Origin of the sequence: Enterococcus sp. AZ171 (genome assembly GCF_051714005.1) — a bacterium.
Lineage (GTDB): Bacteria > Bacillota > Bacilli > Lactobacillales > Enterococcaceae > Enterococcus_B > Enterococcus_B pernyi.
In genome coordinates, this window is sequence record NZ_JBIORA010000001.1 from 1,585,428 (window position 1) to 1,642,599 (window position 57,172).

Consider the following 57,172-nt stretch of genomic DNA (forward strand, 5'->3'; position numbering starts at 1 on the left):
TTGTAGCTTTCTCATGCGTTCTTTTTCTTTAGCTGATTCTCCTTTGCTCGGTTCCCATGTCCTAATCTGGATGATTCGAGCAAGAATGGTGTCGTCTGGCAAACTCTCAAGCAACGCTTGGAATTCTTCCCACATCATCCGTCCTTGCTCTTCAAATAGATTGATGCCAATTTGTCTGAACGATGCATAGATGTATTTAGCATCATGAACTAGGCTGATGGTCTTTTTTTCTTTAACTGCATTAGGCATAGGATTGCCTAAACGATCAGTTTCAAAACCATCACTATCTCCTACAGAAATATAATTTTCTAAAATGTGGTTAAATAATAAAAACTGTTGTTCAGACGGGCCTTGAAAAATTTTTTCAAAGTCACTGATCAACAGTTCTAAACACATATTCACTTTTTCTTCTGGAAACAAATCACTATCTTCCAAAATATCAAAAACATCTAGTACATTATCAAATGTTAAATCGATAGGTAATTCTATACCATCAAACTCTATCGAAGTGACTAACGGGTCATTTAACCGCATTTAATCACCTACTTCTTTTTCTTATTTTTCAATGCTTTCTTTTTCAATAAATCAGCTTTCTTCTTAGAAAGAGTATCTTTACGTTTCAAAGCTTTTTTTTCAATTGCTTCCGCAACTTCAAAAGAAATCGGATCAAACAAGTCTATTAATTGCTCAACATCACGATAAACAGAATAAATTTTTTCAAATGATCCTTTACCAAGCAACGAATCATATTCTGCTTTAGCTAAACTTTTTGTTAGATCAATAATCTTAATAGCATCTTCCTTTTCTGGTTGTTCGATATTCTTGATTTGTTTAAGTTGTTGTTTGAGTTCCTTAACCTGTTCCTCAAATTCAGCTTGGGTATCAAAAAACCGTGTCAGTTCTTCTGGAGTAGTACCGAAAAAGAACTCTACTTCTCCAATATTGATAGGAAACCCTTTTTTCTCTATTTGAAATGATAGTTTGTTAGTCATGTTATCCTCCTAAAAAAGCTGCCCAGACGGACAGTTCGGCTTATTTTTTGATTAATACTACTGATTTGGACCAAGCAGAACCTATGAATGGACCATCGTGTAAATATCGCGCTTTTTCGATTTCATCTTTTCCTTTTCCTAAAACGTTATACGCTTGAACATACAGATAAATTTTATTTCCTGGCTCTAATGTCGGAACATCTTCAGCCGCTAACGTCCATGAGGTTTTTTCCGAATATCCCATCATTGTTGCATCATGAGGATCAGATTGATTAGCATTGCTATAGTGTATAACATAGGCCTGTGCTTTTGGTACGGCATCCCAAGAAAGAGAAATCGATCCATCATTCAAAACCCCAGTTACGTTCTGGGGTGCATTAGGGTGCAACAGGGACGTCTTCTGCTTCTGGTGTGCTATCAAATGCGATACCGCATGAGAAATCACCGTATGCAGTAGCATCGCCGACCTGAGCAACTGGCTCTGTTACTGTTGCTTTACCAATACGTTGTTTTTTACCAGATGCAGATACTACTTTGAACCACACTTTCCGAGCATCTCCTGATTTTCCAATCATGCCCTCAATAGCCTCCATCGCAGCATCATCTTCATCGTATAAACCTGTAAATGAATAACCTAACTGATGAGAAGTAACGTCTGTCTCCCCTTCGCCGTTCCCATCATAGTAGCCAGTAGTTTCAGATTCTTCGTTCGAATTATCATCAACATTGGAAATCCACTTTGCTAACTCCAACCAGCCGTCTTCGCTTGGTGTATCAGCATTAGTAGTTGTAATTAATTGAATAAAATAGCTTTGTAAGGCATTTTTGCGTCTCATTTATTTTCCCCCTCAAATGTGGTTAATTTTGTTTGAAAATCTAATAAAAAAACGAACCAACCTTGTTCATCAGCATCATTGATGAAAGGTTTGCTCGTTATAGTTAAATTGTTAAATTCAAAAGATCCATCAGAGCTAGCAACGTCTGACACACGCTCTAACGAATCAGAGATAAGCCAAAGCGTTTGCTCAATTCTATGACCATCTTTTGACTTCATCGCAATTTCAAAATTTAGTTGTACATCTTTAATACCGTCATAGTATTCCACAAGATTTTGTCCGCCTGGTAATGGGTAAATTACTAAGCTTTCGTCAGCAGAAAGATAGCCTTTTTTCATTTTTAACGGCAGTTCTGGAATACTATTAATCTTATCTTTTATCCGATCGATAAAATCCATTATTGGATACCAGCTCCTTTCAGATACGCTTTTTTCCAAGAAGGCATATACAGTGATTTTGCTTTAAGATCCCATCTTGGACCTGTTCCTGGAGTAGTATATTTTTTTCCATTTAGATAGAACTGTCTCCTTGCGTATTTCGTTTCATACAGAATAGCGCTGCCGTCACTTTTGATATGCGCACTTTGGCGAAGGATATTATTCTTTTTAGGTACAAATGAGTTCATGTCAGCCATTGCTTGGTTGGCTAATGCGTATCTTCCTCGCTTCATAGCCTGTGGGCTGACTTTAGCTCTAACTCCATCAAGATTAACTTTAATACTCATCAAATCACCTCTAATTCGTATGAATAGATAGCATCTGAATACGCTTCTGTAATCTTTTCGATCTTAGTGATGACATGTTCTTTACCATCATAAATAACTAATGATTGTTCTTTGAAATTCGGTAAAGGGGTAGTTAAAGTCTTATAACAAAAAATTACTGCATTATAGAGCAACTGCTTGCCACTTGGTGAAAAAGAATACTGACTTCCTCGGTCAATCCGACAATTTTCTATAGTTACATAATCTCCATAAATAGGTTGGTTATACTCTCCTTCTCCTAAATATTCTCGATAAATAAAAGAATCCACTAGAAATTGTACTGGAGGTTTAGGCATTACCATGATGGTACACCTCGATATAACAAACCCGTTCCTTCTAAATAAATATAGATATCCTCGGCAACAAGTGATTTACTCTCATTTTTTCCTGAAGGATTATATCTACTAGAGTTTGAGATACTCGTTCTACCAACAGAAAAGCTTTGTGGTGTATTATTGATACTTTCATAAGTATCTGCTCCAACTTCATCGAAATATATAATTTGTGAACATAAAGCTAGCTTAAATTGTTTTACACGAAAACCAATTGGATCTTCCTCAATTTTATTAAATTGATAAAAATAGTTAGTGATGCTATCTAGAATAGCAGTTGCTTTTGACAAATGATTTTCGAAAGCAGCTTTAAAATCATCTGTTTTCCCAGTAAGATCTTTGAATTCTTCAAATTCAATATAAGGCATATAATATCCCTCCTTATTAAAAGAAGAGGGAACTATGCCCCTCCTCCTGCTTCTGTTACAGTAACTTCACAAGTTGCTGTCTTACCATTTACTGTTGTTCCAGTAATCGTTGCTGTTCCTGCGGCAACACCTGTGACTTTTCCTTGTACAGGAGTTACAGTAGCAATTGCTGTATCGCTAGAAGAAAACTGAACAGATTTATCAGCTGCGTTTTCAGGCAAAACAGTTGCTGTTAATGTTTCAGTCGCCCCTACTTCAAGCGTTAGAGCTGTTTTGTTCAACGTCACGCTTGAAGGGGCTACGCTTTTTTTACTACAGCAAATGCCTCATCTTTGACAGTCATGAATCCTAACTCAAAAGTTGCTTTAATAGCAGCCATGTCACGCTCTGCCAAATTGATTGGGTTCCCATTTCCATCAACCACAGTTGTTAAAGTAGCCTCAGTCAAAATTTCATATTCGATCCCTTTTAGAATTCCATAGTAAGCATAATTCCAATCACCAACTAGCTCTACCGGCGCTGTATCTCCCGTGCCAAATGATCCTTTCGGAGTATAAGCAATAGGTAATCCAAGAATATCATCTACACCGTTAGAATTTGCTGTATTAAAAATCGGCAATCCATTTCCGTCCTTTGTAGCTCTATATTTACGACGTTGCGCTCTAGTAGATGCGATCCCATTTGGCTCTAAGTCATTTTCTTCAATAGCAGCAATAGCATCGTTAAAATCATCATATTTATTTGCAGTTTCTGTAATCACATTCCCTGCATCTGTAGCGGCTTTTAGTACGCTGAATTGATAAGGATTTTCGACTCCGCCAAATACAGCTTGGTCAAATTTTTTATAAAAAGCTTCTGCAATTTCTGGTTTCATTAGCTCAAAGAAATTTGTTACGGAGTAATTCAAGTTTTCTTTGGTAGTAGGAATAATTACAGCCATTTTTTTAGAAGTCATTGTCGCTTTAGCGAAAGTAGGTTTACTAGTATTAATTCGTTCACCTTCGCCAACCCAATAAGCACCGACACCAGTCATAAATGTAAATTCTTCGACTGGTTTAGCCATTGGAACAGCTTTAGCTAGTCGCATTGCTGCAGATCCATTTTTAACTTCTGTGATGATTTCTGTAGATTGGTTAATTGGGATAGAGCCCGTTTTAGCGGTTTGCATTGTCACATCGTCTGGATCAAAAGTAGTTTCGGCATTTGCAAAATATTGTAAGTTCATTTTAAATAAGTTATTTTTTTTCATTTTGTCAGCTCCTAATAATTATTGGGTGATTCTAAATTTATTTAATTCTGCTTGAGTTTCTACTAAAGAAGGACCAGAAGTCTTCTGATCATTTTTAGGATTTCCAGGCATAACAATTTGAGGTGTTGGATTAGAATTATCTATTGCATTAAACAAAAATTTTTTGTTTTCTTGTAAGCTTTTTAACTGTTCATCTAGACCTTGCAATCCTTCATCAGTAACCTTGATAGTATCTCGATCTAAAAGACCTAAGACGATGTTCTCATCAAGCGCATTCGCTTCTTTTAAAGCTAACTTGATAGCGAAATCTTTCTGCTGCTCTGCAAGTTTTGTTTCAGACTCAGATTTGGCAGCATCAAATTTACTTTGTAAATCTGCAAGTTGTTGAGTCAAGCCTTCATTACCTTTTGCAGCTTCTTTGAGTGCGTCTAATTCAGTCTGGTTAGAGTCAAGCTGTTCTTTGAACTGATCACGCTCTTGTTCTGCAGTAGCTACTTGAGCATTTAACTGCGTAACAGTTTTCCCATGTAAAGCCATAACTGATTTAGCAATTTCTTCGTCAATTCCTAAAGCGATAAGATCTTCTTTTTTCATTTTCTTTTCCTCCTAAGTGTTTTTTAGAGTGGCAACTCCCACTGCGAGCCGTCTTTTAGAGACATCCGAGCAGGTCTAGGCAAAATAAAAAGCCTAATCGTTGATTAGACTTAAAAATCGTCATAGTGGAAATCTTTCAATAAGGTATTAATAGGTGTGTATACCTTCTCTCTTGCGTAATTTCTACTTAAATACTCATCAGAATCAACTAGAGTGCGCAACCGACTTTGTGTGACTCTAATTTTCTTCGCCCACTCTTTTGCATTTTCGTCTTGTTCAAGAGCTTCTGAGACCATTCTATTCTTTTTATATTTCACAATCTGACGTTCTAGGTAGCGTTGCTTCTTAGTTAATTCTGCAACCTTTTTATTTTCTTTTGCATCAAATTTTGGCTGATTATTTGTATTAACACCAGGAATAAATGGGATATGCAGATGTTGACATTCTACACCTCGATGACCGCCTGCAGTTCCATATTCTGCTTGCCAATAGGGGTCGTAGATACTTCTATATTTCCAATTAAGAGGCAATTCAGATACGGGCCGTAAATCAACCACATGACCTTGAATCTTTGAACATGCTTGCCTTGCTCCCATATGGCTTGTGACTAGCACTGTGTGGACACTATACTCGCTCATGCGGTCTTTTCTTAATGCGTCATAGGTATTTGACAGGGTAGACTTTAAGACTGCTCTAACATACCGATCTAAGCTCCATGTATGCCCTCCCTTATCAATAAAAGTAGACTTAATACCTTTTTGAGCCCATCCTTGAATCGTTCTTTCTAGTGCTTCATCGAATGTAAAAAGACCGCTGTTAAATGCAGCAGTCGTTTTGTTAATTATTTCTGTGTACATTTGAGTGGTAGCTGTTCCGTAACCAAAATTGGTAGATAGTAACGTTTGATTCACATAATTGTTTATGTCAGACCATACTTGATCATGATAAGCTTTCATGACATTGTCTAGGTTCGATGGCAAAGGCTTAGGATCGTAAGGTAGTTGTTTGTCTAAGTCTCTGATTATCTTTTCTCCTGAGCTATCAAACATACTTTCAATTTCAGATTCAGCAATTCCTGTTATTTGAGAAATCACTTTTGCAGTTTCTTTATTAAATAGATGCAACTGTTGCAGTTTTTCTCTTTGCCAATCTAAAATATTATCGTGCCCACTATTCAATCGTTTGATGATAATACGTATTAATTCGCCTTCTAACGATTGATATAGATGAGCCATATTAGAAGACCATAAGTCTAACTGATGTGGAGAAACCATTATTCTTCACTTCCTAATTGTCCCTCAATTATGTTTTGCTCATGCTCTGAGTAATCCATATCAAGAGTTTCAGCCCTAATCTCATATACTACCCTTTTTGCTTCTTTTTCTGTAACTCCAGTAAGTTTTTGAATAGCATTTAACTTAGATGTTAAGCCAGCTGTTACTAGTTTAGAGTAATAATCAGCCTTGGCATCTTGCGATTGGAAAACACCATCATCAAAGTCGATATTTATTCCTAATTCTTTGACAGGATTAAATAACTTGTATGCCCCAGCAAGTTCAAAAATCGTAGTGATCAATTCTTTCAACGCTTCTTCTACAATAAGAACATTATCTGACCGAGTAGAAAAAGTTTCAGAGTTTTCACTAATTATCTCAGTCGCTGTTTTAACAGACTGGCCATCAAAACTAAATGTTCCACTAGAAAAGCCTGTCTGGAGCTCAATAATTCGCAAAATGAAATTGATACTTGCTATAAATTCAGTTGATCGCAACGATGGAGCGAATTCATCAATAAAAGGTTCATCAGATTTAAGCCGTTGAAAAACAGATGTTTTACTGTCAAACCGCTTCACTGGTTTTCCATTGCTGTCATATTTAACTCTGAAAAAGTGATCAGATGCTAAAATTTTTCTTCTAGCTTCTTCTATTTCCCACATAAATTCATCGTATTTTTCATTGATATCTGCCAATTGTCGCTTAGCATTGTCGATCACACCCAAACTTAGTGGGCTATCTAAATTAATATTATTTTTACCCGCTAGCTTTATATACACAAAAAGAGGACGACTAAAACCATCTAAGATCGTCTCCTCCTGCAGATTTTTGTACTTTTCTAAAGAGTTGAGAGGGATCCTCACACCAACTTGCTTTTGTTCTTCAGATCGATACAATTCGTTTCTGATGCGGTACTTTCCGTCAACCCATTCATGAAATTCTAGCAAAGTATAATAGATTGTCTTTTGTCCCTCGGCTTGCTGAGTTACAGTAGCGATGGCTGCTTCTGAAATATCATTGGTATTGGATTGTAGAGGGAAAAATGTATCAGTTCGACAAAACGAAATTTTGATTTTACCTGAATTGGTATCCACGTAAGGCCTCAAAGCTAAACCGCCAATGGCATAACCAGCCTCTAGCTCTTCTCCGAAGTTTTTCCTGAATTTATTGTCAGCAAATACCGACTGCAAAAATTCATCAGCTTTTTCATCATCCAAACTGATGTTGCATCCATCGTTGAATACTAGCTTAGATAACTTTCTGGACACTACTTTGGATACGTTCAACGAGTGAAAAGGACGCGTCTGCCTATAACCATCACTATTGATATATTCTATGTCCCCATAAACGTTTCTATAAATTTCTTTATTGTTCCTTATTCGACTTAATTCGCTATCACTCATAGCAATCTTTGGATGATCTGTGATACTATTCAACGTTTCAACCATTCCTATTTTTGCACCTCCAATCCTAAACAAAGCTTTTAATTTGTCGAACATTTGTCCACCTCTTTTCTAGGCGATGTAAGTTTTGTAGAAATAATTGTTTCCATATCTCGCTTCATCGAGAGCGTGATTATATTTATCAATCGGTAATCCATTGTCATTTCTTACGTACATAGATATTTCTTTTTCAAAATTGTAGTGATCATATTCTTCTCCGTTTTCCAAGATAATGAATTGCCCACTAGTCATTGTATTTTGGAGACGTTCAATGCCGACTTCGATTTTCAATCCATTACTCGAAACTTTGTCAGAACTATTATTGTCAGCTTTATCAGTCTCAATACCAATTAAATCCAGTTCTGTTCTTAGTGTTTTACATGCTGGATCGACAAAGAACCAGTTCCATCGAGGGAGATATTTCCATTTTGTATAGCACCACTCAACAAACTTTTTGATTTCTTTAGCGTATGTAGACATCGCCTTGGTTTCTCCAGTGTCGGTCCCGCTATGATAGTAGTTAGCTAAACGATACAAATAAAACTTTCCTTCGTGATGAGTAACCACCCAAAAAGCACAAGTCGTAGCATCAGCTTGCCCACCATCTGCAGTAAAAAATGTTTCAATTATATTCCCCTTTATCTCGGTAGCTTTGTTGTTCTTGCCAAACATAGCATAGATAACACCTTGCGGTAATACTCGATGTCCGTACCAGTCACGTTCTAGAAGATATTCGCTACTAGAAAGCTCATCAAAAAGTTCTTTCTTTCGCTCCTCACTTAAAATTGGATTGTCGTTCGGTGTCCAATGACGAAATAAAAAACGTCCTGACTTCTCAAAACGTTCAAGCAATTCAAGATTAGGATGGTTTGGCGCTGGTGGGTTCTGTTCTCCTAAGTGGTAACGCCATTCAGCGGCGAATGTCCGTCTAAAGCATTCATTGATAAAGTCTTTGTGCAATAGATTAAATTCGAGAAATGTCACAGAGCCTAAAGACATACCCGTGATAGCACCAACAGAGTTTATCTTCCCTCCGCCTTTATAATAAATTTTCTTTTCACCGTTCGGAGCATATAACAACAGATGATCACCATGTTCATCGTGTCGTATATCGGAACAACCATCAAATATATGGACCAAGCCTAATCCATCTCCATCCATAAACATTCGATAAGCTTGTTCCTGGTTATAAGCAGTTACAAGATGGTTTTGATCAGGGGATCTCAAATAAAAATCAGCCATTTTAAAAATATCGGAAGTTGTCTTCCCACTACGAGGTGTTCCTTCATTCAATTCAAAAGCAATCCCTTGAACCACTTGATTAATATTGCTAATCTGCTTCGGGCTAAACTTCAGCTTCATTACTTCCATTACCTCCAGACTTAACATCTAAGAGAGCTTGAAGTAGATCATTGACTTTCCCACCAGCAGTGAGTTTCTCAGCACTATTTTTAGCGATGTCTGCATCTGCTTTCGCTTTGATTATTTGTGATTCCATCAATTCCAACTTCTTACGTCTTTCGTCTTTTTCGTCAGCAATATTAATGAACTGCTTTATCAAATTTGATAGCGTGCTCATAGCCCTTGATTGTGCATTCATGAAATTAGCTTGCTTGTCCCAAGCATATTGAATAGCATATTCTTCTGAACTTCCAGAATCACTCGAGGACCACTTAGAAACTTCTTTGGACAAACTGCCCTCATAATCAACATACATGATTTTCTGTGCTCGGATAATAGCCGTGTACTGGATCATGATATTATTCCATAATATATCCTCAGGTTTAGAGGTTGCAACCTCATTCATAATTTTTAATGTTTCAGAAGGTAACCAATTGGCAAAAAGGCCATGGGTAACAGCGTTTTTGTTGTCCTCTGGCGCTCCTTTGTTGTTCGGAATAGTTGCGTCCTTGGTTGCAACCTTTTCTTTAGACCAGTAACGAGATTTCCAAGATTTAACTGTACTAATTGATACGTCATATTTTTCGGCAATCTCTCGATATTTCAGGCCTTTTTTGTAATCATCAAAAGCTTGTTCATATTTCCTCACATGTGACACCACCTCGCTCCGCAACATTTGTTTTGTAAAATAAAAAGACCCTTAGAAAGGATCTTCATTGAAGTATTCATTTAAAAGTTGAATTGATTTATCAACATTGTGTTGTGCTCTTCCACGTAAAACTTCTATTTCAGCGTCTAATGACTCCATCATATCTCTATCATTTTTATAAACTTCATTTTCCATGACTTTTGAAACAGATTCTTCTAAGTCCGCTCTACACTTTTCAAGATACTCAATTATTTTCATTTTGTATTTAGAATTCGAAATCAAAAGCTTAATTGATGTAATTGTCCTAAAGGTTACTTCCATACCAACATTAATATCATCTTGTTGATCGATTATGATTCGTCGATAATCACTGGTGCTTATTTCTTTATCAATATGACGAATTGAAGCAAAAGGAAAACCGGTAGTGCTTTTCATGACAGAATCAACTCCTGACAAAAAGTCCTGAATATTCTTTTCCAATGTACCGTTTCTTTCTAATAGGACTTCCAATTTCATTCTTTTCTTTTCATTTCTATTATTCATACAGATCTCAACACTTTTAACTATCGCGTTAATTATTCCAGCAACAATAGCTAAAATGAGAGCCGTCTTAAGAGATTCATCCATTATTTGTTCCTCCAAACTATATTTTAGTTTAGCATATCACAAATAGTAACCATAAAAAAAGACGGCACGTGAACTTAAAGGAAGAGGAGTTTTTACACTTCCTTTCAATTTATTTTTTTGTTGATTGCTGTTTATCATAAAGAAGAAGTTAAAACGACGAGGGAGATTTCCTCCCTTACATTTTATTTTATCGAAGACCTATCACAATCTTTCGACACTATCATAATATCACTGATAAATGGCTAAAAACCGCCATCATTCCGCCAAAAAACCGCCAAATTATTTATAAGCAATTTTTTCCCCATGTTTATACGCTTCTGCAAATTCTATTAGAGCTTCCGACTTCATCCGCTGTATGCTTCTTTCTGAATAACCCACTTCACGGCTAATCCTGTAGTTTGAGAAGCTATCTGGCACACAGAAGCTGTAGTAGAGTATCTGACGACTAATCAGACTAAGAGCCATCAAAGCCGCTAGAATCGCATCTCTCTCCGCTTCTATATCCATCATCTGAATGATCGCGTCTTCTGCCTTGTTTCCATATTTCGGTGCCTTCGGCATATCCGTTATAATCGGCGACTTAATATCTATCAAAGAGCGACCTGCCATCCGCTCCAAACGCCGAAAGTTCTTCAGCACATCTCTCGCATTACATCTTGTCTGTTTGAAATCTACCTCTCGTAACAATTGCATCAAGTCAAACCGCTCCTTTATGTGATATAATAAATGTGTTGGATTTATTGAATCAGTCGGAGCGATCCGGCTTTTTTATTTGTCGAGTTCCTTTTATTGACTTACGTAGCTCACAACAGCTGCATAGTAAGTTGTACAACCGGACTTAGAAGCCGTTAAAGATATATGCTGAATTTCATTATTCTTTGCAAATTCATTTAATTTTTCTTCTAATTCATAGCGTGTGTCCTCTTCAAAGATTTTAAATTCCATTGTTTATAACCTCCATATCCACCAATCTCGCTACAGCTAAATTCTCTTTGCTTTTCGCTAATAACTTGTCACATTCCATCGTGTTTTCAATACGAATGATCGCTGAGTGATTATAGACGTGTTCTACATATCCACGAAATGGATAAACGAACCCTTCTGCTTCGCAGCGAACCATGTCACCGACTTTGAATTTTGGTTTCTTACGTGTTTTAGGATTCTTTGTCTGCATATCTAGCATTAAACCGCCGATACCGTGGCTGCTGGAGTAAAATCCGTCTTTTAGTTTCATCTTTCTACCACCTCTTCCACTGTTCCATTCACCAACAATGCTGCAGCATCCGCTGTTGCTTTATCAGTGAAAAGCAATCGATAAGATGGATTGCATTCAAAACTATAATTTACTCCATCTTTTCCCCATAAAGCACATTTAGTAAGATAGTTTCCATCGGCATTCTTTATTGCCCATACTGGCTCTTTCTCAACCTCGTAGCCGTTGTATAGGCTCAATAGTGTTTCATATGATTGTCTCGTTGCCCAAGCGAGTAATTCTTCTCCTTGTTCTTGCGTCAATATGCCATCTCGTACAAACCAATCACAGAAATAATATGAATCACCATCTTTGGATTTGATTAAATACGCTATTTTTTCAGATTTTGTAAAAAAGTCCGTAGATTTTTCGATCCAACCTGCCACAATTGGCTTAACAATTAGCTTCTTCGGTTCGTCTAGTTGTTTTAAATCACTCGACTTCACCACGAATACACCATCTACCATTTTTCCTGTGCGTCCTTTGATTTCGTTGTATGCTTGGTTCAGACACTCGTACAAATCCATATCATTTTGCATAGCTAAAATAATCAAGGTTACTACTACGTCTCCAATTCCGTCTCTTAAACCATATTCATCTTTTCTAGCTAGAGAAGCGGCAACTTCCCCAATCTCTTCGATCGTTTTTAACATTTGCTTGCTGGAATCAGCTTGATCCAATCCCTTATCTTTTGCCCACTGCTCTACTTTTGTGATTAGTTCCTCCATTATTTCTCCTCCACATACCTAAACTGTCGTCCTTTTGAATCAATCCATAAGCTCCTAGCTCTATCCCAGATGATGTTTTTGCTCAGACCAGTAATTTCAGATAACTGTTCAGCAGTACCTGTTACTAGAATTCGATCACCATGCCAGATTGCAATTCTTCTCGGCGTTCTCCGTTTGGTTTTTTCAGCCCACATTGATTTACCGAGCTTTTGGACTTCTGCAACTATTTCTTTGTCTTCTTGCCAAGATTCTGACTTGGTTAATTCAGCAATTCGTTTCATTGCTGCTTTCTTATCCACGATCATTCCTCCAATCTACGAATTTCCCTTCTTAAGTTCTCTATGTGCAAATCGATTGTCTTCCTTGCCGTTTCATTGACCATCACTGCCTTTGTCCGCTCCAGATCGTCAATTTCACGTTAAATGCTTCGAATTCGCATTTGAATCACTTCTTCTGTTGTCATGATGGATCACCTCGTTAAAACCGTTCTTCCTTGAACGTATTCCGATATTTCTTCGCTAAGATCAGCGGTACTCGATATTGACTGCAGAAGAGTTTCGCTTTGATTTTGAAATCTTTTGTCTGCATCCCTTTAACATCTACGACTTTGACAAGTTTGCCGTTTTTATAAAATGTGAAGTCGGGAATATACTCGATCTTGCGATACTTCTTTCCGTCTAGTTCAAATTTCGGCATCAGCTCAAATCGTTCCTGAAGTTTTACTTTCCAGCCGTTCGCTTCAGCTTGCCATAAGGCTAGATCGTAGTACTCTGCTTCTGCGATAGAATCGAACTTGATACCTCGATGGATAGTTTTTCGATTACGATATTTATTCATTCTCAAGAAGCGCCTCCTTCTTAGCCTGATAAGCAGCAAAGCGGGCTTCTAATTCTGCTTTTTTATCAGGATCTAGCGTCTTTTCTTCTTGAGGTTTGTTGACCCAATCTGGTAACTTTTCACGCCGTACATTGTTTTGACGTTTAGGAAGATAGTTTTGTTTTTTCTTGTTCTTAAAATCTTCTTGGGCTTTTTCTGCTGATTCCATTGTCTTAATTCCTTGATTACTCCATGAATTTAATATCGCTTCAACATATTTTTTCAATCCTGGCATCTCAACGTTGTTTTCGAAAGCTAATTTAAAAGCAAAGAGAATCATATCTGCTCCCCAAGTTTTAATCATCGGTCCTAATACTCCTTGCAAAAGTCCAGTAGGTGCTTTCCCCCAGTTTTTTTGGATGAACTCATACACGCCTATATCATCTTCTTTATTTGTCTTGTTTTGTTTTGTATTGTTTATATAAGCTGAAGGATTTACTGTAGAATCTACTGAAGTATTTACTTCCCTATTTACTTTCGGATTTACTTTACTATCTACTGGAATATTTCCAGTAGCGGAGTTTTCTACCGTATTATCTACTGTAGTTTTTACTGTAAAATTTCCAGTTAGATCAGAAAGAATATAAACTCCAGCTTTTGTACGACCTCTCTTTTTATATTGAAGGAGTCCGTTTTGGATCAATTGATTACGATTGTTAATCAATGTTTTTTCAGACGTTTTAGTCATTGCTTGTAGCCTTGTATTGGCAATCGATAATTCGCTCTGCCATCCACTTTTGTTTGCTATAGCCATTAGCTTATACCAAAGCAGTTGGGGACCAGCGCCAAGCTCGTTATATTCAAGCCAATTGTCAAAAGCATTAAGCTGTCCGATGTAATCCAATTGAGTCCCTCCTTTCGTTCTAGTAATTTGAGGGAGAAAACTCCCTCATTATTTGTTTAACGGCGGATTAGATGCATCAAATAATCAAGTTTGTACATCTTCGTTTTTTTCAGAAATAACCTCTGCTTCTTTTCTTTCAGGAATATCTTCCTCAACTTCTGTTTCAGCAATAATGCTGCCGTCTTCTTGAACCCTTTGGACTCTCTCATCCGATGTGGTGGCTTCTTGCATTTCGATGGACAAGATTCCCCATTTAGAAAGAAGATTTCTCAAAACAGTTTTTCGTGCCATTGCATTGTAATCAGATGCCCACACACCACTTAACTTTGTCTTATCGCGATCTTTATTGTTAGCAATCCGATGAGCTTCGATTTCTTGTTTGGTCCAATAGACAGTTTTTTTGAATCCATTCAGTAACTCGAAATAGCCAACATATCCAATGACTTCATCAGACGTTCTACCATTTGGATCAAACTCAAACTCTTCTGTCAGTCGGTTCCAGCTTTTTAGTTCTCCTTCGTAAACTTCGATCACATTTAATGCTTTGTATTTACCTGATCGTTGGGCTAATTGGATATATCCTTTATAGCCAAGCATGAATTGAGCTTTCTTTTCCCATTTCCCTGTTTGCTTGTTTTTACTATTGAATGGAACTAAATATGCATAACCTAAATTCTTATCTAGCCCAAGATTTAATGTTGCAGCAGTTAACGCACCACTCATGATAGACATTGGTTCACTATCTGCAAGATAACTGTCATTAGATACAAGAGTCATAACATTCGACATAAAAGCATTAGCATTGTCATGAAGTACTTCTTCGAATTTCTTTCTCATTGTTGGTGTATTCATTAGAGCTTTAAGCCCTAACTGTCCTGGTGCAACTTGTTTCTGTGGCTTTTCTGCCAATTGGTTTTTTAACGATTCATTTGTTGCCATTGTTTTTTTCCTCCTTCAGTGGTAATCCACAAATCGTACAATAACTCCAAGATGTTTCTCTAACTTCGCTTCCACAGTGGGGACATCTTTCCATTATTTAATCTCCGTTTCTGTCAATCTTCTAGATTCAGTAATGCTATAGATTTCTTCATCACTTGCGATATCTGGATATTTCTCTGCTAGTTTCTTCGTGTTCATACGTTTAGTACTAACAAGTTTCCAGCTGATGATGTTCCTTTGTGTAATACCAATACTTGCCGCACGTTTTCCTAGCTCGCTGATAATCTCGTTGTCTACTTGACGGATAGCTGACTCAATTTCTTTTTTCGTCCGCTTGAGTTCTCTTTTTTGCTCGATAAGTTCATCAAAACGCGATGGTAGAGCTGTTTGATTTTCTTCTACATCTGCATATTTTTCTTTTAAGAAGTCAGCAGTCGCTTCACTTCCGTCAATTACAGGCTCGATACCTTCAACTACATTTGTTTCCCAAAATTCAACCAAGCGTTCTGTAATCGTATCGATCAATTCTTGATCTCTCGCAATTCGCTTCCAAATGAATCTTTGTCCGCCAATCAACACAGCGATATAACAATAATCTTTATTTAAAACATTCATATAATGTTGAACCTGACAGAGATAGCTAAGCGGGACTTCTTCTCCTTCCCACTCTTTGCCAAGAAATTGGTTAGCTGTTTTGCATTCAAGAATGGCGTTTTCCCCTACTACGTCACGATCAATATTTGCTCTTAAAAATGGATGTAATGGATGTTCAAATACTTGGTTTCTTCTACGTACTTTTTTGCCTGTTCGTTCTTGAAATTCTTTGGCAACAACTTCTTCTAAAACATTGCCCCAATAAGCTGGTTCATTTTCTGATTCTTCAAGTACGACTTGTCCTGTTTTTTCTAGCCAGAGTTGATAAGGTGATTTCCACTTATTCAATCCTAAAATCGTTCCGACATCAGAACCTCCGATGCCTTTCTTACGGTCTTCAAGCCATTCTTGACGGCTCATTTCTAAGGTAGATTTACTCATCGTCTTCCTCCTCTTTATGTGGCGTGCCCCATTCGGGAGTCGTCAAATACTGATCGAGCGCTTGTCCAAAATCATTCATTGTTTTAGCCTTCCTTTCGTGCTAAAATACAGTTAAGTTATTTTGATATGTTGCCGATTAGCGATTGCCGTCGCTGGTCGGTCTTTTTTGTGTTGGCATTTTGAAACTTTCTCTTACAGCAGTAACCGCTACTAAGGTTCCCCAATAAATAAGTGCATATGCTGGATTAATACTTGCCAGTACGATTGCTACTAGACTCATAAGCAAAGCGCTCTTGACAGTCATTTTAAATACAGTTTTCATTTCTTTCTCTCCTCTCTATATTTAGCAATTTCGCTAGCAAGATCTTCATTCATATGATTCTCTAAAAATCGAGCGACTTCAGTTTTAGGAATTCTAATTTCACCGAGTTTCAAAAAACCGATGTATCCCATCTCAATTAAATCTTTAACATTTTGAGGATTTGTTGTTATAGCTAATGCCGCTTCAGTAACTGAGTATGTTAATTTTTCAATGTTTCTTTTATTGTTGCGCTTCAAGACAACTTTTTTTGGAAAAATATTTTCCAATGTTTCCATTTCCATCATCCTTTCATATATCCTTGTGCTACCCAGTACGACAGCCGTTCCTCACTAAGCTTGCGAATATCGATTCCAAGTATTTCGCATAATGCACTTATTAGTGTTACTTCCACCATGATTTCATCTAAAAATTCATAAGCATATGCAATGATTTGTTGACGATCATCAACAGTTAAGTAATTTACTTGTTTAAGAAGAATTTTTTCTACTTCTTGCTTCTTCTGTTTCCGCTCATCTGATTCAATCATTTGCAACTTGTCTAATGATGAAGGATCTCTCCTATAAACATCACCATCTATTGATTTAAATAAACCAAAGAACTCATGAATCACTTGAAGAGTGAAATCTGAATCTCTAAAATGATCCGTTAACGCCTGAGCATTTTCCAACGTCACGGGCTTCGTATTAAGCAATGTTGTCCAATCGCTTAATGACTGTTGAGAGACGTTGATTTGTCTTGCTATTTCCTTTTTGGTCTCACCACTCTTATTAATTACTTCGACTAACGATTCTCGAATAACACTTGATTTTTTTAACAGTTTAAACACCTCATATTCTTATTCGCCCGTATATCAATACGAGTAATTTTTTTATACTATTGATTTATGAATCAAACAAAAGCCGCTTCATCTAATTCTCGTTGAAGTTCTTTTTGAACTTCCACAACTAAGCGATCAAGTTGATCATCGTTAGCACATTTGATGATGTGAACCAATCGTGGTCTAGCATCAAGTACAATGTTTATTTTTTCTTGTCGTGTCATTTGGCAATCTCCTGTCTGTTGTTTTTTGGCAATACTTCACTAAAAATAAAAAGCTTATCGAAATCTTTTTCAGATAAACCAAAAGCTTTAAGCAATTTCGGAATTAGTTCACCACCGATTCCGCGATCTCCGTTTAAAATTCTATAAACTGTTGACGGAGCAACATTCATTCTTTTAGCAAGTGAATATGGATCATCTCCTTTTGATTGCATCAAGGAGTAGAGCTTTTCTTGCTTAAGCAAAGTTTTCATTTAATACACCTCCGTTGCCTTATGACAATACTATAATACTAAATTTGTCTTTTGGCAACACTTTTTATTGCCAAAATGCAATTTTTTTTGATTTTATTGCCTATGGGCTATATCATATATTAAGAAAGGGGTTTTATCATGGAGTTTGGAGAAAAACTAAAAAAATTGAGAACCTCTAGAGGCTTAGGCGTTAACCAGTTGGCTTTAAAATCTGGAGTGAGTGCTTCTCAAATATCAAGATTTGAAAAAGGCGAACGGAAAGATCCAACGCTTGAAACCTTAAAAAAATTATCTACTGCTCTCGGCGTTTCAATATCATATTTTGAAGAGAATTCACCAGTTAATGTAAATACGATTCCGGAATGGGCAAATGAGGACGATTTGATTGAACTGGATAAATTACTTGAATCAAATGCTAACATGGCTTATGGAGGCGAAACGTTAACACCCGAACAGCTTCAAAGAGTCAGAGATGTTTTAGCAGGCATGTTTTGGAAATTCAAAAAAGAAGACAAGGACAAAGAGAAGTGATTGGGTATGGAATTGGATGTTATCAATTTAGTGGAAAACCTAAAGCGGAAGTATCAATCCGCTAATCCATTTTATATTTGTGAAAAAATGAACATTCAAATTGAATATGTTCCTTTTATTGATGATCCTAAAGGTCAATTCCAAGAGATTTTAGGCCGTGCTGTCATTCTTTTGAATGACGAATTAAAGGATTCTGAGGAAAGATTTTACATTTGTGCTCATGAGCTTGGTCACGCCATCTTTCATCGTGGGTTATCTAGCTATTATGTATCTACACGAACATCCAGAAGCAAATCAGAAAGCGAAGCGAATTGCTTTGCTGCTAATCTCATTGTTTCTCTTTATAAAGAAGACAACGATCAATACCCTAGAAAAGTTGAGGAATTAACAAATTTGTATGGGCTACCTGAAAAAGTGTACAGATTTTTAATTTAAAATTGGCGACTATCACTACCTGCCATTAAGTGGGAGTAAATTATTTTATTTTTTGGAGGAAAATATGAAAAAAATAGTTGGGTTAGGATTAATCTTGTTTTCTAGTATCACATTAGGTGCTTGTGGTAACAACGATTCAAACTCTGATGTGCCTAAAAAAACGACTACTAATACTTCTACAATGGTTACTTTAGAGAGCAGCAACTCTATGGATTCAAGTACTGAAGAAAAATCTACAAGTGATACAACTTTTGAAGACGATTCATCAAAGATTGTAATAAAAAACACTGAAGAATTATCTAGCCAATATGATCCAAATAAAAAAATATTAGCTATTGAAATTCAATATACTAATAAATCTGACAAAGCTCAAAGTCCTTGGATGGCATTCGCTACATCAATCAAACCTATACAGGAAACAGATAAAACCGAAGAACTATTGAATGGAGCAAATGGCTTGTTCCCTCAAGACTACAAACCAGATCTTGTAAAGATGGGCGATACAGATGTTAAGCCTGATGCTACTGTTGATGCAGTTGTTGGTGTAGAAATTATTTATCCAGGTTCTCCTATTATCATGAAAGATTTTATGGATAATGGAAGTTTTGAAAAAACTATCCCTACTAATTAAAAAAGGTTGGCCTTCCGGCTTTCTTTTTGTTAAGGCTTTATTAAGGGCGACTATCACTACCTGCCTTCAAGTGGGAGTAAATACTTGATTTACCCAGTGATATATTCAACAAGGAGGAATAAATGAGTACGTTTTTAATTTTAGTTGGGTTCTTTGGTTTTCTATTTGGAGTATGTTTTTTAGTATATTCTTTTTTCTCCAAGAAGAAACGTTCAAAGAAAAAGATTAGTATTGGAATTCTAGTAGCTTTTATAGTTATGGTAATCGGAGGGGCTCTTGCTCCACCAACAACTGGACAAGCAGATGTACACAAAGACGCTAAATCTTCATCTTCTAGTGTATCTGTCTCTTCTGAAAGCCGAGAAAAAGATGAAAAAAAGGCTAAAGAATTAGCTAAAAAGAAAAAGGCCGAAGAACAAAAAGCTAAAGAAGAGGCTGAAAAAAAACGCCAAGAAGAACAAAAAGCTAAAGAAGCTGAGAAAAAACGCCAAGAAGAACAAAAAGCTAAAGAAGCTGAGAAAAAACGCCAAGAAGAAATTAATCAAAAAACTTCAACAGCTAAAACCATTCTGGAACAAGCTGAAGCTAATCCAACTAGAGATAACTACAATGCAGCATTATCAGCTATTCAATCTATACCTGGTGGAAACCAAGAATTATTAAATCGCTTAGTCAATGTTGATTCAACTATAAAATCTAATGAGGCAGCTGAAGCAGAACGACAAAAGCAACAAGCTGCTGAAGCTCAGCGTCAGGCTCAAGAACAGCAAGCTGCTGAAGCTCAACGTCAAGCTGAACAACAAAATAATTCATACACTGTTGATGGCCAGTGGTCTATCGCTGCAAATGGTATGGTTTTCGCTCGTTCAGATAGTGGAAAGTACTATTCTCGTGTTACAAATCCAAATAATTATCAATACATGACTCAAATAGATGCTGATAATGCTGGGTATAGTCGTGCCCCTCGAGGGAATCAATACGCTCATCCCTAATTAGTTGCATTGTAATAGTTTAAGATCAGCCTTCGGGCTTTTCTTTTTAAACGCAAAAGAACATAAGTTCGTATACTTCTATTGAAAATACGGATTTTACATCTATTCCCTCTCTATATGTACCAAAAGAATTTAACTATCGTACTAATGACATAGCAATATGAAAGGACTGATTTTATGCGTGGCGGTGTGAGAAAACGTGGAAAACGTTGGTATTATTATTTTGAAGATATCAATGATGATGGCTCAAGAAAAAAAGTGGAGAAAGTTGGCGGAGACACCCGACCAGAGGCCGAAGCTGCTTTACGAAAAGTTTTACCAGATATTGACGAAACAGGACAATACTTTTTAGGTACGGATACTCGAGTAAAACAATACCTTGATTTTTGGATGGAGGAATACGTTAAACTAAATCTAAAATACAATACCTATGAAAACTACCGATTTACCATCAAAAATCATATAAACGGTTATTTAGGAAAGAAAAAACTTACGGATCTCTCCCCTGCTCTTTTACAAAATTTCATCAATGCTGAATTTAAAAAGGGTTACTCGAAGAAAACAATGACTATTACTCACTCTGTCCTTAAGAATGCGCTGAATATGGCGGTTTATCCTTGGGGATTAATCAAGCAAAATCCTATGCTGTATGTAAAAATACCAAAATATGAAGCACGACCAACGACTAAAAAAGATCTAAAAATCATTTCTCTTGAGGACTTTGATCATATGCTAGAAATTACTCCTGAAGGACATCCTTTCTATATTCCTTTGAATATTGGATTTTATACGGGAATGCGCGTTGGCGAAGTTTGTGGTCTGACGTGGGATGATGTCGATTTTTCAAATGGAACAATTACTGTAGAGAAACAAATGGTAAAGAATGACGGCGCATGGGTATATGGTACGCCAAAGACAAGCAGTTCCAATCGAACGATTTTTATTGGACAAACCTTGCTAGCAATTCTGAAAAAACATAAGAAACAACAATTAGAAAATCGAATGAAGTATGGAAAGCTCTACATTGATTCAAATGCAGTATGTACGAAGGAAGACGGTGAGCTAGTTACGCCAAGTGTAGTGAAATGGAATACTAGGAGGATATCGAATGCACTCTCCCTCTCTTTTAACTTCCATTCTCTCAGACATACTCATGCTACACTTCTTCTCGAAAATGGCGCAAAAATGAAAGAAATCTCTGAACGATTGGGCCACAGCAGAATTTCAATTACGATGGATACTTACTCGCATGTAACAGATAAGATGAGAAATGAAACGGTCGATATCATGGAAAATCTTAGAAAGAATTCTTGATTTTTGCCACCGAAAAAAACCACCGGTGGCAAACCGGTGGCAAATCCATGTAAACATGGTTTATTTTTTACACTGTTTTCAAACAAACCCTTGCTATTTCTTCGGTTCGTCCTCGTCCATTTTCAGAACAGCCATGAAGGCTTCTTGAGGGACTTCGACGTTACCGATTTGTTTCATTCGTTTCTTACCTTCTTTTTGTTTTTCAAGAAGTTTACGTTTACGGGAAACGTCACCACCGTAACATTTGGCCAACACGTTTTTACGTAAGGCTTTGATGTCTGAACGGGCAACGATTTTTTGTCCGATCGCCGCTTGGATCGGTACCTCGAATTGTTGACGAGGGATCAGTTTTTTCAGTTTTTCAACGATGGCTTTTCCGCGTTCATAGGCAAAATCACGGTGAACGATGAAGCTTAATGCGTCGACTTTTTCAGCATTCAGCAAGATATCCATTTTCACTAGCTTGCTCTTTTGATAACCTGACATTTCGTAGTCAAGTGAAGCGTAGCCTTTCGTGCTTGATTTTAGTTTGTCAAAGAAATCAAAGACGATCTCTGACAAAGGCAAGTTATAAACGACATTGACACGATAATCATCTAAATAATCCATTGTAATAAAATCGCCACGTTTACGTTGCGAAAGTTCCATGACTGCACCAACGTACTCATTAGGTACCATGATCTGTGCTTTCACAAAAGGTTCTTCGACATCTTGGATCGTGACTGGTTCAGGAAAATCAGCAGGATTATCAACAACGACCATCGAACCGTCTGTTTTGTTGACATGATAGATTACAGAAGGCGCTGTCGTGATCAATTCAAGATTGAACTCACGCTCTAAACGCTCTTGGACGACATCCATGTGAAGTAATCCTAAGAAGCCACAACGGAAACCAAAGCCAAGTGCTTGTGATGTTTCTGGTTCAAACTGCAAAGCAGCATCATTCAGTTGAAGTTTTTCCAATGCTTCACGCAGATCATTATATCGTGATGTGTCGATCGGGTATAAACCACAATAGACCATTGGGTTCATTTTACGATAACCTGGTAATGCTTCTGTAGCTGGATTATCCGCAAGTGTCACTGTATCCCCAACACTTGTATCTTGAACTGTCTTGATGCTTGCGGTGATATAACCGACATCACCGACCATCAAAAAGTCACGAGCAATCGTTTTTGGTGAGAAAACGCCGACTTCGGTCACATCGAAGGTCTTGCCATTACTCATCAATTTGATTTTATCCCCTGCTTTGACAACACCATCGGTGATACGTACGTTTAAAATAACCCCGCGGTAACTGTCATAGATCGAATCAAAAATCAAGGCTTTCAAAGGAGCTTCTAGATCGCCTGAAGGTGCTGGGACATATTCCACTACTTGTTCCAGTATTTCTTCGATACCAATTCCAGACTTCGCACTTGCTAAGACCGCTTCACTGGCATCGATGCCGATCACTTCTTCGATTTCATTACGCACACGATCTGGATCTGCGGCTGGTAAATCGATCTTATTGATGACTGGTAAAATCTCTAGGTCATTATCTAATGCTAAATAAACATTGGCTAATGTTTGTGCTTCAATCCCTTGAGCGGCATCCACGACTAAGACTGCGCCTTCACAGGCAGCTAAACTTCGAGATACTTCATAGGTAAAATCGACGTGCCCTGGGGTATCGATCAAATGGAAGATGTACGTCTCCCCGTTTTTAGCCGTATAGTTCAATTCTACGGCATTAAGTTTGATCGTGATCCCACGTTCACGTTCTAGATCCATGGAGTCTAATAACTGATCTTGCATTTCGCGAGACGTCACAGTGTTCGTCTTTTCCAAAATCCGATCGGCCAAAGTTGATTTCCCATGGTCGATATGAGCAATGATCGAAAAATTTCGAATTTGCTGTTGGCGTTGTTTCATTTTCTTTATATCCATAGCGTCTCCTCTTTTCATATAATCAGCACTTTTCATTATACCAACGAAAAGGAGGAATTTAAAGACTTTTTCCTTCTAAGGACTTTAGAAGTTTTTTTTAGAAACTTTTGTTATACTGTGAACAAGTAACTAAATTGGAGTTGAAAAAATGGACCAAACAGATTTTAGAGAAAATTTTGAGTTGAAGCCTGTCACGGAGGAACATGTTGACCAGTTCAATGAGTTACTTTCCTACGTTTTTCAAGTCACTGACTCTGATATTGAAGAAAGTGGATTTGAAAACAAACGGGAATTTGTACGTTCCAAGCGACCGATTCTAGAATTATCAAATGTATTCGGCTGGTTTCATAAAGAAAAATTGATTTCTCAAATCGCGATCTATCCTTGCGAGGTTAATATCCACGGTACACGGTACCAAATGGGCGGAGTGACTGGTGTTGGAACCTATCCTGAATATGCCAACCATGGATTGATGCAAGACTTGATCATCGTCGCATTAGACAACATGCGCAAAAACAAACAGTGGGTCTCTTATCTTTATCCTTACAATATCCCTTATTACAGGCGTAAAGGTTGGGAAATCATGTCAGATAAGTTATCCTTTAAAATACGTGATACGCAACTACCTAAACAAGTACCTGTTTCTGGTATCGTGGAACGACTGCCTGTCGATCACGAAGATGTTTTCCGTGTCTATCAACAGTTTGCGGGAAAGAATCATGGTGCGCTGTTTCGTAGTGCCTTTCACTGGGAAGAATATTGGCGTTTTGAAAATGAAGAAGAACGGACTGCGGCGATTTATTACAATAGTGACAATGAACCAACCGGAGTGCTTTTTTATTGGGTCGCCGAAGAAGTCTTCCATGTCAAAGAGATGTTTTATTTGAACCAAGAGGCGCGTAACGGATTGTGGAACTTCATCTCTGCACATTTTTCAATGGTTTACTGGGTACATGGCGATATCTACAAAAATGAACCCCTTGCTTTTTTATTAGAAGATAGTCAAATCAAAGAACAGATCGAACCTTACTTTATGGCAAGGATCGTTGACGTCAAAGAATTTATCCAGCGCTTCCCTTTTTCTGGTACAGCAGAAGACTTCCATTTCATCGTGGAAGATTCCGTGGCACCTTGGAATAATGGCGTATTTGGCTTGACGTGGCGAGATGGCCACTTGTCAATCGTTAATGAACCGATTGGTAAAATGGTTCGTTTAGATATCCAAACATTGACGTGTCTAATGATGAATTATCGTCGTGCTTCTTACCTTGCTCGAATCGAGCGCATAACCACAGATGAGGAGATGGTCAAGACATTAGAGCGAATCATCCCAAACATGGAAGCTTATTTTAGTGACTATTTCTAATACAAAGGATGTTGAAACGAATGAATATTTATTTTGCAGCACCACTTTTTGCAAAAGGAGATTTGCTTTATAACGAATCTCTTGTCAAAAAAATCAGAGAGATTTCTTCTGATTTGTCGATCTATCTACCACAAGAAAACGAAGCAATCAATGATAAGACTGCATATGCAGACAGCAAAATGATTGCCTTGGCTGATACAGAAAAAGTACTAGAAAGTGACTTGATGATCGCACTTTTAGACGGATCGACGATCGATGCCGGAGTTGCTTCTGAGATCGGTGTCGCCTATGCTAAAGGCATCCCGATCATTGGTTTATATACAGACAGCCGCCAACAAGGTGCGACTCATCCAAAAAAAGTCGCTGCCTTGCAACAGGCTGGTGAAAATCAGTTCCATTATTTAAATCTTTATACGGTCGGCTTGATCAAGTTGAACGGAACGATCGTGTCTTCTGAAGAAGCATTGTTCAAAGCATTGAAATCATATCTAGCTGGGGGAAAAATTAGTGAGTAAGACAGTAAAAAAAGTTCAGATTGCATTAACGATTTTCGGTCTATTTGTTGTTGGTTATAACATTTTCGAATTTGTAACAAACAAATATTCGACCACACAAGGAATCACCTTTATCGTCGAATCACTGGCAGGTATTCTATTGATTTATTTGCCACAGATCGTTCGCCGATTATTCAAGATCCATGTTCCTGATGCCATTGTTTTATTTTATTGGTTTTTCTTGTTCATTTCTGTCTTTTTAGGAACAGGTATGCACTTGATCAGTATTATTTCATTTTGGGATAAAATCTTACACGCCGTTAGCCCGATGGTTCTGACTGCCTTAGGTTACGGTTTGATCGGCTTCTTGCTGAAAGACGCACCAATCGAGAAAACAAGTCCTTGGCTATTTCTTTTATTTGGATTTGCTTTTGCTGGGTTATGCGGTGTTTTCTGGGAATTCTGGGAGTTTTTATGCGACCAATTCTTAGGAATGAACTTGCAACGGTTTGCTGCATCTGATGGTACACTCTTCGTCGGACGCGAAGCATTGATGGATACAATGGGAGATTTACTAACAAATACAGTCGGCGCCTTTATCATGGGTGTTTATGCGTGGGTCCAAGTGAAAAAAGACCCAGCACATTTTGAGAGTTACCGACTACAAAAATTAGATCACTGATCAATCGTAACAAGTATGATAGATAAATAAAAAAAATTGGCAAGGGATTTTGTTTGATCCTTTGTCAATTTTTTTCAATTCTTTATTTTAAAAGACTCATTCCAACCACACCCACTACATACACCAATGTACCCAAATAGATTGAGCGTTTTTCTAATGATGTCTTCTTCTCTCTCAAAATAATGATGCTTCCGTAAGTTGCGACAAGTAAACTCATTTGCGAAAAGGCATAAGTAATACCCACACCTAAAGACGCAGACACAGCAAATAACGTCGTGTTAGCGATCACCCAGGAACTACCAGTGAGGATATTTCGAGCGATAGCGTTGAATTTCAATTGTCTGATTTTCTTCATTGAGAGGATCATCCCTCCAACAAACATGCCGATGGATTGAGGTAGAAACACTTGCGGTCCATGAATATCAAAATAACTAGTGATCGTTACATATAGCATCAAAAACGCAGATGAAATGCACAAAAAGACAATCACTTGTTTCGCCACTGCGCTGTTTCCATTGCTTGTCTTAGTCACCAATAGCACACCGACTAAAATGACCGCCAACGCCACGATCGACATCATAGCGACAAAGAAACTCGTCCATTCCAATAAAAAAATTCCTGAAATAAGCGTGACAAAGGCTAATTGTGTCCCAACAGATATGGGCATCGCTTTTGACACTTCAGCCTTTTCTAATGCGCGGAACTGAAAATATTGCCCCACCGCCCAGAATACTCCGGACAAAAAACAAACAATGAATGAAACCGTTTGGTATGTTACTTGCTGAAACAAACTAAATATCAACCCAAATAATAAAGCAGCAATGGTGGTGCCAATCAATTGTTCTTCTGACTTGCCCCCCATGATCTTAGATAATATTGGCATCATGCCCCACCCTAATGCTGGGATCAAAGCTAAAAATAAAAGGTGTATCGCCATAATTTCTCCTCTTTCAATTTCACAACTAAACGGAGACACAAGTAGTCAACTTGCTGTTCCTAAAACCCGCTAAACGGTGTTCCAGAAGCAACTCCTTGAGAATCAACTTGTGCCTCAACGTTTTTTTATTTTGTTAATAAATAAGTGGCTAAGCCATAGCCGCTGATCGTTTTTGTCTCTGTCACTTCTTCTAAGGCATTGATACGTGTGTATTTGAACCCTGCAAAAAGCTTCTCTGGCTCAAGGTAACGCTTTTCTGAAGTTCCATTAACTAATCGAATCACTACGCCTTCTGAATAATAAGCGTTATGGATCGCACTGACAGCCAATCCTTCTTCCAAATCTAACGAAATTTGCGTATACGTCGTTTCACTCAAAGAAAGTGGTTGGATTCTACTTTGGATCTTATTGTCGATTCGATAAACGAAATAATTCAAATCTTGCAATTGATACGAAATCGACGGTTGTTCTTTGTCTGATTTCCATGTCACTAATGTGTGTTCTGAAATATCAGTTGGCGCCATGCGCACTGAAAAGTCAAAATCGATCCGTTGATTTTCCATTTGAGCAAGCGGTGTCTCCATCATGATATGCCCTTTTTTCGTCGTATCTCCTGAAGCCCGCCCTGGACGATACAGCAAATCTGGTTTCCCTAACGAATCCGTCGTGGCTAATACCGTGACGTATAAGGAGTCATTGATATATTCGTATTCCTTACTTTGTTCGGTATAAAACACTAATGCCTCTTCAGAACTATACGCGATCACTTGTTTTTCAAAGGGCTCGATATTTACTGGCATCTCAGAGTATTTTTGTTCCCAATCGTTCATTGACTGGTTTATTTTTTCTAAGTAACCAAATTGGATCGCAGAGACGACCTTTTCAATCGATTGATTCAACTTTGTTTTGATACGGACACGGTGATTTAATACAGAATTTCTAAAAGAAAGACAACCTTGGACCTCTCCCTGTTCCGTTAACTTCAATGTCAGCTGGTAAGCGAAGACTTTCGTTGTTTGACCGGCGATACGTTCTGCCAATGTATAAGGAAGCTCTAGTTTTCCTTCCAAGATCAAGGTTTCTTCGTTGCCTTTACATGAATCAAATGTCAAAGAGACTGGGTGATCATTAGGTATCGGCGAATAATCGTAAGTATCTCCGGCATTGCTATCATCCACGATTTTCAAGAAGTCTCTAATCGTTTGGTCACCATCTGAAAAGGCAAGTTGTCCTTCTTCAAAAGTCAAAGAATAGTTCCCTTTTGAGATCATCGTTCGTGGCGTCATATCAGGTAGATCAGCTGTAGTCTGTTCAACGAAATCGAAGACTTGATAACCTAGTCCATCAAAGGAACACTCAACTGCTACTTGTAAAATATAGTACCCTGGCTCTTCAATAAATCGATTGCCGGCAGGTGTTTCTTGCATGATATTTTGGCGGCTAGGCACATAATCCATCGAGATGACAGCAGAATCATGGCCCAATACTTCGATTTGATTGACTTTTGAGATAAGTTTTACCACTTTTTTTCCTTTGAAAGGTGTAACTGAAGTATTCAAAATCAAGAATTGTTGATCTGTCAGCTGTAGTCCTTCAGAAATTCTTTTCAATACCAAGTTTTCGATACTGTCACAGATTTCTGATACTTCTTTCAAACGATGGGCGATGTCTTGCGCAACACTATCTGACACACAGCCGGCTAAACTGTCATGTGCTTGGCACTCAAATAATTTTTTCCATGCCTTCATGACTAACCGATTGCTCAAAACGATGCCTAGCTCCTTGGCAATCACGACCATTGGTTCGATTTCAAGTGTCAGTTTATTCTCTAATCTGAAAATCTCACGTTTTAGATCCATGCGGACAGAACCAATCGTCTTATGCACACGGGCAAAAACAGGCGCGCGAAACTCTCCTTGATACTCCTCCAGATCCTTTTGACGGACCAAATCCATGAACGCTTGATACGTGCTTGTTTTATAGTTATATTTACCGATTTGATTGATTTTATCGATTTTCTCTTCTAAAGACGAGATGATCCCTAATTGATCGTTTCCTGTTGGAACCAAAATTTCTGTTTCATCTGCGTAGCTCTTGATAAAATCAATGCCTTTGTCTAATCGTCCTTCCACATAACACTTCGTTGGCTCTAGTTGTTGTTGCGCACCATATCCTTGGGGAAAGTTCACTGCATACAATTCATTCTCCCCGCTTAAACTCTTCCATTTGAAATATGGCGATTGGACATGTTCGCCTAAGTCGATCCCACGCCAAAAAATGATATTGTCAAACCCAGCTTCGTTTAAAATCGTCGGCATTTGTGCGTTGAATCCAAATGTATCTGGAAGATAACCAATAGGTAGATACTCCCCATATTTTTTACTTTCAAAGACGCCCACCATTGCATTTCTTAAAATAGATTCCCCTGAGGCAAAAAACGCATCCGTTTGTGTGAACCAAGGGCCAATAAATAATTGACCCTTCGCAACTAATTCTTTGATCTCTGCTAATTTCTCTGGATATAGTTCCAAGTAATCATCGAGGATCGAAAGCTATCCATCTAAAACAAAAGTAGCATTAGGTTGTCTTTTCAACTCTTCCAAAACATCTGTAAACAACTGATCACTTAAAACGATGCAATCCATTGAAGTAAAGTACCATTCTCTATCCCAATGTGTGTGATTTACAATGTGTATATTTGTCATAGTTACGCTTCCCATTGTTCTTCCCAAGCAGCTTCATCAAATTCTTCAACTGCTGATTCTACTTCTTGTCCAGCATCTTTTGAACGTAGCACGCTAGTTAGGATCGCGATAAACAACGCACCTGTAGCGATCGAAAGTACATAGATCGGCCATTTTTCTACGGTGAACCAGCCATAGAATCCTGAGATCGGTGCAGTGTTCACTGCCCCTAAACCAACTGCCAGCGCAGAACCTAAAGCAGAACCAATCATATTGATCGGAATAACTTTCAATGGATTTTCAACGGCAAACGGGATCACTCCTTCAGAAATACCGACAAGCCCCATGATCACAGCTGATTTCCCAGCTTCTTTTAATTCATTGTTGTATTTATTTTTCGCAAAGATCGTGGCTAACCCTAATCCGATGGGTGGAATGATGATGGCCACTTGTGCCGCAGTATTTGGTGCATAAACATTACTAGTCAATAGTGCCATTGCTGTGGTCACTGCCGCTTTATTGACTGGTCCACCTAAGTCAAATCCAACCATTGCGCCAACGACCGCTGCCATAACGATGGCATTCCCACCACTTAAACCGTTCAACCATGATTCTAAACCAACGTTCAATGCTGCAAATGGCGTCCCAATCACATAATTGACTAATAGAACGGTGATCAATGTGCCTAATACTGGTACTAGAAATACTGGTACAACGGATGCCATTGATTTTGGCAATTTGATTTTGTTTTTGATCAACAAGCACGCATAACCAGCAATCAGACCAGAAACGATGGCGCCTAAAAAGCCTGCATTGATATCTTTCACTAGCATCCCACCAATTAAACCAGGAGCAATCCCTAATTTGTCTGAGATCGAATAGGCAATAAATGCGGAAATCACTGGGAACATCAAACCAAGGGCTGTGCCACCGAAGCCATCTAAACTATGCAATAAACGAATGATTGCATTACCACTCTCGCCATGAGAACCGTCCCAAATATCAACAATCCCGTAAAATGAACCACCCACACGAGAAATGGCCATGATGACCGCTCCAGCGATTACCAAAGGTATCATATAAGAAATTCCTGTTAAAACATGATTTTTGATTTCACTTGCTATTTTTTTCATTTACTTTCTCCCCCACTGATTAATTGATTAGTCGATCATTCCTAAAGCTTCTTCGATGACTTTTTCGGCATTCTTGATTGGTGCTGCGACTGGTACTTTTAAGATTGTTTTTCCTTTGAAACGCTCTTCATTTCTCACTTTTGTATCCACTGCAAAAATAACGACTTCGCCAATGTTGCAATCTTTTTCAGTCAATTCATTTTCGATACCTGTTGCTCCTTGTGTTTCCACTTTGATCAAATCTCCACGTTTTGCTGCTGCTTTTTTAAGTGCTTGGGCTGCCATATACGTATGAGCGACCCCTGTAGCACAGGCTGTAACTGCGATAATTTTTCTTTTCATCTCTTTTTCCTCTTTTCATTTGTTTATTCGCTTAATAGTTTCGCGATTTGTTGTTTATCTGTCTCATTTTTTAACTGTGCCGTAATGTCATCATCCATCAATTTCATCGCAATTTCAGATAAGATCCTTAGATGAGTATCCCCTTTTTGTGACTCTGGGATCGCCAATAATATGACCACAAAGACTGGCTCTTCATCTAATGATTGCCAATCGATTGGTTGTTTCAATCTAGCAAAAACAATTGCTGGCTCACTGACTGCTTCACTTTTCCCATGAGGAATGGCAATATTGTTCCCAATGCCTGTCGTCGAATGTTCTTCTCTTTCTAATACAGACTGGATATATGCTTCTTTTTTGTTGATTAAGCCGTTATTCGTTAGAACTTCCCCTAATTGACGAATCGTTTCTTCTTTGGTTGTACTCTCCATATCTAAAAAAATATGATTAGAAGGTAGTAAAGTTGCAATGCTCATATTAAAATTCCTCTTTCAAATAGTTTTTGATCTCATTTTTTGTTCCCTTTAACAAATAGTTTTTTTCACCAGATTCGATGATCTCTAGCATGACATCATAGATTTCTTCCAGCTCTTGTGCTGTTTCATCTTTAATACAGATGAAAAATAAATATTTGACTTTCGTTTCTCCCCACATCAATTCATTAGCTAATCGTAAAAAGACGATCGCCGATTTTTTAACATATTTAGGGGCCCCGTGTGGTGTTGCAAATTTTCCAAAAGAGGTAAAAGAAAGCTGTTCTCTTTCTAAAGAAGAAGAGATGATTTTTTCTTCTGCGTATCCTTTTTTAATCAATTGTTGTCCTACGAATTGGATCACTTCTTGATAGTCTGTGAATGAATGATCCAAAAAGATCAAGTCATCTTTGATCAACTTCCCAAAGTCATTCGTTGATTTGATTGGTTTATTTTGGGCATTTTTTAAAAATTGCTCGATTTTCTGACGTTCTAATTTGTTGAGAACCGGTGAAACATTGATCGTTGGTATCGTCTCTAGGTTCAAGTTGACAGTCGATATCACCAGATCTTCATCGATCGATGTCTGCATCAACTCTTGGATCGAAAGTATCCTAGAAATTTCGATCTTCTCATAATTTCTACGAAGTCGGGCAGCCAAGAGTTGTGAGGTGCCTTTGCCACTGCTACAAACAAGTAAGACACTGACTTTCTTTTGATGTTTTTCTTCTTTTTGCTCTTTCATTGCTTGGATATGGACAGCAAGAAAAGCGACTTCATCTTCTGGGACGTTGATGGAAAAATCTTGGCTTAAGGCATTCGCTAATTGGATGGCTTCTGTTAAAGCCACAGGAAAGTTTTTCTTCACATCTTGTAAAAAAGGATTATGGATCAATAATCCTTTTTTGATACGCAAGACTGCTTCTTTGATGTGCGTAACTAACCCTAAAATGATACTTTCGTTGTAAAGGGTTACATTTTCGTGAATCAATTGGCGAATGTGTTCATCTGTCACTTCATGCATTTGCTTCGTTTGTTCAAGCAATGTATCACCTTCTAAGTGTAAGAGAATATAACGGACTTCAGAAGAAGGTAATGTCAATAAGAATGTTTTTTCTAATTTTCGAATGAATAAATCAAATGGTTTATTTTCTCTGACTTTTCCAAATACTCCTTCACTTTCTAAATAGTTATCTTCTCTTACGCGATCAATCATAATCAACAGATGGAGCAATAATGAATGGTAGGTCGTATCATTCAACCTTATTTGTGCCTCTTTTAGGTATTCCTGCAATAATGTATCAACTAATGTGATGTTCTTCATGTCGATGAACTCATTGACAAAAGGAGGAATGCCTTGGATCGAGTGTAGATATAGTTGATTCTTTTTGGTGATTTTCCAATTACTACCCCAAAAATAGTAGATTAGATCAAATGCTAAGCGTCTTTTTTCTTGCTCTGATAAGTTTAGAAATGAACCTTTACCAGGCAGGCGATCGATGCTAACGTTGAAATGGCGGAAAATCTCATGGACTTGGTTCATATCACCTTCTAATGTCGATTTGCTTATAAATAGTGTATCTTGTAGTTCTTGGCGAGTGAAATAGGTCTTTTTTTTCAAGAGTTCAAAACAGAGGAATTGAATACGTTCTTTTTTAGAAGCTGGAACTGTTACCATTGTCGTCGTATCAAGCTCACTTAGTACTTCGTTTGGATCACCGTTGATCGAGACACCAACTCGTGGTTTTCTAATTAGTTCGATGGTTGTTCCGCTAAATAGTTCATCGATCAATTTTAATGATTGTGAAACTGTTTTATTCGATAAATTCATGTGTTTCGCTATTTTTGTGACCGTCGTATGTTCGTTCATCAAAATATATTGAATGATTGCTTTTTCTCGTTCCTTGATCATCACACTATCACCTCATCTACATTTCCTATCTTAGCTTGTCTACCGATTTATGAAAACACTTACTTTTACCGTTTTGAATACAATAAATCATAGGTTTAGCCGTTAACTTGACGACCACCATTCATTTTCTAGTTCTGGTCCTTCAATGAACCATGTAATTGTTTATTAAGTATAGACGAAAAAAAAACCTGTCAAAGTGCAGACTATCAGTAATAGTCTTTTACTTTGACAGGTAATGCTTTCCCCTTCTGTCATGTATAAGGGTGGTACAAGTGTTTCTTATGATTCATCTTCGGGTAAGTTTTCAGTTGCGAATGCCAAGTGGTGATCAAACAAAGTGATCGTTACTTTCGATTTTGGCATGATTTTACCAGCTACGATTTCTTTAGCCAATGGCGTTTCAACTTCTTTTGTGATGAATCGTTTCAATGGGCGTGCGCCATATGCTGGCTCGTACGCATTTTCTGCAATCCATGTTTTTGCTTCGTCACTGATTTCCAAAATGATTTCTTGATGTTCTAAACGATGTGCCAAATGAGAAATCATCTTGTCAACGATCCCTTTGACATTGTTTAGACTTAATGGCGTAAAGAGGATCGTGTCATCAATACGATTCAAGAATTCTGGTTTGAAATGACCACGAAGGATCGTTCGCACTTGTTCTTCGACTTCTTCTGGAATCGTTCCTTCTGGAGTGACACCTTCTAACAATAATTGAGAACCGATATTGCTTGTCATGATCATCACCGTGTTTTTAAAGTCAACGAGACGACCTTTGGAATCCGTCAAACGACCATCGTCTAATACTTGTAATAAAATATTGAAGACGTCTGGATGTGCCTTTTCAATTTCATCAAGCAAAACGATCGTATATGGGTTTCGTCGCACAGCCTCTGTTAGCTGTCCACCTTCTTCGTAGCCAATGTAGCCTGGAGGCGCACCAACTAAACGAGAAACGGCATGTTTTTCCATGTATTCACTCATATCGATCCGCACCATATGCTCTTCAGAATCAAACAAGTTTTCTGCTAAAGCTTTTGCTAGTTCGGTTTTACCGACACCAGTTGGTCCTAAGAATAAGAATGAACCCAATGGTCGGTTTGGATCTTGTAATCCCGCGCGAGAACGAATGACCGCATCACTTACTGCGTCTACCGCTTCATCTTGCCCAATGACACGTTTATGAAGAGTTTCATTCAACTTGATTAGTTTTTCGCGTTCACCTTCCACGAGTTTTGTTACTGGAATCCCTGTTAAACGACCTACAACTTGCGCAATTTCATTTTCAGTGACAGATTCTTGTACCATCTTGATATCACTGTCTTTTGTTTTTGCTTCAAGTTCTGCTAGTTCTTTCTCTAATTGTGGAATGGTACCATGACGCAAAACAGCAGCACGCTCAAGATCATAATTGTTTTCTGCGTCTTCTAATTCATGTTTTGCCTTATCGATTTCTGCACGTTTAGAAGAAACGGTATTTACTTCTTCTTTTTCAGTTTCCCACTGCATCTTCATCGCATTGGCTTCTTCTCGAAGATCGGCTAATTCTTCTTGTAAGTTCTTCAAACGTTTTTTACTTGCATCATCAGATTCTTTCTTCAAAGCTGCTTCTTCGATCTCCAACTGCATCAAACGACGAGTCACTTGATCTAATTCCGTTGGCATGGAATTCATTTCTACTCGGATCGTAGCACTTGCTTCATCGATCAAATCAATGGCTTTATCAGGTAAAAAGCGGTCTGTGATATAGCGATCGGATAATGTAGCTGCCGCAACCAAGGCATTGTCATGGATATTGACGCTATGGTGGATCTCAAAACGCTCTTTCAATCCTCGAAGAATACTGATCGTATCTTCAACAGTTGGTTCCTTCACTAATACTTTTTGGAAACGGCGCTCTAACGCTTTGTCCTTTTCCATGTATTGGCGGTATTCATCTAAAGTAGTCGCCCCGATCAAATGAAGTTCCCCACGAGCTAACATCGGTTTAAGCAAGTTACCGGCATCCATACTACCTTCCGTTTTTCCTGCACCGACGATGTTGTGGATCTCATCGATGAACAAGATGATCCGTCCATCGCTTTTCTTCACTTCTTTCAATACTGCTTTTAAGCGTTCTTCAAACTCCCCACGGAATTTTGCTCCAGCAATCAAGGCACCCATATCTAAAGAAAAAATGGTTTTATCTTTTAAGTTTTCTGGTACATCTTTGCGAACGATACGTTGCGCTAATCCTTCAACGATCGCTGTTTTACCAACACCAGGTTCCCCGATCAACACAGGGTTGTTTTTAGTTTTACGTGACAAGATCCGGATCACATCACGAATTTCTTCATCTCGGCCAATGATCGGGTCCATTTTACCACTACGAACTTGTTGGATGAGATCGACACCATATTTTTCTAACGCTTTATATTGTTCTTCTTGATTTTTTGAGGTCACACGCTCTCCTCCCCGCATGTCTTCGATATTTTTACGCAATTCTTTTTCATTCAGTCCCTGTTTTGTCAAATAAACAGTCAGTGGATAATTTTTTAATTTCATTAAAGCTAATAGTACGATCTCAGTGGATAAGAATTCATCACCAAAACTTTGTCTCAATTGATCCGCTTCATTCAATAAATGAAAAAGATTTTGACTAAGATTTTGTCCGTATTGGACATTGCTGCCTGAGACTGTTGGATACTCATCTAACACTCGATCAATCTCTTGTTCAAACGCATCTGCATCGATACCTGCATCTGTATATAGATTACGGCCAAAATGATTTGGCTGTAAAAAGATCTTCCATAAATGAACGATGTCGATTTCTTGATGTTTTCTTGTCATCGCTACTTGTTGTGCTTCTGCAATCGCTTCTTGGAGCGTAGTTGTCATTTTTTCACTATTCATATATTTCCCTCCTGTAGTAGAAGTTGTTTGGTCAAAGTCAACTATAACTTTCTCTAACGTCTATAACATCCGTCTAAAGTCTCGTTTTCTTTAACCTTTACATGATTATTATACTCATTTGGTCAGCTTTGGTCAAAGATTATACTCTCGATTATTAAAAAATTCGAGACAAAAGTTACGGTAAATTTTGTCTGTCACTCTATACCAAATAAACGTCAAAAAAGAAACCTCTATAAAATAAGGGCAACAACCACAAGCATTTATAGAACAATTTCGTGATTGTTACCCTTAATTCTAGAGGTTGATTCTATTCCGACCTAGAGGTATTTATTTCTGATGATTGCTTAGCACAAACTAGTTGATTCATCGAAATCTAGTCATGATGATTGATTTTGATGAGCGAGGGTTGAAATAAAGTGACTGATATTTTTATATGAATTATTTAAACCAATTCCGCCTTTTTTAGGCATTTTGATTATGTTGATCTTTTCAGTGTAAATGGCAAAGGCAGGATTCTCTTCAGACATCGCTGCTACACTGGGAATTCCTTGTTCGCTGAAGGCCAAGGCTAATTGGGCTGCCATCATGCCAAAATTAGCATAATGCATCGCGGGTCCACAAAGAACAGCATCTGCACTAAATTTTTTGGCAAATCCTACAAATTTTTTATTCACCTCTTCTTGGTGATCGAGATAATACTGATCACCACAATACAATGTAGCAATGATTTCTGTATCGTGCTCTTGAAAAAGTGGATTTAAGGTACGCCCAGGTCCAAGGGCTGTTTTTTTGCCTCCAGGAGATAGCTGGGCATTTTCATCACTGCCCAAGCCTGCAGTTAAATGATTGAGAATCAAGACTATTTTTTTCATTCCTACGGCCTCTTTTCCTATAAATCATCAAAATCGAATTCGTCAAAATCGATTTCTTCTTCTTCCTGTATCGCCTCTGCTTCTTCTTTTAAATACTGATTATCTAGCACTTTGATAAAAGGATAATAAATAGCCATTCCTAGCAGGATCAGTAATGCTTGCAAAACAGATGCCTGCCACCCACTAACTAAGAAGCCAGAGATGATCGGTGGTGTTGTCCACGGCAGTTGAATACCATTTGTATAGTTTACTAATCCTAAATCCATACAAAAATAGGAAATGATGATATTGATCGTGGGTACGAGTGCAAATGGAATAAGTAAGACTGGATTTAAAACAATTGGTAAACCAAAAATAATCGGTTCATTGATTCCAAAAATCCCTGGTACTAGTGACAATTGCGACAGTTTTTTCACTCGTTGGCTTTTGCATACTAGAATCATGACTAGAATCAATGAAAGCGTCGATCCCCCACCACCAAAAGTAGCAAACATATCTTGAAATTGACCTGTGATGATATTTGGTATATCTGCGCCATTTTTGAAAGCATCTAAATTTTCAACGGATAGTGCTCGTAAAATCGGATTGAATACTGCCCCAACCACACTCGAACCGTTGATACCGAAAAACCAAAAAAAGTGTAAGAATAAGTAGGCTATGATCATCGCGCCTAGAGTATTTCCTAAGCTAAGTAAAGGAGTTTGTAGGAACTTAAATAGTATTTCTTGTAAATTACCATATGAGGTTAGATTGGCTAACCAATTGACAATCATAAAAAGAGTAACAATCACAAAACTTGGGATCAACGCTTCAAAGGATTGTACGACGGTTGGTGGCACACCTTCTGGCATTTTGATCGTCCAACCTTTACGTAATAAAGCGACAAAGAATCGGGTAGCAACCAAAGACACGACCATCCCTAAGAACAAGCCACTAGAGCCCATCCAACGTAATGGTAAGCTTCCTACTTCATAGACTTCAGTGGAACCTTCTGGTGTAAACAGGGTTGTAAAAGGGGTCACGATAAAAAAAGCGACCAATGAAATAATTGCCGCTTGCATGGCATCTACTTTAAATTGTTTTGCCAGACTATAGCCAATACCCCCAACTGCTAAAATCGTCATAATATCAAAACTTGCCGTGGCAGGCATATTCAACATCGTTGACCAGTTATCTCCGAGAATATGACTCATCGTTTCATTCCAATTTGGAATTGGAAAATTAGTCAAAACTAAAAAGAGCGATCCTACGATCAATAAGGGTGTTGATAGCAAAAAACCATCACGAATCGCAATCAAATACTTGTTTTCACCGATTGTTTTCGCCATTGGTGTTAACACACGTTCTAACCAATCCAAAAATTTTTGCATGTTTCTTCCTCCCATCCAGTTGCTTTATTTTTGTTTGAGGACATAATTCTTCGATCGAAAATCTCATTTTGTCACTCTACTTTGTCGCTTTTGATTTTTTTATCAAACCCAAAACATCTTTCAACGCTTTTTCTCCGTCCATCATGCCATATGTTTCTGGAGCAATCGTGCCAACAGGAATCCCCATTGGGTCAAACGTTTCTTTCATTTTACTCGCTAAATGACGGACTTGAGGCCCTAATAAAATAGCCACAGGTTTTTCTTGTGCGACTTTTTCTTCCGCATGGATCGCAGGAAAAGCGGCAATTTCTAATGGCATTTTGTGTTTTCTGACGACGTCCATCATTTTATTGACCATAATACTTGTTGACATTCCTGCTTCACAAAACAAATAAATTTTTTTAGTTGTCATATTTATTCCTCCATTTTATTCTTGTTAACCGTTTATCCGATTCGCTGTTAAATTGGTGATTTGATACGTGCTTCATAGGCATCAAGCCATTCTTGCGTGATTGGTGTGATCACTGTCGTCTGATCTGGACCAGGGTTGGCCATGAAAATTGCTGGTTCTTGAGCCATCGTTGCAACACTAAATGTAAATTCAACGTTCGTAGCTACCCCCCATTCGCCATATTTATCTAATGCTATTAACGAGAACGCCCCCGCTTTGCCATAACGTTTGCGCAATCGCTCATCAAATCCATAAACGGCTCGATCACAAGCCACTTGTGGCGTACATCCATTCCCCATCAATCGAACGATTTCATAAGAGAGACAGCCCTTCATAAGATCTTCCCCTAAGCCTGTAGCTGCTGCACCGCCAATCGTACTATCCACATAAAATCCCGACCCAGATAATGGCGAATCTCCTACACGTCCATGTTTTTTCATAAACAAACCGGAACTGGATGTTCCTACTGCCATCTGTTGTTGCGTATCGAGCGCGACAACTCCGACCGTATCATGGCCATCATACGGATCTAAATTCAACGTGGCGATTTCTTTTACTCGTTGTTCCCATATTTTTTTTGCACGTGCCGTTAACATATTTTTTCGTTCAAAACCAGATAGCATTGCATATTCTGTTGCTCCTTGCCCTACTCGAAAACTATTGAATTTTTCATCGCTTAATTGCCGAGCAACAGAAATCGGATTGGCTACATCAGTAATCCCAGCAACTGCACCAATCTTAAATGTTTCTCCATCCATAAAAGCAGCATCCATTTCTACGATCCCTTTTTCATTTGGTAACCCACCATAACCAACGGATTTATAAAATGGATAATCTTCTACCACTTTGATCGCCGTTTCCACAGCATCTTTACATGAAAACTGTGCTTCTAATTGTTGTTTAGCGGCCAAGACACCTTCATGTGCCATGCGCCAGGTTGCAATCATTCCCCACATTTTTTTCCCTCCATCACCTAACATTTGTAGCGCTTTCAAGTATATTCTATATGGTATATACTATTATGTCTATACTAAAAAACGAGTTTCTTTTTAAAACTCATCGTTTTATTAGAAACTCGTTTTACATGAAATTTATTTTTCAATTGTTTATTCTATCTGAATGTTTTATTCTGTTAATGCTTGGAGGCTGCGCATGTAGATTTCTAAATTTGTTCTTAAATCTGCGGAATCCATATATTCATTCGCCGTATGGGCAATTCCTTTTTGCCCTGGAAATGAAGGGCCAAATGCTAAGATATTCGGCATTTTACGTGCATACGTGGCGCCTGTTGTTGTCACTGGTTTAGGATCATTACCGGTGACTTGATGATAGATCGTTGAAAGTATATCGATTTTTTTTGACTCTTCCGTCCGACAAAATCCAGGAATACTACGAACGACTTCTAAATCAACACCTAAAGGCAATTGGTTTTTCAAACGTGACACGACTTGTTTTTCTGATACGGTCACCGGGTAACGTAAGGCAATTTCTAATAGCAAGCCTTCTGGAGACTTTTGCAGCACAACAGGTGTCAAAATCAACTTGCCTGAATCTTCGTCTTCAAACGCTAAATCGATCCCTTCTCCAAAATGTTTTTGATGAAAGCTTTGACAAATCCAGCGGAAATAACCCTGTGCAACTGGCGGGATCATTCGTTCTTCAGTTAGTTTTGTCGCCAAGATCGTGATAGCATTTTCTCCTAACTCAGGCGCGTTACTTGGTGCTCGTTTACCACTGGCGCTTATTTCTTTTTTGGCAATTCTCACGTGCAATTGGTCTGGAACATGATCACGGAACTGGTCCCCTTCGAATCGACTGATTTGTTGATGTTCCTCTTCAGGTAAAGTAAAGTGGAGTACAACATTTACGATACCACGTTCGCCATAGACCACAGGATATTTACAATCGGGCGTGAAACCAAATGACGGAGGGCTTTCCTCGGCTAAGTAATGAGAAATATCTGACATGCCACTTTCTTCATCCGTTCCAAAGATGATCCGCAGATTCTTTTTTGGCTGGTGACCTAGGTCTTTTAATAGTTTCATGCCATACAGACAACAAATGATAGGCCCTTTGTTGTCTAATATTCCTCGACCATAAAAACGATCCTTTTTCTCACTGAGATCAAACGGTGGAAACTCCCATCCTTGACCAGCAGGGACAACATCGAGATGTCCCAGAACCCCGATATACTCACTTCCATCATTTCCCCACTGGGCATAGCCGATCGCATCATCGATTACTTTTGTTTGGAACCCATATCCGGCACTTTTGTCCATGACCAAAGAAAGAACCGAGCGTGCTTCTATACCAAAGGGTGCTCCTGGTCCAGCTTTTGATTTAACACTAGGAACTTGCATGACTTGTTTGAGTAAATCCAGAAAATCCAGCCAATTCTCTTCAATTGCTGTTTTGATTTGATCCATTTTTCACCTCTCATTTTTGACGTATCAATGTATTCTTAAACGTATATTGATCTGCACGATAAAAAGACGTGTCGAACAATATCGGTTTAGCAGAAGGAGAATAAGTCATCGAATGGACGAGAAGCATTGGATCATCTTCTGATACATGCAATAACTTGGCAATATCTGGCGGACTTATAACTGCTTCAACTTCTTGATGCGCGTAGCCAATCTCAATGTTTTCTTCAATTATTTCATACAATGAAGATGCCAGCTGAGCTTGAGGGATCTCACCACTTTCATTTTGCAAATAACGTTTTAGTATATAGAGGTTTTCTACTGTCATTGGTTCATCATCAAAGTAACGTAAACGAGACAGATAAACCATGGCTTCATTTCCATAGTCGGCGAACATCTGGCGAATCTTCAGCGGTACTTCTTTTATGATTCCAACTTGCAATACTTCTGTCCGGGTCTTTTTTCCTTGAGCCTTGGCAGTTTCAGTAAAACTTTGTAAGCCACCGGAACCGCTTTGGATCTTCGGTTGCTTCATAACATAAGTTCCTTTTCCTCTTTCTTTCACTAAAATATTTTGACTGATCAAAAGATCAATTGCTTTGCGCACCGTCAGTCGACTGCATTGAAATTCTTCCGCTAAATCATAATCTGAAGGTAACTTTTGACTGGTCACGTAAGTTCCATCATTGACTCGTTGTGCAATTTTTTCAGCTATATCTTGGAAAACCGCTTGTTTTTTCACTTTATTACCTACTTTCTAACTACATATCATTCATCAAACAGTCGATTCGTTCTGACACCAAAAGTCAAACGTCTAAAAGTTGAACGGTTAAAAAATGAAAGAGTAACTTTTATCGTCTTTTATCCTGTTTGTAGGATGAGTAAAATCAAGAAAATCTTTCTTGTCGAGAGCTAAGCTTTCTATTTATTTTATATATAGTATATACCATTAAGTATAGACTTTCAGCAACTAATCGAGGGATTTTAATTTTACCCTTCCGGTGTTGATTGTTTCTTCCATACATTTGGGAAACTGGCTTATTTTAGAGATAGCAACGTCTAGCCTATTCTGCGTGAAAGCAATTGTTGAACAGATATTGTTCAACAAACAAAAAAGAATCAATCTAAGCATTTTCAGCTCAGACTGATTCTCCATTTGAATTCTCCTTGAAAGATGTTCAAATTATTTAAATTTTCCCCTTTGTACGCTTTTTTTCTGCCTTTACTTCATGGATCTCTTGACGTAAGATATTCCGTCTTTCTGCAATCACATAGAAAAATCCATAAATGAATGGCAAGATGAACGAGCCAAATCGATAAAGCAATAAGGAAGAAACAGCATCTACCGTTCCAACAACAGGTCGAAAGAGCAATAGATAAACAAATTCAAACGAGCCAATGCCTGCGGGTGTTGGTAAGACTCCTGATAAAACCACTGCAAAGCTGATAAATGAAAATGTCAAAAGAAAATCAAGATGTGGATGATTTTCTACTAAAAACAGATAAGGCATCACATACCAACAGAGTAGTTTTAGCAGGTTCCAACAATAGATCCTGATCAATGCGGTGCGGTCCTGGATGATCGTTTGCACCGTTTCTCTCAGTGAATAGATCTGGCTGTTGCACGTATCGACCCAGTGACGTAAACGTTCAGTTTTGAATAAACGATTGGAAACTTTGACGAAAAAAACTTGAAGATTCAAACTGACGGAGACGGTCACAAGAAATAAAATGATCAAAGCCGTCAAAATGATACCAGCAATGATAAACCAAATCATATTTGGTGCCTTTTCGTAGAACAAAGAAAATTGAACAATCAAGCCAATGACTGCATAAGTGATCACCGCTAATTTATACATGATCATATGCAGGGCAGTGACTCCTGCTCCTTGAGAAAACTTCATCCCTTTTTTATTGTAAAAATAAATTTCTGAGATCAGAGTACCCGTTCCAAATGAGACAATCCGATAAAAGGCAATATAACAAGACGTCCAGAATCCATCACTTGTACTGAAGGATTTGGAAAACGGCTTGGCGATCTCTTTGATTGAGCGACCTTCTACAATTTGATAAAGTGTACCAAAAAAAAACATCGCCAGAAGCACTTGGACACTTGTTGAAAGCAACTCCTTGAAAATATCCGCAAAAGATTGGTTGATCAAATAATAAATAATAGCGAGAATAATAGTCAATAATAATAAATTAATGATGATTTTGATTTTTGTTCCTTTAGTAGACATGTACGACTCCTTAATGGAAAAAATAGATCAAGACGAGATCAATCATGATTCCTAACATGAAAACGATCGTGAACTTCTTTTTTTTAGTTTTGTGACGAAATATGCGTTGTGCGAACAAACCGCCCAAACCACCGCCTAACAAGCTAACAAACAACAAATTACTTTCTGGTACACGCCAAGCGCCTTTTTTTGCCTGACGTTTATCATAACCCATCAAGCCAAATAGGTAAACATTCACAATGAATAAGTAAAACCATAAGGGATTATGCATCAATACTTCCATCAACTTCCTCCAATTATTGCTCTTCTTTTGGTACGTAGATCGTTATACCTTCTGGGATGACTTTTAGTTCGATCGGTAAGTCATCTGTAGTGTCACCATCCGTCCGAGTCGTCACTTTCTTTTCTCGTGCCTGGATATTGACTTGACTAGCTGTCAGATATTTGATGCCAGGAACAGAATAGATCTTACCTTTGATCATACGTGGGAGATAAAATGCAAACCGGAAAAAATCTAATGAGGGCACGATAGTGATGTGGAACTTGCCATCATCTGGCGCAGCAGAATCATCGAAACCAGTAAAACCGCCTACTGAGTTGGACATCGTGATCGTCAACAACTGTGCTTTTCCCTTCCAATGCTCTTCTTCCGTTTTGATATCCAAATGATATTTTTTCTTTTTTAGCAATAATTTTACGAAACGTTTGATAAAGATCCATGAACCATATTTTTGCTTTTCTTTTTGGCTGATCCAGACCGCTGTGTCTGCTAATATGCCAATAGTCAAAGTAGAAATGACTACTTTATCATTCACTTTCCCATAATCGATTTTGCGGATCGATTCCTCTAACATCATTGCTGCTGCTTCTTCTTTCTCAAAAGGAATGCCTAACACTTTCGCTAAGTTATTGATCGTTCCACCAGGTAATAAGCCAACATGGTAATGGTCTAATTCATCTTGGAATGCTTGGATGATATGGTGGATCGTGCCATCACCACCAATGATGACTAGTGTATCTACCTCATGTTCTTTTGCTTTTTTCCTCAATGTTTCATCTTTGATCGACGGTCCAGTTTCTGTTAGATAAACCTCTAGTTCTGGTCGGTGTTTTGCGACGTACTCCTTGAACCATTCTGCTAATTGTTCCCCTTCATCCTTTCCTGAACTTTTGTTATAAAATACCAGTAACTTCTTCATAAACCATATTCCTCCTACTTTCCTGCAAAAAACAAAGGGAGTGGATGCGAAATAAACGCTCACCCTCCCCCATGAACAGTGATTCGAGCACTGACTAAAATAGCCTCGAATCAATCATATGTCAATGCAGTGTAGCAATCAACCAATAATGTGAGATTATTGGTTGAAATTTAATCTTTTTTATCAATGAAACGGATCAATTACACCTGCGTATTCAACTCCGCGATTTTAACAATGACATCTGTCGCTTTTTCCATGACTTGTAGAGACACAAATTCAAAACGTCCGTGCATGTTTTCGCCACCTGCAAATAGATTTGGTGTTGGTATCCCCAGATAAGAGATTTTTGAGCCATCTGTCCCACCACGTACCGGTTCGATCACTGGCTTGATGTCTAGTTCGATCATTGCTTTTTCAGCTAGATCAACGATACTCATATCCTTTTCGATGATTTCACGCATATTGTAGTATTGATCATACATTTCTACTTGAATACGCTCTTGGTCAAACCGTTGATTCATTTTTTCTTGAATGCTTGTGATCATTGCTTTTCTTGCTTCAAATGACTCACGTTTATGGTCACGGATGATATAGCTCATTTTCGCCTCTTCTGGACTACCATTCAAAGCCATCAAATGGAAGAATCCTTCATAACCATCTGTTTTTTCAGGAACTTCATCAGCTGGTAATTCATTGTGGAAGTCGATCGCTAATTGTAAAGCATTGATCATTGTATTCTTCGCTGTACCGGGATGGACATTTTTCCCTTGGATCGTGATGTTTGCTTGCGCTGCACTAAACGTTTCGTATTGTAACTCTCCTAAAGGTCCACCATCGATCGTGTAAGCAAAATCCACGTTGAACTGTTCTACGTCAAATTTGTCCGCACCAACTCCGATTTCTTCATCTGGACCAAAAGCGACTTTGATCTCCCCATGAGGAACGGAAGGATTTTTCAACAAAATCTCCATAGCTGTCATGATTTCTGCAATACCTGCTTTGTCATCTGCGCCTAATAATGTCGTACCATCAGTTGTGATCAACGTATGGCCATCATAATTTTTTAAATTAGGGAAATCTTTGACATTCAAGGTAAAGCGCCCTTCTTTATCTAGAACGATCGTTGATTCTCCATCATAATTTTCAATGATCTGAGGATTTACACCTACTGCATTGAAATCAGCTGTATCCATGTGAGCAATAAAACCAATCGAACGTACGTCATGATCGATATTACTAGGTAGTGTAGCTATCACAAAACCGTTTTCTGTATTATATGTTACATCAGACAAGCCTAGATCTTCTAATTCTTTTTTCAAAACTTGCGCAAACTCTACTTGCGTTTGGGTAGATGGCGTAGTAGGACTTGTTGGATCGGATTGTGTTTCCGTTTTGACATATCTTAAAAATCGCGGTAATAAGTTCTCGTACATAAATGACTCTCCTTTTTATTTAAATTCAAATGGATTGGTCGATGTTTCTGAAACAAAAAAGTCAACCGTCCAATTCTCTTCGTTTTTCCACTTTTCAAACTTCTCTACAAATTTTTCCTTACACAATGATTCGATATAATGGCCAGGATCAATTGCAGCTAATCCCGCACTTTGCATATCTTGCGCTGTATGGAAATAAATATCGCCAGTAATATAGACATCCGCTCCTTGAGCCAAGGCTGCGGGATAAAACTTCTCACCACTTCCACCACAAATAGCGACTCGCTTGATCATTTTTTGTGGACTTGTCGTTGGGCGAACCACACGTAAACCTTCCAATTGAAAAACTTCTTTTACATGGGCTGCGAAATTATCCAAGCTCTGTTCTTTTGCTAGTTCCCCAATACGACCTAATCCCCAGGTTTTAACTGGTGCATCGATCGAGAACAAATCAAATGCTGGTTCTTCGTAAGGATGTGCTGCAAACATCGCTTGTAAGACTTTCTCTTCTATATTTTCTGGGAAGATCACTTCGACTTTGGCTTCTTGGACTTGTTCCCCACGGCCGACTTCACCAATTGTTGGATTCGCTCCAGCTTTTGGACGGAATCGACCTTGGCCAATCGAGGTAAAACTTGTACTATCATACTCTCCTTGTTCTCCGGCACCCGCTTTTGCTAAGGTAGCTCTTAAACGCGGAGCATCCTCCACTGGAAGATAACTGATCAATTTTTTGTAGCCACGTTCATGTGTTCGAACAAGATGACCTGTGACCTCAATTCCTAATTGCTCACAAAACCAATCGTTCAACCCATCTTCAATGATATCCATGTTTGTGTGGGCTGCATAGACTGCAATATCATGTTTCAACAAATCAGCGTACATTTTTTCTTGTGGAGAATCAGTAATCAAGCGTTTGACTGGTCTAAAAATCGGGGGATGTTTTGCAATCAAAAGATCGATCTTTTTCTCAATGGCTTCTGCCACCACTTCTGGTCGGACATCTAAAGTCATCATCACGCGTTGGATCGGTTTGTCCAAGGTGCCGATGTGCAACCCAACTGGATCGCCTTCTTCTGCTAACCATTGCGGGCAATAGCTTTCAAATTTTTTGATGAAATCTTGTGCTTTAATGGACATGTCATAAAACCTCCTTGATCCATTCCACCTCTTGTTGGATTGTCTCATATCTGTTTTGTTCACTCGCATTTTTTAATTGCTCTAAGATCACTTCACATTGTTTAAGCTCACGTTGCCATTTTGCCGAAAAAGCAGCGTTTTTCTCTTCGAGTAAGAATGGCCCAAACATCAGCTCTTTTTCAGAATAGTCGATGGGCTGTTCTTTCTTTTCAGCTACGATGATCTCATAGATTTTTTTGTTTTCTTCGATGATTTCTTCTGCAATGATCTGATAGTTATTTTCTTTCAGCCACGTTCTTAAAGTTTTTTCGCCAATATTGGGCTGTAGAATCAAACGTTCTTCTCCCGATAAGCGCTGGTTTTGTCGACCAGATTCTAAGATGTCGCGAATCAAAGAGCCTCCCATGCCAGCAATCGTGATCGCGCTGATTTGATCGTCCTTTTCGATGGCCTCTAATCCATTGGCCAAGCGTACCTCGATTCGCTCAGACAGTCCATTTTTCATCACCTGTCGTTTTGCCGATTCAAAAGGTCCTTTAACGACTTCTCCAGCTATAGCAAAGTCGATTTTCCCTTTTAGCATCAATGCGACGGGTAAGTACGCATGATCTGAACCGATATCTGCTAAACGAGCAGCTTCCGGTACAAAACGTCCGACAGTTTCAAGACGTTTCGATAACTCTGTGTGATTCATTTTTCCACTCCTTAACTACTGAATGTTTCGATGTCATCCAATTTGTCATGACTTTAGACAAACACTTACTTATTAAAGTTATCCTACTTATTTACATTTTTATGATAACTATTGTTCTTATCCCTATCATAACATTAGTTTATGTTCAATAGAAAAAAGAACTGGGAAAATATCCCAGTCTTTTTTTAGCAAGTAATCAAAAGATTTCGATTGATTCTTTTTTTATTGGGCAGTGATCTCAATGATCGAATTTCCAGGAACTTGTGGAGGGATCGACATCGTCATGACCGCCATTTCTACCAATTTAAATTCGATCTTTTCTCCTTCTTTCAAGGAATCGACACCACCAGTGATTTGATCCACTGAAGCATTTAAGATCACCCCATCATTGCTGAAGGACGTACCGATATTTGCTGGATCTTCTATTTCTTCTACATCTTTGACGGTGATTTGGTATACATCACCTTCCGCTTCGCCGAAGCTTTCGATCGTACCTGTAAACACACTTTGCTTTTGTTCGGTAGAACTATCTGTTTCCACTGTCGATTCTGCATTGATCGAATCGATTGAACCTGTACTTCCTTCTTCGTTGCCGCAGCCTGCCAATGCAAACAAGAGACCGGCAGCAACTAGACCAGTTAAAATAGCTTTCATCATACATCCTCCGTGTAATTTCTTGCGTTACTGCTTTGATGATTCCATCCGGTTATTTCTTCAAGTCCATGGATTCGTTTCATCTTAACTTTGTTCATTTTATGAATTTTTATTGAAAAGGTGAAAAACAGTGACAGTTGAGTAGATACTCCAACCTGTTTCTGTAAAAATCATTTAATGACATTAGCCATTTCGGCGATTTCGGCCTGTCATTTCGATTTCTTTTGTCAAATAGCGGATTCGTTCCATGATCCGTTTGGCTTTCAACGGTTCCTCATCGCCTCGTTGTGTCACCGTCAAATGCTGTTCTAATTCGTTCATCGTGAAGTTTGAAGAAAAGAACGTTGGCAATTGTTCTTGCATCCGATACTGTAAGATGACACCAAATACTTCGTCACGGATCCAACTACTCATCGCATCCGCTCCAATATCATCGATCATCAAGATCGGCGATTTCTTCACCGCATCTAACTTCTCAGCCACTTGATCTTTACCGATGGCTTGCTTCATTTCCACTGCAAATGTTGGAAAATGAACCAACGTTGTGGTGAATCCTTTGACTGCCAATTCTTTCGCTGTTGCACCTAAAAGATAGGTTTTCCCGATACCAAAACTTCCGACCAAGTACAACCCTTTGTGAAAGCTTTTAGGATCAGCTGAATATTGTTCAACGAAGTCTAATGCTTCCAAGCTTGCATAGCCACGTCCATCTGTTCGTTCGAAATTTTCAAAGGAAGCAGATTGGATGTCTTTGGGCATATCCATTGCTTTCACACGACTCTTGATCTCTTCTTGTTTTTGACGAGCTAAGAGTGCTTCTGTCGGCACGTAGGTGACGTCGACATAGTGGAAATTCAATGTCAATTTTGGTTCATATCCGGGAGCGATCATGGTTGGATCGTTCGTTTGATATTTTCTTTTTTCTTGGACATACTCATAGAGTTTGGCATAACTTTTTTCGATATCCGCTTGCGTCAATCGGTCTTGATGGGCTGACAGAAAGGCTTGAACATCCGCATCATTCAAAACTTCAGCAATCATCTCGGAATACTTTTCTTGGTAGTTGCGTTTACTGATGATTTTCTTCAGTTCTTTTCCCACATCTTCCATTAGCTCTCACCTTCCTTTTTAGCCAGATACTCTTTGAAGCGACGATCGATCTCGGCTTTTTTCTCTGTACTGATTTGCGTTTCGTCTTTTGGTTGATTGACCCAATCAGGCAATTTTTCTCGCCTTACATTTCGGCGATAATTTGACGTGTTGTTTTGTTTTGACGCTTTCGGTTGTTTCGCTTTCGTACTCAATGTATGGAGATGTTCAATCGCTTCTTCTGGCGTACTGATTTTTTTTTGCGCCCACTCATTAGCGATCGTATTCACGAAGCTCGCATTTAAGCTCGCATGGTTTTTTATAACTAACACATAGTTGATCAAAATGTTGATGACACTGCTAGACAGACCTGATTGAGTGACCAAATCTTGCAACAACCAATTTTCCTGTTTGGAAACATACCCGCCTTTTTCTTTTTTTATCGCTTCGAGATAACGCATCGGTGGGGTTTGGCGTGCGACTTGGATCAATTGTTGTGCAGCACTAGGCAACGCCTGATTGACAGGGATACCTGTTTCAGCAGACTGATCGGTAACCAGAGTGTTACTCGATTGTCGCAACGTATTCTGCTGTTGCTGCCGTAACAAGACGATCCGTTGGAGTTCTTTTAAAGATACTTCTTCTGTCGTAAAATCAAATGACTGTAGAATCAACTCTCCTAAAGTCAGTTCATCGAAGCCATAGAGTTGTTGGTATGTTTTCGCTTGTTGCAGAACTGGTTCTGTCAACTGATTGATGTGTTGTTTCTTCAACCAATCGGTTAAAAACGTCCAGTCAAACGAGTCTGAATCTGCGATCAATGATTTGGGTTCAACAGTTGTGAATTGTTGCTGGATCGATTCCACTTGTTCTTGGTTTGTTGCATAGACTGTTTCATTGAACCGATAGACTTCCAAAAACTTCTTAGTGATTTTTTGATAGCCTTCATGCGAAAGATTTTTTGGCTTAAATAATTCCGTCAATTGGTTGAATCGACGTTCGCCAACTTTTTCTAAAAGTAAAAAAGAAAGTAACGTGTCATTGAAAAACGTAGGAACGTCCATCGGTTCTAGCAACTCATAAAGAAAACAATTACCCAAATTTTCATCTTTTTTGAAATAGACTTCTAAAAGACCGATTCCTTCTAATTTTTTTCGTGCCTCATAAAATTGCGGTAATCCACAACTTAGACTACTCAATAAATCGGCGTGTAATCCTTCAGGACCTACGCCAGTTTCTAGCGAGATCTCCGAATACAACGTCAAGTAAAGACTCAACGCTTCTCCCCCGATCAATGGTTGGTAAAGGGATAACAAGGCAGACTTTCCTTCTTCTTTTAAAGGACTGCTTTTTCTTCCTTGGTAAATATTTTTCGGTTGTAATTCTTTCCACGCATTTTCCAAGGAATGCTCCCTCCTTTATTATTTACGCATCTTTTTCACTATTACTCGTATCTTTTGCTTTATCAACAATGTCTTGTAATTCTTTCAAAAAGACAGACATATCTTTGAATTGACGATAGACACTCGCAAAACGAATATAGGCGATTTCATCTAAGTTTACTAAATCTTCCATGACGTATTCACCGATCAGATTAGTTGAAACCTCATTTTCGCCAAGACTTCTTACACGATTTTCAACATGGTTGACGATCTGTTCCATTTGTTCCATCGCTACTGGCCGTTTTTCGGCAGAACGGATCAATCCACGTAAAATCTTGTCACGATTGAATTCTTCTCGTTCACCATTTTTCTTGATGACTAATAAAGGTGCCGCTTCAATTCGTTCAAAGGTTGTAAAACGGAAGGAACATTTTTCGCACTCACGGCGTCTTCTTATCGCTCGACCATCGTCAGCTTGACGACTATCGATCACTCTTGAGTTATTATGTTGACATCTAGGACATCTCATCGTAATTTTCACCTCTCTTGGTGTAGTTTGATCGCTTATTTGAATGTACCATATGAAGTTGTTCTATCAGTTGATTTTTAACACCAATTATGAATCATTGGTGTTAAAAAGGCTGGTTTTCAACACTAAGCTTAAAAATTATAAAATATGAAAAGGATTTTTTCAATTTATATCTTATTGCTCAGTTCAAAGTGATTTTCACAACTTCACTGCTTATTGTTTTAGATTTTTTTCCACTAATTTTTTATTGAACTAATTCAAGTGGATCGTAATAAACGTTTTCTTATTACTAACTTTAGTATAACATGAAACAATTAAGCAATGCGACTGTCCCAGTTAAAAAATCGCTTGAACTGAAAGATTTGTTGTGTTTTTATCTCAACGAACGAAAACAGACTGGCGTTCAGCACCAGCCTGTTTCTTTTTGATTTTCTATTTTAATCAATGCTTGGGTAATCCCTATAGTTTATCTTCGATTCCCGTGTAATGTTTCATTCGTTCTTCTTCGATTTTTTGTTCTGTTGAACGATGATCGACTTTGGGGTCTTGGTTTACTTCAGGACTTGTTTCCGGATCTTTGCGTTCTGTGGTTAAGTCCTGTCGCTTGGATTCTTTTTCGACATGTTGGTCTTCTAACTCAGCAATTCTCGCCCGGTATTCATCTTCACGAATTTTACCTTCTTCTGCTTGGATCTGTCCCTTTTCCTGTAAATCTTCTTTGTGGAGAATCTCACCAATTTTTTCTTTCGCAGAACCTACTACTTTATCTTTTTGGTTTTTGAATGTACCCATCGTATCATCTCCCCCTCTTTCTTTATATAAATAGCATAGCAAAATGTTGCGATTTACTCAAAGAAAGCGATTAAGCAACAACCATTTTTTGATTTCAGCGGATAAATCTTCCTTGGTTTGGCGATTATCGAATACGATATCCGCACGTTGTTTCTTTTCCTCGATTGACAGTTGGCTTTTCACCCGTTGTTCTGCTTCTTGCTTCGATAATTGATTGCGTACCATCAAGCGTTCGATTTGCTGAGATTCTGGGATATAGACAACTGCGACGGCATCCATTTGTGTATCATACTGTCCTTCAAACAATAAAGGAATATCGACAACGATCAACGGATATTGTGCTTTCTTCTCTGTGATTTCTTCAGTGATTCTCCCACGGATAAATGGATCTAATACTTGATTCAATTGCTCACGTGCAGTGACAGAGCCGAAAATCAATTGTCCAAGTTTTGCCCGATCTAACTGACCATCTTGTTGGAGGATCTCTTTGCCGAATGCTTGAACCAACGCTTGAAGTCCTGGCGTATCCGGTTCAACGACCTCTCTTGCCACTATATCGGCATCGATCACTGGAAAGCCATATTGTTGGAAAATAGCAGCGGCAGTACTCTTGCCTGTCGCAATTCCCCCTGTCAAACCTAAAACAAATCCTACTTGGGTATTCTTAATTTCTGACATGTTGGACAATAGTGCGTCCCCCTTTGCGCAACTTTCGTTTTCACGATTGGTGTTTGACAACGAATACATGCTTCTCCTGTCTGTCCATAGACATGTAAAGCCACTTGGAAACTCCCTGACTCACCTAACGCATTGAGATAACTTCGGATCGTTGTTCCCCCTGCTTCAACTGCTCGTGACAACACATCGATGATTGCTTGACGGAGTAATTTGATTTCTTTTGGGCGTAAAGAATCAGCTGGTTGCTCTGGATGGATTTTCGCTTCCCATAATGCTTCATCTACGTAGATATTTCCTAGTCCTGTGACCAACTTTTGATCAAGTAATAAAGGTTTGATGGCTTTGTGTGACTTTTGTAGCCCTACGGTAAAGTCTTTTAATAAGAATAAATCTGGTAAAGGCTCTGGACCTAATTTCAAGATTCCTTTATAGGTATTGCTCGCTCCTTTTTCAACGATCGTCATGCGGCCGAATTTCCGTACATCGTGGTATCGTAATTGGCTGCCATCTTCAAAAGAAAAAATCACATGTGTGTGTTTGTCGATCGGTTCTTCTTTTTCAAAATATTGATATTTCCCCTCCATCCGTAAATGGGAAATCATTTCATAATGACTCAAGTGAAAAATCAAAAATTTCCCTCTGCGACCAATCGATTCGATCATTTCACCAATTAACGTTGCTTCAAAAATCGGTACCTCCGGTTGTTCAATGATTTTCGGCCATAGCACTTGGACGTTTTTTATTTTTTTGTTTTTCACTAATTTTTCTAATCCTCTACGGACAGTTTCAACTTCTGGTAATTCGGGCATCCTTTTTCTCACCTACAATTTTCACTTATTTGATTTTGAATCGAACTTATCTGTGACAAAAATAAAAGCTATTTTGTTCCTGAACTTAAAACAGAATAAACGGTGTTCCATAAGCTGACCTTCAACATTAAGCTAAAAATTGTAAAAATATGAAAAGCTATTTTTCATTTTTCTATCTTACTGCTCAGATCAAAACGCTTTTGTCACAACCTTGATAAACAGTGTCCCCGAAGCAACTACTTCAGAAATAAGCCAAGAAACCCAAAAATTTGAAAAACAATTTTCGGGTTTCTCGCCTTATTCTCAGAGCTGGACAGCTCTGTCACAATCTACTCCTGCATCGAACGAACCCGATCCAAGATTTTCCCTCGATGTTTGTCTATCGGTATAAAAGTAAAGAATTATTTGGCTTCATACCATGTTTTGCCCCAGCTGCTGTCTGTGATCAGTGGAACATGTAAAGCAACCGCCTGTTCCATTACTTCGCTGACTAATTTATCTAACATCTCTAATTCACTTTCTGGCACTTCAAAGACTAATTCATCGTGCACTTGAAGTAACATCGTCGCTTGCAAGTCCGATTCTTTCAAGCGTTTGTCCAATTCGATCATGGCGATTTTCAGGATATCCGCCGCACTTCCTTGGATCGGCGTATTGATTGCTGTTCGTTCGGCAAATGAACGAATGTTGTAGTTTCTTGAATTGATATCTGGTAAATAGCGACGACGATGGTATAACGTTTCTACAAAACCTTGATCTTTCGCTTCACGAACAATACGCTCCATGTATTCTTTGACACCTGGATATTTTTCAAAGTACGTATCGATATATTGTTGAGCCGCTTTACGCGTAATGCCTAAGTTTTGTGATAACCCATAATCAGAAATTCCATAAACGATTCCGAAATTGACTGCTTTCGCTTGACGACGCATATTTGGTGTGACGTCTTCGGCTTTTTCAATGCCGAACACACGCATTGCTGTACTTGAATGGATATCTTGTCCTTCTAAAAAGGCAGCTTTTAAATGCTCATCATCTGAGATATGCGCCAATACACGTAATTCGATCTGAGAATAGTCAGAAGAATAGATCAACCAATCTTCGTTTCTAGGAACGAATGCTTGACGGATCTTGCGACCTTCATCTAAACGGATCGGAATATTTTGTAAGTTGGGATCAACTGAACTCAAACGGCCTGTCTGCGTCAATGTTTGAACATAGCGAGTATGGACTTTCCCGTCCGATTGGATCACTTTCAGTAAACCTTCGACATAGGTCGATTGGATTTTAGCGATTTGGCGATAAATCAAAATATCGTCAACGATCGGTGCTTGCTCACGCAATTGTTCTAAGACATCAACCGCAGTCGAATAGCCTGTTTTGGTTTTTTTGATCACTGGAAGACCCATCTTTTCAAAAAGGATCACACCTAATTGTTTAGGTGAGTTTAGATTGAATTCTTCTCCAGCCTCTTCATAGATTTTTCGTTCGATCTCTCTCAATCGATCCGAAAATTCGATTTTCATTTCTTGAAGACGAGTCGCATCCACTTTGATCCCACTGATTTCCATTTCAGCCAAGATGATCGACAAAGGTAATTCCATTTTTCGGAAAAGATCTTCTTGATTTTTTTCTGCTAATTCTTGACTTAGTTTAGGCGTCAAACCATTGATTGCTGAAACTTTTCGTGCTAGGTGGGCAAAGAAAACTTCTTCATCTTCTGGTAGACCTTTCTTCGCGCCTTTTCCGTAGATTGCTTCATCCGATTGGATATCATGATACCCGTAATGTGACGCTATCCCTTCGATGTCCTCACTTTTCTCGTTCGTATCCAATAAATAAGCACCTAGTAAGACATCAAAGTCGATCCCTTGTAATTTCGCTGCATAGCGGTTCAATGCCACATACGTACGCTTAGCATCATATACATTTTTCAGACGAGTCTTGTCCCCGACCCATGAAAGAAAGGTTTCATTTTCAAAAATCGCTAAGTCATTTGTCACATAGATTTTCTCTGGTGTTCCCCATGCCACACCAACGATGTCTTCTGTATGATAGTTGTCGCCCATCATCTCAACATATAAAGCCATATTTGTCTGGAACATGCTCTCATCATATTCATGGACCACTTCAAACAAAATATCTTTCATTTCTACTTGTTCTTCGACCACATCTAATTTAGCAAGAAATTGTTTGAAATCCATTTCCTTGAAGAAAGGCACCAATTTATCTAAGTCTTTTCCTTGATAGGCAAGGGAGTCAATATCCACTTCTACTGGCGCATCGGTATCGATCGTTGCTAATTTTTTGGACAAGAAAGCTTGCTCTTTGTCATTGATCAGATTTTCTTTCATCTTACTTTGTTTCATTTCGTCGATATGTTCATAGATCCCTTCAACAGAGCCATATTGATTCAATAATTTGATCGCTGTTTTTTCACCGATCTTTGTTACGCCAGGGATATTATCTGAAGCATCCCCTGCTAATCCCTTCATATCGATGATTTGTTTCGGTGTAAGGCCATCATATTTTTCCGCCACATGTTCTGGCGTATAACTTTCAATGTCACTTACACCTTTCACAGTGATATCGACTTTGATTTCTTTTGATGCCAATTGTGTTAAATCTCGGTCACCGGACAAGACAACTACATCGAATATTTCTTTATCCACTTTTTCTGCCAAAGTACCGATGATATCGTCTGCCTCATAGTTCGGTAACTCGTAATACTTCACACCCAGACCGGTTAGAAGCTCACGGATATAAGGCATTTGTTCTTTGAATTCTCCCGGTGTCTTTGAACGGCCACCTTTGTATTCTGCGTACATTTCTGTTCGGAATGTTGTTTTCCCTGCATC

65 protein-coding genes and 3 pseudogenes (2 of these 68 only partly in view) are annotated in these 57,172 nt (G+C 38.4%); 8 read left to right on the top strand and 60 right to left on the bottom strand.

Annotated features, from left to right (window positions below):
• The 32 genes and pseudogenes from IGJ49_RS07720 to IGJ49_RS07875 form a co-directional block, all read right to left on the bottom strand.
• Positions 1 to 534: the 5' portion of a Gp15 family bacteriophage protein gene (locus tag IGJ49_RS07720; RefSeq protein WP_010706365.1), read on the bottom strand. It extends 48 nt beyond the left edge of the window; only the first 534 of its 582 coding nucleotides appear in the window; it begins with the start codon at positions 532 to 534; its stop codon lies beyond the left edge, outside the window.
• A gap of 8 nt (positions 535 to 542) precedes the next feature.
• The gene (locus IGJ49_RS07725) at positions 543 to 992 is read right to left on the bottom strand and encodes a hypothetical protein (protein WP_010706366.1); all 450 of its coding nucleotides are present in this window, start codon (positions 990 to 992) and stop codon (positions 543 to 545) included.
• Positions 993 to 1,032: 40 nt separating this feature from the next.
• Complete coding sequence (locus IGJ49_RS07730) at positions 1,033 to 1,380, bottom strand: fibronectin type III domain-containing protein (protein ID WP_002330830.1); 348 nt, start codon at positions 1,378 to 1,380, stop codon at positions 1,033 to 1,035.
• Complete coding sequence (locus tag IGJ49_RS07735) at positions 1,370 to 1,828, bottom strand: phage tail tube protein (protein WP_010706367.1); 459 nt, start codon at positions 1,826 to 1,828, stop codon at positions 1,370 to 1,372. The genes IGJ49_RS07730 and IGJ49_RS07735 overlap by 11 nt, the downstream gene beginning before the upstream one ends.
• Positions 1,825 to 2,226, bottom strand: coding sequence for a minor capsid protein (locus tag IGJ49_RS07740; RefSeq protein ID WP_002330828.1), 402 nt, complete (start codon positions 2,224 to 2,226; stop codon positions 1,825 to 1,827). Before IGJ49_RS07740 ends, IGJ49_RS07735 begins: the two co-directional genes overlap by 4 nt.
• Positions 2,226 to 2,552: a minor capsid protein gene (locus tag IGJ49_RS07745; protein WP_002330827.1), complete on the bottom strand. Its 327-nt coding sequence runs from the start codon at positions 2,550 to 2,552 to the stop codon at positions 2,226 to 2,228. The genes IGJ49_RS07740 and IGJ49_RS07745 overlap by 1 nt, the downstream gene beginning before the upstream one ends.
• Entirely contained in the window at positions 2,552 to 2,893 is a 342-nt protein-coding gene (locus tag IGJ49_RS07750) for a putative minor capsid protein (protein WP_002330826.1), read from the bottom strand. The genes IGJ49_RS07745 and IGJ49_RS07750 overlap by 1 nt, the downstream gene beginning before the upstream one ends.
• The gene (locus tag IGJ49_RS07755) at positions 2,887 to 3,291 is read right to left on the bottom strand and encodes a hypothetical protein (protein ID WP_002330825.1); all 405 of its coding nucleotides are present in this window, start codon (positions 3,289 to 3,291) and stop codon (positions 2,887 to 2,889) included. Before IGJ49_RS07755 ends, IGJ49_RS07750 begins: the two co-directional genes overlap by 7 nt.
• Positions 3,292 to 3,323: 32 nt before the next feature.
• On the bottom strand, positions 3,324 to 3,572 hold the full coding sequence (locus IGJ49_RS07760; protein WP_025480326.1) for an Ig-like domain-containing protein: 249 nt from the start codon (positions 3,570 to 3,572) through the stop codon (positions 3,324 to 3,326).
• Positions 3,573 to 3,589: 17 nt separating this feature from the next.
• Positions 3,590 to 4,540 (bottom strand): phage major capsid protein, encoded by a 951-nt coding sequence (locus IGJ49_RS07765; protein ID WP_010706369.1) that lies wholly within the window; start codon positions 4,538 to 4,540, stop codon positions 3,590 to 3,592.
• Between the two features lie 18 nt (positions 4,541 to 4,558).
• The gene (locus IGJ49_RS07770; RefSeq protein ID WP_002330823.1) at positions 4,559 to 5,134 is read right to left on the bottom strand and encodes a phage scaffolding protein; all 576 of its coding nucleotides are present in this window, start codon (positions 5,132 to 5,134) and stop codon (positions 4,559 to 4,561) included.
• 110 nt (positions 5,135 to 5,244) lie between these two features.
• Entirely contained in the window at positions 5,245 to 6,408 is a 1,164-nt protein-coding gene (locus IGJ49_RS07775; RefSeq protein ID WP_002330822.1) for a phage minor capsid protein, read from the bottom strand.
• Positions 6,408 to 7,907, bottom strand: a complete 1,500-nt coding sequence (locus IGJ49_RS07780; RefSeq protein ID WP_438723008.1) for a phage portal protein — start codon at positions 7,905 to 7,907, stop codon at positions 6,408 to 6,410. Before IGJ49_RS07780 ends, IGJ49_RS07775 begins: the two co-directional genes overlap by 1 nt.
• 15 nt (positions 7,908 to 7,922) lie before the next feature.
• Complete coding sequence (locus IGJ49_RS07785; protein WP_010706371.1) at positions 7,923 to 9,212, bottom strand: PBSX family phage terminase large subunit; 1,290 nt, start codon at positions 9,210 to 9,212, stop codon at positions 7,923 to 7,925.
• Positions 9,196 to 9,900, bottom strand: a complete 705-nt coding sequence (gene terS, locus IGJ49_RS07790) for a phage terminase small subunit (protein WP_025480327.1) — start codon at positions 9,898 to 9,900, stop codon at positions 9,196 to 9,198. The genes IGJ49_RS07785 and terS overlap by 17 nt, the downstream gene beginning before the upstream one ends.
• Before the next feature lie 51 nt (positions 9,901 to 9,951).
• On the bottom strand, positions 9,952 to 10,527 hold the full coding sequence (locus tag IGJ49_RS07795; RefSeq protein WP_010706373.1) for a hypothetical protein: 576 nt from the start codon (positions 10,525 to 10,527) through the stop codon (positions 9,952 to 9,954).
• 279 nt (positions 10,528 to 10,806) lie between these two features.
• Complete coding sequence (locus IGJ49_RS07800) at positions 10,807 to 11,220, bottom strand: ArpU family phage packaging/lysis transcriptional regulator (RefSeq protein WP_010706374.1); 414 nt, start codon at positions 11,218 to 11,220, stop codon at positions 10,807 to 10,809.
• A 93-nt stretch (positions 11,221 to 11,313) separates the two neighbouring features.
• Complete coding sequence (locus IGJ49_RS07805) at positions 11,314 to 11,472, bottom strand: hypothetical protein (protein WP_010706375.1); 159 nt, start codon at positions 11,470 to 11,472, stop codon at positions 11,314 to 11,316.
• Entirely contained in the window at positions 11,462 to 11,761 is a 300-nt protein-coding gene (locus IGJ49_RS07810; protein ID WP_010706376.1) for a hypothetical protein, read from the bottom strand. The genes IGJ49_RS07805 and IGJ49_RS07810 overlap by 11 nt, the downstream gene beginning before the upstream one ends.
• Positions 11,758 to 12,165, bottom strand: a complete 408-nt coding sequence (locus IGJ49_RS07815; RefSeq protein WP_438723991.1) for a DUF1642 domain-containing protein — start codon at positions 12,163 to 12,165, stop codon at positions 11,758 to 11,760. Before IGJ49_RS07815 ends, IGJ49_RS07810 begins: the two co-directional genes overlap by 4 nt.
• Positions 12,166 to 12,195: 30 nt before the next feature.
• A pseudogene (locus IGJ49_RS07820) lies at positions 12,196 to 12,507 on the bottom strand (MazG-like family protein); the annotation flags it as partial.
• Positions 12,507 to 12,806 carry a hypothetical protein gene (locus IGJ49_RS07825; protein ID WP_002344304.1) on the bottom strand — a complete coding sequence of 100 codons (300 nt, stop codon included), beginning with the start codon at positions 12,804 to 12,806 and terminating at the stop codon, positions 12,507 to 12,509. The gene IGJ49_RS07825 and the pseudogene IGJ49_RS07820, both read right to left, overlap by 1 nt.
• Positions 12,807 to 12,808: 2 nt before the next feature.
• Positions 12,809 to 12,970, bottom strand: a pseudogene (locus IGJ49_RS07830) (antitoxin).
• 14 nt (positions 12,971 to 12,984) lie between these two features.
• Positions 12,985 to 13,344 carry a DUF1064 domain-containing protein gene (locus IGJ49_RS07835; protein ID WP_002344305.1) on the bottom strand — a complete coding sequence of 120 codons (360 nt, stop codon included), beginning with the start codon at positions 13,342 to 13,344 and terminating at the stop codon, positions 12,985 to 12,987.
• On the bottom strand, positions 13,337 to 14,227 hold the full coding sequence (locus IGJ49_RS07840) for a DnaD domain protein (protein WP_010706378.1): 891 nt from the start codon (positions 14,225 to 14,227) through the stop codon (positions 13,337 to 13,339). The genes IGJ49_RS07835 and IGJ49_RS07840 overlap by 8 nt, the downstream gene beginning before the upstream one ends.
• A gap of 84 nt (positions 14,228 to 14,311) precedes the next feature.
• Positions 14,312 to 15,166: a recombinase RecT gene (locus tag IGJ49_RS07845; RefSeq protein ID WP_010724164.1), complete on the bottom strand. Its 855-nt coding sequence runs from the start codon at positions 15,164 to 15,166 to the stop codon at positions 14,312 to 14,314.
• A gap of 93 nt (positions 15,167 to 15,259) precedes the next feature.
• Positions 15,260 to 16,201, bottom strand: a complete 942-nt coding sequence (locus IGJ49_RS07850; RefSeq protein WP_010706380.1) for a YqaJ viral recombinase family protein — start codon at positions 16,199 to 16,201, stop codon at positions 15,260 to 15,262.
• 136 nt (positions 16,202 to 16,337) lie between these two features.
• Complete coding sequence (locus IGJ49_RS07855) at positions 16,338 to 16,523, bottom strand: hypothetical protein (RefSeq protein ID WP_002309084.1); 186 nt, start codon at positions 16,521 to 16,523, stop codon at positions 16,338 to 16,340.
• Positions 16,520 to 16,807: a hypothetical protein gene (locus tag IGJ49_RS07860; protein WP_002309082.1), complete on the bottom strand. Its 288-nt coding sequence runs from the start codon at positions 16,805 to 16,807 to the stop codon at positions 16,520 to 16,522. Before IGJ49_RS07860 ends, IGJ49_RS07855 begins: the two co-directional genes overlap by 4 nt.
• Positions 16,804 to 17,349: a hypothetical protein gene (locus tag IGJ49_RS07865; protein WP_002309080.1), complete on the bottom strand. Its 546-nt coding sequence runs from the start codon at positions 17,347 to 17,349 to the stop codon at positions 16,804 to 16,806. The genes IGJ49_RS07860 and IGJ49_RS07865 overlap by 4 nt, the downstream gene beginning before the upstream one ends.
• 62 nt (positions 17,350 to 17,411) lie before the next feature.
• Positions 17,412 to 17,564: a hypothetical protein gene (locus IGJ49_RS07870; RefSeq protein WP_005879824.1), complete on the bottom strand. Its 153-nt coding sequence runs from the start codon at positions 17,562 to 17,564 to the stop codon at positions 17,412 to 17,414.
• Entirely contained in the window at positions 17,561 to 17,815 is a 255-nt protein-coding gene (locus tag IGJ49_RS07875) for a helix-turn-helix domain-containing protein (RefSeq protein ID WP_010706381.1), read from the bottom strand. The genes IGJ49_RS07870 and IGJ49_RS07875 overlap by 4 nt, the downstream gene beginning before the upstream one ends.
• A gap of 138 nt (positions 17,816 to 17,953) precedes the next feature.
• On the opposite strand from IGJ49_RS07875, the gene IGJ49_RS07880 reads away from it, so the two are divergent.
• From IGJ49_RS07880 to IGJ49_RS07900, 5 genes are all read left to right on the top strand, one after another.
• Positions 17,954 to 18,346 carry a helix-turn-helix domain-containing protein gene (locus IGJ49_RS07880; protein WP_002324930.1) on the top strand — a complete coding sequence of 131 codons (393 nt, stop codon included), beginning with the start codon at positions 17,954 to 17,956 and terminating at the stop codon, positions 18,344 to 18,346.
• Positions 18,347 to 18,352: 6 nt separating this feature from the next.
• Positions 18,353 to 18,781 (top strand): ImmA/IrrE family metallo-endopeptidase, encoded by a 429-nt coding sequence (locus tag IGJ49_RS07885; RefSeq protein WP_010706382.1) that lies wholly within the window; start codon positions 18,353 to 18,355, stop codon positions 18,779 to 18,781.
• A 64-nt stretch (positions 18,782 to 18,845) separates the two neighbouring features.
• Positions 18,846 to 19,412: a DUF5067 domain-containing protein gene (locus IGJ49_RS07890; RefSeq protein ID WP_002324932.1), complete on the top strand. Its 567-nt coding sequence runs from the start codon at positions 18,846 to 18,848 to the stop codon at positions 19,410 to 19,412.
• Between the two features lie 122 nt (positions 19,413 to 19,534).
• Positions 19,535 to 20,404, top strand: coding sequence for a hypothetical protein (locus tag IGJ49_RS07895; protein WP_438723016.1), 870 nt, complete (start codon positions 19,535 to 19,537; stop codon positions 20,402 to 20,404).
• A gap of 177 nt (positions 20,405 to 20,581) precedes the next feature.
• On the top strand, positions 20,582 to 21,718 hold the full coding sequence (locus tag IGJ49_RS07900; RefSeq protein WP_438723018.1) for a tyrosine-type recombinase/integrase: 1,137 nt from the start codon (positions 20,582 to 20,584) through the stop codon (positions 21,716 to 21,718).
• 93 nt (positions 21,719 to 21,811) lie between these two features.
• Here IGJ49_RS07900 and lepA read toward each other — a convergent pair whose 3' ends face one another.
• Positions 21,812 to 23,647 carry a translation elongation factor 4 gene (gene lepA, locus IGJ49_RS07905; protein WP_438723020.1) on the bottom strand — a complete coding sequence of 612 codons (1,836 nt, stop codon included), beginning with the start codon at positions 23,645 to 23,647 and terminating at the stop codon, positions 21,812 to 21,814.
• A 148-nt stretch (positions 23,648 to 23,795) separates the two neighbouring features.
• On the opposite strand from lepA, the gene IGJ49_RS07910 reads away from it, so the two are divergent.
• From IGJ49_RS07910 to IGJ49_RS07920, 3 genes are read left to right on the top strand one after another with little or no spacing between them, the layout of a single operon-like run.
• A complete protein-coding gene (locus IGJ49_RS07910; protein WP_023519751.1) occupies positions 23,796 to 25,013 on the top strand; it encodes a GNAT family N-acetyltransferase in 1,218 nt (405 codons plus the stop codon).
• Between the two features lie 20 nt (positions 25,014 to 25,033).
• Positions 25,034 to 25,528, top strand: a complete 495-nt coding sequence (locus IGJ49_RS07915; protein WP_438723023.1) for a nucleoside 2-deoxyribosyltransferase — start codon at positions 25,034 to 25,036, stop codon at positions 25,526 to 25,528.
• Entirely contained in the window at positions 25,521 to 26,189 is a 669-nt protein-coding gene (locus IGJ49_RS07920; RefSeq protein WP_019723399.1) for a hypothetical protein, read from the top strand. Before IGJ49_RS07915 ends, IGJ49_RS07920 begins: the two co-directional genes overlap by 8 nt.
• An 82-nt stretch (positions 26,190 to 26,271) precedes the next feature.
• Here IGJ49_RS07920 and IGJ49_RS07925 read toward each other — a convergent pair whose 3' ends face one another.
• The 27 genes and pseudogenes from IGJ49_RS07925 to polA all read right to left on the bottom strand — a co-directional run.
• The gene (locus tag IGJ49_RS07925; RefSeq protein ID WP_438723025.1) at positions 26,272 to 27,126 is read right to left on the bottom strand and encodes a GRP family sugar transporter; all 855 of its coding nucleotides are present in this window, start codon (positions 27,124 to 27,126) and stop codon (positions 26,272 to 26,274) included.
• 125 nt (positions 27,127 to 27,251) lie between these two features.
• A pseudogene (locus IGJ49_RS07930) lies at positions 27,252 to 29,831 on the bottom strand (alpha-mannosidase).
• Positions 29,832 to 29,833: 2 nt separating this feature from the next.
• Complete coding sequence (locus tag IGJ49_RS07935; RefSeq protein WP_438723027.1) at positions 29,834 to 30,943, bottom strand: PTS fructose transporter subunit IIC; 1,110 nt, start codon at positions 30,941 to 30,943, stop codon at positions 29,834 to 29,836.
• A 27-nt stretch (positions 30,944 to 30,970) separates the two neighbouring features.
• On the bottom strand, positions 30,971 to 31,285 hold the full coding sequence (locus IGJ49_RS07940; protein WP_010735334.1) for a PTS fructose transporter subunit IIB: 315 nt from the start codon (positions 31,283 to 31,285) through the stop codon (positions 30,971 to 30,973).
• Positions 31,286 to 31,308: 23 nt separating this feature from the next.
• A complete protein-coding gene (locus tag IGJ49_RS07945; RefSeq protein WP_375152323.1) occupies positions 31,309 to 31,758 on the bottom strand; it encodes a PTS sugar transporter subunit IIA in 450 nt (149 codons plus the stop codon).
• Between the two features lies 1 nt (position 31,759).
• Entirely contained in the window at positions 31,760 to 33,667 is a 1,908-nt protein-coding gene (locus tag IGJ49_RS07950; RefSeq protein WP_375152324.1) for a BglG family transcription antiterminator, read from the bottom strand.
• Between the two features lie 279 nt (positions 33,668 to 33,946).
• Positions 33,947 to 36,559, bottom strand: coding sequence for an ATP-dependent chaperone ClpB (gene clpB / locus IGJ49_RS07955; protein ID WP_438723030.1), 2,613 nt, complete (start codon positions 36,557 to 36,559; stop codon positions 33,947 to 33,949).
• Positions 36,560 to 36,936: 377 nt separating this feature from the next.
• The gene (locus tag IGJ49_RS07960; protein ID WP_438723032.1) at positions 36,937 to 37,431 is read right to left on the bottom strand and encodes a GrdB-related putative oxidoreductase; all 495 of its coding nucleotides are present in this window, start codon (positions 37,429 to 37,431) and stop codon (positions 36,937 to 36,939) included.
• 17 nt (positions 37,432 to 37,448) lie between these two features.
• The gene (celB, locus tag IGJ49_RS07965; RefSeq protein WP_438723034.1) at positions 37,449 to 38,801 is read right to left on the bottom strand and encodes a PTS cellobiose transporter subunit IIC; all 1,353 of its coding nucleotides are present in this window, start codon (positions 38,799 to 38,801) and stop codon (positions 37,449 to 37,451) included.
• Positions 38,802 to 38,877: 76 nt separating this feature from the next.
• Positions 38,878 to 39,213: a PTS sugar transporter subunit IIB gene (locus IGJ49_RS07970; RefSeq protein ID WP_010735328.1), complete on the bottom strand. Its 336-nt coding sequence runs from the start codon at positions 39,211 to 39,213 to the stop codon at positions 38,878 to 38,880.
• A gap of 47 nt (positions 39,214 to 39,260) precedes the next feature.
• A complete protein-coding gene (locus IGJ49_RS07975) occupies positions 39,261 to 40,208 on the bottom strand; it encodes a N(4)-(beta-N-acetylglucosaminyl)-L-asparaginase (RefSeq protein WP_438723036.1) in 948 nt (315 codons plus the stop codon).
• A gap of 168 nt (positions 40,209 to 40,376) precedes the next feature.
• Entirely contained in the window at positions 40,377 to 41,678 is a 1,302-nt protein-coding gene (locus IGJ49_RS07980; RefSeq protein ID WP_375152326.1) for a Sapep family Mn(2+)-dependent dipeptidase, read from the bottom strand.
• 10 nt (positions 41,679 to 41,688) lie between these two features.
• Complete coding sequence (locus tag IGJ49_RS07985; protein WP_062805169.1) at positions 41,689 to 42,417, bottom strand: GntR family transcriptional regulator, LSA1692 subfamily; 729 nt, start codon at positions 42,415 to 42,417, stop codon at positions 41,689 to 41,691.
• 445 nt (positions 42,418 to 42,862) lie between these two features.
• The gene (locus IGJ49_RS07990; RefSeq protein ID WP_077151290.1) at positions 42,863 to 43,915 is read right to left on the bottom strand and encodes a lysylphosphatidylglycerol synthase transmembrane domain-containing protein; all 1,053 of its coding nucleotides are present in this window, start codon (positions 43,913 to 43,915) and stop codon (positions 42,863 to 42,865) included.
• Between the two features lie 10 nt (positions 43,916 to 43,925).
• Positions 43,926 to 44,198, bottom strand: coding sequence for a DUF1294 domain-containing protein (locus IGJ49_RS07995; protein ID WP_010735321.1), 273 nt, complete (start codon positions 44,196 to 44,198; stop codon positions 43,926 to 43,928).
• Between the two features lie 13 nt (positions 44,199 to 44,211).
• Entirely contained in the window at positions 44,212 to 45,114 is a 903-nt protein-coding gene (locus IGJ49_RS08000; protein ID WP_349519539.1) for a diacylglycerol/lipid kinase family protein, read from the bottom strand.
• Between the two features lie 200 nt (positions 45,115 to 45,314).
• Positions 45,315 to 46,547 carry a peptidase T gene (gene pepT / locus IGJ49_RS08005; RefSeq protein WP_349519541.1) on the bottom strand — a complete coding sequence of 411 codons (1,233 nt, stop codon included), beginning with the start codon at positions 46,545 to 46,547 and terminating at the stop codon, positions 45,315 to 45,317.
• A gap of 15 nt (positions 46,548 to 46,562) precedes the next feature.
• Positions 46,563 to 47,687, bottom strand: coding sequence for a Nif3-like dinuclear metal center hexameric protein (locus tag IGJ49_RS08010; protein ID WP_349519543.1), 1,125 nt, complete (start codon positions 47,685 to 47,687; stop codon positions 46,563 to 46,565).
• A 1-nt stretch (position 47,688) separates the two neighbouring features.
• Positions 47,689 to 48,381, bottom strand: a complete 693-nt coding sequence (locus IGJ49_RS08015) for a tRNA (adenine(22)-N(1))-methyltransferase (RefSeq protein WP_438723041.1) — start codon at positions 48,379 to 48,381, stop codon at positions 47,689 to 47,691.
• Positions 48,382 to 48,603: 222 nt separating this feature from the next.
• Positions 48,604 to 49,035 carry a hypothetical protein gene (locus tag IGJ49_RS08020; RefSeq protein WP_010735316.1) on the bottom strand — a complete coding sequence of 144 codons (432 nt, stop codon included), beginning with the start codon at positions 49,033 to 49,035 and terminating at the stop codon, positions 48,604 to 48,606.
• A gap of 183 nt (positions 49,036 to 49,218) precedes the next feature.
• The gene (gene dnaI / locus IGJ49_RS08025) at positions 49,219 to 50,145 is read right to left on the bottom strand and encodes a primosomal protein DnaI (RefSeq protein ID WP_062805163.1); all 927 of its coding nucleotides are present in this window, start codon (positions 50,143 to 50,145) and stop codon (positions 49,219 to 49,221) included.
• Positions 50,145 to 51,527, bottom strand: a complete 1,383-nt coding sequence (locus tag IGJ49_RS08030) for a replication initiation and membrane attachment family protein (RefSeq protein ID WP_349519546.1) — start codon at positions 51,525 to 51,527, stop codon at positions 50,145 to 50,147. The genes dnaI and IGJ49_RS08030 overlap by 1 nt, the downstream gene beginning before the upstream one ends.
• 22 nt (positions 51,528 to 51,549) lie before the next feature.
• Positions 51,550 to 52,035 carry a transcriptional regulator NrdR gene (gene nrdR, locus IGJ49_RS08035; protein ID WP_349519548.1) on the bottom strand — a complete coding sequence of 162 codons (486 nt, stop codon included), beginning with the start codon at positions 52,033 to 52,035 and terminating at the stop codon, positions 51,550 to 51,552.
• A 459-nt stretch (positions 52,036 to 52,494) separates the two neighbouring features.
• On the bottom strand, positions 52,495 to 52,827 hold the full coding sequence (locus IGJ49_RS08040; RefSeq protein ID WP_349519550.1) for a CsbD family protein: 333 nt from the start codon (positions 52,825 to 52,827) through the stop codon (positions 52,495 to 52,497).
• 57 nt (positions 52,828 to 52,884) lie between these two features.
• On the bottom strand, positions 52,885 to 53,505 hold the full coding sequence (gene coaE / locus IGJ49_RS08045; protein WP_041684210.1) for a dephospho-CoA kinase: 621 nt from the start codon (positions 53,503 to 53,505) through the stop codon (positions 52,885 to 52,887).
• Positions 53,478 to 54,314: a DNA-formamidopyrimidine glycosylase gene (gene mutM / locus IGJ49_RS08050; RefSeq protein WP_438723045.1), complete on the bottom strand. Its 837-nt coding sequence runs from the start codon at positions 54,312 to 54,314 to the stop codon at positions 53,478 to 53,480. Before mutM ends, coaE begins: the two co-directional genes overlap by 28 nt.
• A gap of 401 nt (positions 54,315 to 54,715) precedes the next feature.
• Positions 54,716 to 57,172: the 3' portion of a DNA polymerase I gene (gene polA, locus IGJ49_RS08055; RefSeq protein WP_010735309.1), read on the bottom strand. It continues 189 nt past the right edge of the window; 2,457 of the gene's 2,646 nt are visible here — the last part of the coding sequence; the start codon falls outside the window, past its right edge; it ends in the stop codon at positions 54,716 to 54,718.

Coding starts and splice junctions, on each gene's coding strand:
- IGJ49_RS07995 (WP_010735321.1), bottom strand. CDS start 44,198: ATGGAAGTATTGATGCATAATCCCTTATGGTTTTACTTATTCATTGTG.
- IGJ49_RS07765 (WP_010706369.1), bottom strand. CDS start 4,540: ATGAAAAAAAATAACTTATTTAAAATGAACTTACAATATTTTGCAAAT.
- IGJ49_RS07755 (WP_002330825.1), bottom strand. CDS start 3,291: ATGCCTTATATTGAATTTGAAGAATTCAAAGATCTTACTGGGAAAACA.
- IGJ49_RS07975 (WP_438723036.1), bottom strand. CDS start 40,208: ATGTGGGGAATGATTGCAACCTGGCGCATGGCACATGAAGGTGTCTTG.
- IGJ49_RS07960 (WP_438723032.1), bottom strand. CDS start 37,431: ATGAAAAAAATAGTCTTGATTCTCAATCATTTAACTGCAGGCTTGGGC.
- IGJ49_RS07990 (WP_077151290.1), bottom strand. CDS start 43,915: ATGTCTACTAAAGGAACAAAAATCAAAATCATCATTAATTTATTATTA.
- IGJ49_RS07750 (WP_002330826.1), bottom strand. CDS start 2,893: ATGGTAATGCCTAAACCTCCAGTACAATTTCTAGTGGATTCTTTTATT.
- IGJ49_RS08040 (WP_349519550.1), bottom strand. CDS start 52,827: ATGGGTACATTCAAAAACCAAAAAGATAAAGTAGTAGGTTCTGCGAAA.
- IGJ49_RS07800 (WP_010706374.1), bottom strand. CDS start 11,220: ATGCAATTGTTACGAGAGGTAGATTTCAAACAGACAAGATGTAATGCG.
- IGJ49_RS07915 (WP_438723023.1), top strand. CDS start 25,034: ATGAATATTTATTTTGCAGCACCACTTTTTGCAAAAGGAGATTTGCTT.
- IGJ49_RS07855 (WP_002309084.1), bottom strand. CDS start 16,523: ATGAAAACTGTATTTAAAATGACTGTCAAGAGCGCTTTGCTTATGAGT.
- IGJ49_RS07890 (WP_002324932.1), top strand. CDS start 18,846: ATGAAAAAAATAGTTGGGTTAGGATTAATCTTGTTTTCTAGTATCACA.
- celB (WP_438723034.1), bottom strand. CDS start 38,801: ATGCAAAAATTTTTGGATTGGTTAGAACGTGTGTTAACACCAATGGCG.
- IGJ49_RS07850 (WP_010706380.1), bottom strand. CDS start 16,201: ATGAGTAAATCTACCTTAGAAATGAGCCGTCAAGAATGGCTTGAAGAC.
- IGJ49_RS07875 (WP_010706381.1), bottom strand. CDS start 17,815: ATGAAAACTTTGCTTAAGCAAGAAAAGCTCTACTCCTTGATGCAATCA.
- IGJ49_RS07785 (WP_010706371.1), bottom strand. CDS start 9,212: ATGAAGCTGAAGTTTAGCCCGAAGCAGATTAGCAATATTAATCAAGTG.
- IGJ49_RS07980 (WP_375152326.1), bottom strand. CDS start 41,678: ATGGATCAAATCAAAACAGCAATTGAAGAGAATTGGCTGGATTTTCTG.
- IGJ49_RS07780 (WP_438723008.1), bottom strand. CDS start 7,907: ATGTTCGACAAATTAAAAGCTTTGTTTAGGATTGGAGGTGCAAAAATA.
- IGJ49_RS07900 (WP_438723018.1), top strand. CDS start 20,582: ATGCGTGGCGGTGTGAGAAAACGTGGAAAACGTTGGTATTATTATTTT.
- IGJ49_RS07970 (WP_010735328.1), bottom strand. CDS start 39,213: ATGACAACTAAAAAAATTTATTTGTTTTGTGAAGCAGGAATGTCAACA.
- IGJ49_RS08010 (WP_349519543.1), bottom strand. CDS start 47,687: ATGTCCATTAAAGCACAAGATTTCATCAAAAAATTTGAAAGCTATTGC.
- IGJ49_RS07810 (WP_010706376.1), bottom strand. CDS start 11,761: ATGAAACTAAAAGACGGATTTTACTCCAGCAGCCACGGTATCGGCGGT.
- dnaI (WP_062805163.1), bottom strand. CDS start 50,145: ATGGAAGATGTGGGAAAAGAACTGAAGAAAATCATCAGTAAACGCAAC.
- IGJ49_RS07885 (WP_010706382.1), top strand. CDS start 18,353: ATGGAATTGGATGTTATCAATTTAGTGGAAAACCTAAAGCGGAAGTAT.
- IGJ49_RS07770 (WP_002330823.1), bottom strand. CDS start 5,134: ATGAAAAAAGAAGATCTTATCGCTTTAGGAATTGACGAAGAAATTGCT.
- IGJ49_RS07870 (WP_005879824.1), bottom strand. CDS start 17,564: ATGACACGACAAGAAAAAATAAACATTGTACTTGATGCTAGACCACGA.
- IGJ49_RS07745 (WP_002330827.1), bottom strand. CDS start 2,552: ATGAGTATTAAAGTTAATCTTGATGGAGTTAGAGCTAAAGTCAGCCCA.
- nrdR (WP_349519548.1), bottom strand. CDS start 52,035: ATGAGATGTCCTAGATGTCAACATAATAACTCAAGAGTGATCGATAGT.
- IGJ49_RS07805 (WP_010706375.1), bottom strand. CDS start 11,472: ATGGAATTTAAAATCTTTGAAGAGGACACACGCTATGAATTAGAAGAA.
- pepT (WP_349519541.1), bottom strand. CDS start 46,547: ATGTACGAGAACTTATTACCGCGATTTTTAAGATATGTCAAAACGGAA.
- IGJ49_RS07725 (WP_010706366.1), bottom strand. CDS start 992: ATGACTAACAAACTATCATTTCAAATAGAGAAAAAAGGGTTTCCTATC.
- clpB (WP_438723030.1), bottom strand. CDS start 36,559: ATGAATAGTGAAAAAATGACAACTACGCTCCAAGAAGCGATTGCAGAA.
- IGJ49_RS07925 (WP_438723025.1), bottom strand. CDS start 27,126: ATGGCGATACACCTTTTATTTTTAGCTTTGATCCCAGCATTAGGGTGG.
- IGJ49_RS07940 (WP_010735334.1), bottom strand. CDS start 31,285: ATGAAAAGAAAAATTATCGCAGTTACAGCCTGTGCTACAGGGGTCGCT.
- mutM (WP_438723045.1), bottom strand. CDS start 54,314: ATGCCCGAATTACCAGAAGTTGAAACTGTCCGTAGAGGATTAGAAAAA.
- IGJ49_RS07895 (WP_438723016.1), top strand. CDS start 19,535: ATGAGTACGTTTTTAATTTTAGTTGGGTTCTTTGGTTTTCTATTTGGA.
- IGJ49_RS07880 (WP_002324930.1), top strand. CDS start 17,954: ATGGAGTTTGGAGAAAAACTAAAAAAATTGAGAACCTCTAGAGGCTTA.
- IGJ49_RS07835 (WP_002344305.1), bottom strand. CDS start 13,344: ATGAATAAATATCGTAATCGAAAAACTATCCATCGAGGTATCAAGTTC.
- IGJ49_RS07945 (WP_375152323.1), bottom strand. CDS start 31,758: ATGAGCATTGCAACTTTACTACCTTCTAATCATATTTTTTTAGATATG.
- IGJ49_RS07845 (WP_010724164.1), bottom strand. CDS start 15,166: ATGGCAACAAATGAATCGTTAAAAAACCAATTGGCAGAAAAGCCACAG.
- IGJ49_RS07950 (WP_375152324.1), bottom strand. CDS start 33,667: ATGATCAAGGAACGAGAAAAAGCAATCATTCAATATATTTTGATGAAC.
- IGJ49_RS07740 (WP_002330828.1), bottom strand. CDS start 2,226: ATGGATTTTATCGATCGGATAAAAGATAAGATTAATAGTATTCCAGAA.
- IGJ49_RS07775 (WP_002330822.1), bottom strand. CDS start 6,408: ATGGTTTCTCCACATCAGTTAGACTTATGGTCTTCTAATATGGCTCAT.
- lepA (WP_438723020.1), bottom strand. CDS start 23,647: ATGGATATAAAGAAAATGAAACAACGCCAACAGCAAATTCGAAATTTT.
- IGJ49_RS07795 (WP_010706373.1), bottom strand. CDS start 10,527: ATGGATGAATCTCTTAAGACGGCTCTCATTTTAGCTATTGTTGCTGGA.
- IGJ49_RS08015 (WP_438723041.1), bottom strand. CDS start 48,381: ATGAATCACACAGAGTTATCGAAACGTCTTGAAACTGTCGGACGTTTT.
- IGJ49_RS07860 (WP_002309082.1), bottom strand. CDS start 16,807: ATGATGGAAATGGAAACATTGGAAAATATTTTTCCAAAAAAAGTTGTC.
- IGJ49_RS07735 (WP_010706367.1), bottom strand. CDS start 1,828: ATGAGACGCAAAAATGCCTTACAAAGCTATTTTATTCAATTAATTACA.
- IGJ49_RS08000 (WP_349519539.1), bottom strand. CDS start 45,114: ATGAAGAAGTTACTGGTATTTTATAACAAAAGTTCAGGAAAGGATGAA.
- coaE (WP_041684210.1), bottom strand. CDS start 53,505: ATGTCAGAAATTAAGAATACCCAAGTAGGATTTGTTTTAGGTTTGACA.
- IGJ49_RS08020 (WP_010735316.1), bottom strand. CDS start 49,035: ATGAAAGCTATTTTAACTGGTCTAGTTGCTGCCGGTCTCTTGTTTGCA.
- IGJ49_RS07910 (WP_023519751.1), top strand. CDS start 23,796: ATGGACCAAACAGATTTTAGAGAAAATTTTGAGTTGAAGCCTGTCACG.
- IGJ49_RS07935 (WP_438723027.1), bottom strand. CDS start 30,943: ATGAAAAAAATAGCAAGTGAAATCAAAAATCATGTTTTAACAGGAATT.